The 57,671-nt window shown below is 46.4% G+C and carries 48 protein-coding genes and 4 pseudogenes (2 of these 52 running past the window's edge); 29 read left to right on the top strand and 23 right to left on the bottom strand.

Annotated features, from left to right (window positions below):
- The 4 genes in view from gcvPA to E7747_RS13400 are tightly spaced (at most 57 nt apart) and all read right to left on the bottom strand, a layout consistent with a single transcriptional unit that may run on beyond the window.
- A protein-coding gene (gene gcvPA / locus E7747_RS13385) for an aminomethyl-transferring glycine dehydrogenase subunit GcvPA (RefSeq protein WP_123614787.1) crosses the window boundary here: on the bottom strand, positions 1 to 1,207 show its 5' portion. 182 nt of this gene lie to the left of the window's left edge; only the first 1,207 of its 1,389 coding nucleotides appear in the window; it begins with the start codon at positions 1,205 to 1,207; its stop codon lies off the left edge, out of view.
- Positions 1,208 to 1,264: 57 nt separating this feature from the next.
- Positions 1,265 to 1,642, bottom strand: coding sequence for a glycine cleavage system protein GcvH (gene gcvH / locus E7747_RS13390; RefSeq protein WP_123614788.1), 378 nt, complete (start codon positions 1,640 to 1,642; stop codon positions 1,265 to 1,267).
- 47 nt (positions 1,643 to 1,689) lie between these two features.
- Complete coding sequence (gene gcvT / locus E7747_RS13395; protein ID WP_123614789.1) at positions 1,690 to 2,787, bottom strand: glycine cleavage system aminomethyltransferase GcvT; 1,098 nt, start codon at positions 2,785 to 2,787, stop codon at positions 1,690 to 1,692.
- 52 nt (positions 2,788 to 2,839) lie between these two features.
- Positions 2,840 to 3,820, bottom strand: coding sequence for a lipoate--protein ligase (locus tag E7747_RS13400; protein ID WP_136416497.1), 981 nt, complete (start codon positions 3,818 to 3,820; stop codon positions 2,840 to 2,842).
- A gap of 142 nt (positions 3,821 to 3,962) precedes the next feature.
- On the opposite strand from E7747_RS13400, the gene E7747_RS13405 reads away from it, so the two are divergent.
- From E7747_RS13405 to E7747_RS13420, 4 genes are all read left to right on the top strand, one after another.
- On the top strand, positions 3,963 to 4,214 hold the full coding sequence (locus tag E7747_RS13405; RefSeq protein WP_136416499.1) for a hypothetical protein: 252 nt from the start codon (positions 3,963 to 3,965) through the stop codon (positions 4,212 to 4,214).
- 29 nt (positions 4,215 to 4,243) lie between these two features.
- Positions 4,244 to 5,647, top strand: a complete 1,404-nt coding sequence (gene rmuC, locus E7747_RS13410) for a DNA recombination protein RmuC (protein ID WP_123614791.1) — start codon at positions 4,244 to 4,246, stop codon at positions 5,645 to 5,647.
- Between the two features lie 150 nt (positions 5,648 to 5,797).
- Positions 5,798 to 6,238: a PH domain-containing protein gene (locus E7747_RS13415; protein ID WP_228449172.1), complete on the top strand. Its 441-nt coding sequence runs from the start codon at positions 5,798 to 5,800 to the stop codon at positions 6,236 to 6,238.
- Positions 6,231 to 7,697, top strand: a complete 1,467-nt coding sequence (locus E7747_RS13420; protein WP_136416503.1) for a PH domain-containing protein — start codon at positions 6,231 to 6,233, stop codon at positions 7,695 to 7,697. Before E7747_RS13415 ends, E7747_RS13420 begins: the two co-directional genes overlap by 8 nt.
- Positions 7,698 to 7,831: 134 nt before the next feature.
- On the opposite strand, the gene E7747_RS13425 is transcribed toward E7747_RS13420, so the two are convergent.
- The 7 genes from E7747_RS13425 to E7747_RS13455 all read right to left on the bottom strand — a co-directional run bounded on the left by E7747_RS13425 (position 7,832) and on the right by E7747_RS13455 (position 14,350).
- On the bottom strand, positions 7,832 to 9,112 hold the full coding sequence (locus tag E7747_RS13425) for an SO_0444 family Cu/Zn efflux transporter (RefSeq protein WP_136416505.1): 1,281 nt from the start codon (positions 9,110 to 9,112) through the stop codon (positions 7,832 to 7,834).
- Between the two features lie 128 nt (positions 9,113 to 9,240).
- Positions 9,241 to 9,798, bottom strand: coding sequence for an AraC family transcriptional regulator (locus tag E7747_RS13430; RefSeq protein ID WP_123614795.1), 558 nt, complete (start codon positions 9,796 to 9,798; stop codon positions 9,241 to 9,243).
- Between the two features lie 2 nt (positions 9,799 to 9,800).
- Positions 9,801 to 11,168, bottom strand: coding sequence for a tRNA lysidine(34) synthetase TilS (tilS, locus tag E7747_RS13435; protein ID WP_136416507.1), 1,368 nt, complete (start codon positions 11,166 to 11,168; stop codon positions 9,801 to 9,803).
- A gap of 164 nt (positions 11,169 to 11,332) precedes the next feature.
- Positions 11,333 to 12,025 carry an OmpA family protein gene (locus tag E7747_RS13440; RefSeq protein ID WP_168185350.1) on the bottom strand — a complete coding sequence of 231 codons (693 nt, stop codon included), beginning with the start codon at positions 12,023 to 12,025 and terminating at the stop codon, positions 11,333 to 11,335.
- 148 nt (positions 12,026 to 12,173) lie between these two features.
- The gene (locus E7747_RS13445; protein ID WP_136416511.1) at positions 12,174 to 13,145 is read right to left on the bottom strand and encodes an aldo/keto reductase; all 972 of its coding nucleotides are present in this window, start codon (positions 13,143 to 13,145) and stop codon (positions 12,174 to 12,176) included.
- Between the two features lie 75 nt (positions 13,146 to 13,220).
- Complete coding sequence (locus tag E7747_RS13450; protein WP_136416513.1) at positions 13,221 to 13,628, bottom strand: hypothetical protein; 408 nt, start codon at positions 13,626 to 13,628, stop codon at positions 13,221 to 13,223.
- A gap of 218 nt (positions 13,629 to 13,846) precedes the next feature.
- A complete protein-coding gene (locus E7747_RS13455) occupies positions 13,847 to 14,350 on the bottom strand; it encodes a PepSY-like domain-containing protein (protein WP_136416515.1) in 504 nt (167 codons plus the stop codon).
- Positions 14,351 to 14,539: 189 nt separating this feature from the next.
- On the opposite strand from E7747_RS13455, the gene E7747_RS13460 reads away from it, so the two are divergent.
- Positions 14,540 to 17,002: an endonuclease MutS2 gene (locus tag E7747_RS13460; protein ID WP_136416517.1), complete on the top strand. Its 2,463-nt coding sequence runs from the start codon at positions 14,540 to 14,542 to the stop codon at positions 17,000 to 17,002.
- A 157-nt stretch (positions 17,003 to 17,159) separates the two neighbouring features.
- Here E7747_RS13460 and E7747_RS13465 read toward each other — a convergent pair whose 3' ends face one another.
- A complete protein-coding gene (locus tag E7747_RS13465) occupies positions 17,160 to 17,474 on the bottom strand; it encodes a hypothetical protein (protein ID WP_136416519.1) in 315 nt (104 codons plus the stop codon).
- A gap of 597 nt (positions 17,475 to 18,071) precedes the next feature.
- On the opposite strand from E7747_RS13465, the gene E7747_RS17295 reads away from it, so the two are divergent.
- The 11 genes and pseudogenes from E7747_RS17295 to E7747_RS13510 all read left to right on the top strand — a co-directional run bounded on the left by E7747_RS17295 (position 18,072) and on the right by E7747_RS13510 (position 29,961).
- Positions 18,072 to 18,194 (top strand): hypothetical protein, encoded by a 123-nt coding sequence (locus E7747_RS17295; RefSeq protein WP_262710049.1) that lies wholly within the window; start codon positions 18,072 to 18,074, stop codon positions 18,192 to 18,194.
- Between the two features lie 469 nt (positions 18,195 to 18,663).
- Entirely contained in the window at positions 18,664 to 21,408 is a 2,745-nt protein-coding gene (locus E7747_RS13470; protein WP_136416520.1) for a leucine-rich repeat domain-containing protein, read from the top strand.
- 277 nt (positions 21,409 to 21,685) lie between these two features.
- A pseudogene (locus tag E7747_RS13475) lies at positions 21,686 to 23,343 on the top strand (fumarate hydratase).
- A 159-nt stretch (positions 23,344 to 23,502) separates the two neighbouring features.
- On the top strand, positions 23,503 to 23,904 hold the full coding sequence (locus E7747_RS17055) for a hypothetical protein (RefSeq protein ID WP_228449173.1): 402 nt from the start codon (positions 23,503 to 23,505) through the stop codon (positions 23,902 to 23,904).
- Entirely contained in the window at positions 23,901 to 24,719 is an 819-nt protein-coding gene (locus E7747_RS13480) for a sensor histidine kinase (RefSeq protein ID WP_228449174.1), read from the top strand. Before E7747_RS17055 ends, E7747_RS13480 begins: the two co-directional genes overlap by 4 nt.
- A 64-nt stretch (positions 24,720 to 24,783) precedes the next feature.
- Positions 24,784 to 25,461: a N5-glutamine methyltransferase family protein gene (locus tag E7747_RS13485; RefSeq protein ID WP_136416522.1), complete on the top strand. Its 678-nt coding sequence runs from the start codon at positions 24,784 to 24,786 to the stop codon at positions 25,459 to 25,461.
- A 195-nt stretch (positions 25,462 to 25,656) separates the two neighbouring features.
- The gene (locus tag E7747_RS13490) at positions 25,657 to 26,166 is read left to right on the top strand and encodes a regulatory protein RecX (protein ID WP_123614398.1); all 510 of its coding nucleotides are present in this window, start codon (positions 25,657 to 25,659) and stop codon (positions 26,164 to 26,166) included.
- Between the two features lie 41 nt (positions 26,167 to 26,207).
- Positions 26,208 to 26,930, top strand: coding sequence for a ComF family protein (locus E7747_RS13495; RefSeq protein ID WP_136416524.1), 723 nt, complete (start codon positions 26,208 to 26,210; stop codon positions 26,928 to 26,930).
- Between the two features lie 183 nt (positions 26,931 to 27,113).
- Positions 27,114 to 27,557 (top strand): hypothetical protein, encoded by a 444-nt coding sequence (locus E7747_RS13500; RefSeq protein WP_136416526.1) that lies wholly within the window; start codon positions 27,114 to 27,116, stop codon positions 27,555 to 27,557.
- The gene (locus E7747_RS13505) at positions 27,509 to 28,225 is read left to right on the top strand and encodes a BamA/TamA family outer membrane protein (protein WP_136416528.1); all 717 of its coding nucleotides are present in this window, start codon (positions 27,509 to 27,511) and stop codon (positions 28,223 to 28,225) included. Before E7747_RS13500 ends, E7747_RS13505 begins: the two co-directional genes overlap by 49 nt.
- 86 nt (positions 28,226 to 28,311) lie before the next feature.
- Positions 28,312 to 29,961, top strand: a complete 1,650-nt coding sequence (locus E7747_RS13510; protein ID WP_136416529.1) for a phosphoethanolamine transferase — start codon at positions 28,312 to 28,314, stop codon at positions 29,959 to 29,961.
- 23 nt (positions 29,962 to 29,984) lie between these two features.
- Here E7747_RS13510 and E7747_RS13515 read toward each other — a convergent pair whose 3' ends face one another.
- Entirely contained in the window at positions 29,985 to 32,585 is a 2,601-nt protein-coding gene (locus E7747_RS13515) for an adenosylcobalamin-dependent ribonucleoside-diphosphate reductase (protein ID WP_136416531.1), read from the bottom strand.
- A gap of 170 nt (positions 32,586 to 32,755) precedes the next feature.
- On the opposite strand from E7747_RS13515, the gene E7747_RS13520 reads away from it, so the two are divergent.
- Positions 32,756 to 33,508, top strand: a complete 753-nt coding sequence (locus E7747_RS13520; RefSeq protein ID WP_136416533.1) for a nitroreductase family protein — start codon at positions 32,756 to 32,758, stop codon at positions 33,506 to 33,508.
- Positions 33,509 to 33,836: 328 nt separating this feature from the next.
- Here E7747_RS13520 and E7747_RS13525 read toward each other — a convergent pair whose 3' ends face one another.
- The 4 genes and pseudogenes from E7747_RS13525 to E7747_RS17060 form a co-directional block, all read right to left on the bottom strand.
- Positions 33,837 to 34,313, bottom strand: a complete 477-nt coding sequence (locus E7747_RS13525; protein WP_123614404.1) for a PH domain-containing protein — start codon at positions 34,311 to 34,313, stop codon at positions 33,837 to 33,839.
- A gap of 21 nt (positions 34,314 to 34,334) precedes the next feature.
- On the bottom strand, positions 34,335 to 34,535 hold the full coding sequence (locus E7747_RS13530) for a helix-turn-helix transcriptional regulator (RefSeq protein WP_123614405.1): 201 nt from the start codon (positions 34,533 to 34,535) through the stop codon (positions 34,335 to 34,337).
- Positions 34,519 to 34,932, bottom strand: coding sequence for a hypothetical protein (locus tag E7747_RS13535; RefSeq protein WP_123614406.1), 414 nt, complete (start codon positions 34,930 to 34,932; stop codon positions 34,519 to 34,521). The genes E7747_RS13530 and E7747_RS13535 overlap by 17 nt, the downstream gene beginning before the upstream one ends.
- 252 nt (positions 34,933 to 35,184) lie before the next feature.
- Positions 35,185 to 36,191, bottom strand: a pseudogene (locus tag E7747_RS17060) (GDSL-type esterase/lipase family protein); the annotation flags it as partial.
- Positions 36,192 to 36,225: 34 nt separating this feature from the next.
- Between E7747_RS17060 and E7747_RS13560 the strand changes: the two are divergent.
- From E7747_RS13560 to tnpC, 3 genes are all read left to right on the top strand, one after another.
- Positions 36,226 to 36,642, top strand: coding sequence for a hypothetical protein (locus E7747_RS13560; protein ID WP_136413419.1), 417 nt, complete (start codon positions 36,226 to 36,228; stop codon positions 36,640 to 36,642).
- Positions 36,629 to 36,985, top strand: a complete 357-nt coding sequence (tnpB, locus tag E7747_RS13565; protein WP_136413421.1) for an IS66 family insertion sequence element accessory protein TnpB — start codon at positions 36,629 to 36,631, stop codon at positions 36,983 to 36,985. Before E7747_RS13560 ends, tnpB begins: the two co-directional genes overlap by 14 nt.
- Before the next feature lie 78 nt (positions 36,986 to 37,063).
- A complete protein-coding gene (gene tnpC / locus E7747_RS13570; RefSeq protein WP_136413423.1) occupies positions 37,064 to 38,665 on the top strand; it encodes an IS66 family transposase in 1,602 nt (533 codons plus the stop codon).
- Positions 38,666 to 38,727: 62 nt separating this feature from the next.
- On the opposite strand, the pseudogene E7747_RS13575 reads toward tnpC, so the two are convergent.
- The 4 genes and pseudogenes from E7747_RS13575 to E7747_RS13590 form a co-directional block, all read right to left on the bottom strand.
- A pseudogene (locus tag E7747_RS13575) lies at positions 38,728 to 39,311 on the bottom strand (SGNH/GDSL hydrolase family protein); the annotation flags it as partial.
- 124 nt (positions 39,312 to 39,435) lie between these two features.
- Positions 39,436 to 40,614 (bottom strand): TolC family protein, encoded by a 1,179-nt coding sequence (locus tag E7747_RS13580; protein ID WP_136416542.1) that lies wholly within the window; start codon positions 40,612 to 40,614, stop codon positions 39,436 to 39,438.
- A gap of 19 nt (positions 40,615 to 40,633) precedes the next feature.
- On the bottom strand, positions 40,634 to 43,720 hold the full coding sequence (locus E7747_RS13585; protein WP_136416544.1) for an efflux RND transporter permease subunit: 3,087 nt from the start codon (positions 43,718 to 43,720) through the stop codon (positions 40,634 to 40,636).
- Between the two features lie 32 nt (positions 43,721 to 43,752).
- Positions 43,753 to 44,901 carry an efflux RND transporter periplasmic adaptor subunit gene (locus tag E7747_RS13590; protein WP_136416546.1) on the bottom strand — a complete coding sequence of 383 codons (1,149 nt, stop codon included), beginning with the start codon at positions 44,899 to 44,901 and terminating at the stop codon, positions 43,753 to 43,755.
- Between the two features lie 214 nt (positions 44,902 to 45,115).
- Between E7747_RS13590 and E7747_RS13595 the strand changes: the two genes are divergently transcribed.
- Genes E7747_RS13595 through E7747_RS16670 form a run of 4 tightly spaced genes read left to right on the top strand, consistent with a single transcriptional unit; the run spans position 45,116 to position 48,962 of the window.
- Positions 45,116 to 45,886 (top strand): alpha/beta fold hydrolase, encoded by a 771-nt coding sequence (locus E7747_RS13595; protein WP_136416548.1) that lies wholly within the window; start codon positions 45,116 to 45,118, stop codon positions 45,884 to 45,886.
- A gap of 42 nt (positions 45,887 to 45,928) precedes the next feature.
- Positions 45,929 to 47,515: a UDP-N-acetylmuramoyl-tripeptide--D-alanyl-D-alanine ligase gene (locus tag E7747_RS13600; protein WP_123614412.1), complete on the top strand. Its 1,587-nt coding sequence runs from the start codon at positions 45,929 to 45,931 to the stop codon at positions 47,513 to 47,515.
- 56 nt (positions 47,516 to 47,571) lie between these two features.
- A complete protein-coding gene (locus tag E7747_RS13605) occupies positions 47,572 to 48,771 on the top strand; it encodes a D-alanine--D-alanine ligase family protein (protein WP_136416550.1) in 1,200 nt (399 codons plus the stop codon).
- A 14-nt stretch (positions 48,772 to 48,785) separates the two neighbouring features.
- Complete coding sequence (locus E7747_RS16670; protein ID WP_168185352.1) at positions 48,786 to 48,962, top strand: hypothetical protein; 177 nt, start codon at positions 48,786 to 48,788, stop codon at positions 48,960 to 48,962.
- Between the two features lie 21 nt (positions 48,963 to 48,983).
- On the opposite strand, the gene rlmH is transcribed toward E7747_RS16670, so the two are convergent.
- A complete protein-coding gene (gene rlmH / locus E7747_RS13610; protein ID WP_136416552.1) occupies positions 48,984 to 49,457 on the bottom strand; it encodes a 23S rRNA (pseudouridine(1915)-N(3))-methyltransferase RlmH in 474 nt (157 codons plus the stop codon).
- 35 nt (positions 49,458 to 49,492) lie between these two features.
- Here rlmH and nadC point away from each other — a divergent pair, with 35 nt between their 5' ends.
- On the top strand, positions 49,493 to 50,341 hold the full coding sequence (gene nadC / locus E7747_RS13615; RefSeq protein ID WP_136416554.1) for a carboxylating nicotinate-nucleotide diphosphorylase: 849 nt from the start codon (positions 49,493 to 49,495) through the stop codon (positions 50,339 to 50,341).
- Between the two features lie 41 nt (positions 50,342 to 50,382).
- Here nadC and E7747_RS13620 read toward each other — a convergent pair whose 3' ends face one another.
- A complete protein-coding gene (locus tag E7747_RS13620) occupies positions 50,383 to 51,021 on the bottom strand; it encodes an HAD family hydrolase (protein WP_136416556.1) in 639 nt (212 codons plus the stop codon).
- A 197-nt stretch (positions 51,022 to 51,218) separates the two neighbouring features.
- Between E7747_RS13620 and purL the strand changes: the two are divergent.
- From purL to E7747_RS13640, 4 genes and pseudogenes are all read left to right on the top strand, one after another.
- Positions 51,219 to 54,919 (top strand): annotated as a pseudogene (gene purL, locus E7747_RS13625) (phosphoribosylformylglycinamidine synthase).
- A 127-nt stretch (positions 54,920 to 55,046) separates the two neighbouring features.
- On the top strand, positions 55,047 to 55,919 hold the full coding sequence (locus E7747_RS13630) for an electron transfer flavoprotein subunit beta/FixA family protein (protein WP_136416557.1): 873 nt from the start codon (positions 55,047 to 55,049) through the stop codon (positions 55,917 to 55,919).
- Between the two features lie 8 nt (positions 55,920 to 55,927).
- Entirely contained in the window at positions 55,928 to 56,953 is a 1,026-nt protein-coding gene (locus E7747_RS13635; protein WP_123614419.1) for an electron transfer flavoprotein subunit alpha/FixB family protein, read from the top strand.
- An 8-nt stretch (positions 56,954 to 56,961) separates the two neighbouring features.
- Positions 56,962 to 57,671, top strand: partial view of an acyl-CoA dehydrogenase family protein gene (locus tag E7747_RS13640; RefSeq protein WP_123614420.1) — the beginning only. The gene runs 994 nt beyond the window's last position; the window shows 710 of its 1,704 coding nt (coding positions 1–710); it begins with the start codon at positions 56,962 to 56,964; the stop codon falls past the right edge of the window.

Consider the following 57,671-nt stretch of genomic DNA (forward strand, 5'->3'; position numbering starts at 1 on the left):
CCTCTACAAAATCAGCGAGTTTGACCTCTCCCTTGAAACGCACCACAAATTCATTTAGGAACGGTCTGTCGGGATATTTGAGCTCAAATGCTCCCGTCTCGACAAGCCGGGATGCGAGATAGTGCGCACCGGCAGCCGACAGTTCGTTGACTTCACGCAAACCTTTTGCACCCATCAGAGAAAGATACATGGCCACATAGAGCGCCATCAGACCTTGGTTCGAGCAGATATTGGATGTGGCTTTGTCACGACGGATATGCTGCTCGCGGGCCTGAAGTGTGAGCACAAACACGCGCTGTCCGTCAGCATCGGTTGTAGCTCCGACTATACGGCCGGGTAGTTTGCGGATGAGAGCCTTGCTGCAACAGATGTAACCCAGATAAGGACCTCCGAAATTAAGGGGCATGCCAAGAGACTGAGCCTCACCTGCGGCAATGTCAGCACCCCATTCTCCGGGAGTACGTATGACACCGAGTGTTGAAGCGGGAGCGGTCATGATGAGCAGAGCTTTGGCTGCGTGAACCATGTCGGCAACACCTGTGTAGTCTTCAAGGATTCCATAGAAATTCGGAGTTGCGACAATCACTCCGGCCACATCACCATCGGCAAGCATTTCTCGCATGGTATCGAGGTCGGTGACACCATCCTTTTCTGCGATAGTATCCACACGGACTCCGTGGTAACGTGCGTATGTGTCTATGACTTCGCGGTAAATCGGATTGAGTGTCGCCGAAACGAGCACACGGTTTCTTTTGCGTGCGTGGCTTATCGCCATCAGCATTGCTTCGGCCACTGCAGTCGTGCCGTCATACATCGAGGCATTCGAAACTTCCATACCTGTCAGCTGTGTCATCATTGACTGGTATTCGAAGATGTATTGCAGTGTGCCTTGTGAAATTTCCGGCTGATATGGAGTATAGGCAGTCAGAAATTCAGAGCGCGATGCGAGTGACTGGACGACGGCAGGTGTATAATGGTCGTAGAAGCCCGCGCCGGCAAAGCATGTCAAAGGCTGGTTTCGGACTGCAAGTTCCTCAAAAAAATCGCGGACCTCTTTTTCGCTCATCTGAGGCTGAAGGTCATAATCGCGCTTCAGTTTCAGACTTTCAGGGACATCGCTGTAAAGCTCGTCGAGGCTCTTCATATTACAGCGTTCGAGCATTGCAGCGATATCCTCGGGAGTATGGGGGAAATATCTGTGGGTCACTTTATGATAGTTCGTAAATTGTAAGACAGAATTTTTCTTAACCGATACAAAATGCAATCAGTGCTTTTCAGCTTCGCAGTGTGCGCGATAAGCTTCTTCGTCCATAAGATTTTCAAGTTCAGACGGGTCAGTCAGCTCAATTTTGACAATCCAGTTGGCCATTGCATCCTCGTTGATAAGACGCGGGTTGTCAATTAGCTGTTCGTTTGACTCAATAACAGCACCGCTTACCGGGGCAAACAGGTCGCTGGCAGCCTTGACACTTTCCACTGCGCCGAATTCCTCGCCTGCTTCAAGGTCATCGCCTTGCTCCGGCATGTCGACATAAACGACATTTCCAAGTGCATGCTGTGCGTAATCGCTGATGCCGATATAACCGATGTTACCGTCAACCGTTACATATTCGTGGGTAGGAGAATAATATGTCTTGCTCATAATTGTAGTTTTAAGAAGTGGGAAAATAATTTATTCTGTATTTGGGATTATTTTTTATATGATTTCTTATAGAACTTTTTAGCTACGACTTTTGCCGGGAAAGTTTTGCGGCGGATGCGTACTTTAAGTTCATTGTCCTTGACGGCATACTTTGTTTCAATCAATGCGGCAGCAATACTCTTGTCAACCGAAATTCCACGATAGCCGGTTGTGACATAGCCTATCACTTCGTCATCAGCATTGAGCACTTCATAGCCGTGGCGTGGAATAGCGCGATCCAACAGTTCCAGTCCAACAAGTTTACGTGGAGCTCCTTCAGCCTTCTGACGTGCGATGACATCACGTCCGATAAATTCAGGTTTATCAAGCTTGACAAACATAGACAGACATGCCTCGACAGGTGTTATATCGTCAGCAAGCTCATCGCCATATAGAGGCAGTCCTACTTCAAAACGAAGAGTATCACGGCAGCCGAGGCCACAAGGAGTAACCTTGCCTGAATCAATGAGTTTATCCCATAGCTTTCGGGTTGTCTCATGATCGGTATAGATTTCAAATCCGTCTTCGCCTGTATAACCGGTACGACTGACAATCATGGGAGAACCATTATAGTCAAGTTCTTTAAAAGTATAAAATGAGAGTTCCTTGCATGGAATGTCCAATATGTTTTCAAGCGCCGCTTCAGCCTCTGGCCCTTGCACGGCAATTTCGCCTGTCGTATCGCTTACATTTTCAACATTGGCATCAAAAGCCTTGGCCTGTTCCTCAATCCATGCCACATCCTTGGCTATGTTCGAGGCATTTATAACAAGGAGGAAACTGTTTTCTCCACGTTTATAGACAAGGAGATCATCAACGACTCCACCCTCGTGATTCAGCATCATTCCATACAGGATACCACCTTTGTCAAGCGGGGCGACGTCATTTGAGAAAATATAATTTACGAATTTCTCGGCCTCCGCACCTGTAACGGTCACTTCGCCCATGTGAGAGACATCAAAAACACCGCAGGCCTTACGGACGGCGTTGTGTTCTTCGACAATACCGGAATACTGGATTGGCATGTCGAAACCTCCAAACGGGCTCATTTGAGCGCCAAGACTGACATGTTTGTCATGAAGGCATGTTTTTCTTAATTCTTCCATTTGCGGATTAGTATTTTAAGGTTGTTATTTATCTTTGATTTATATCTAAATTTCAGAAAATCAGAGTGACGAATTTGTCGATTGTCATTCCGGGGATAAGAGCGTTGAGATCTATCTCCCTGAGTGCGGCCCTTACAGGCTCTCTTTCATAGGCTATCCCGACAAGAGCTTTCGATATAGCAGCTTCCGCTTCGGAATTTTCCAAAAAGTCACCGGTGAGAACAATTGTTTCAATAAGACCCTTAGACACCGACATATTAACGTTTATCTCCCCTATTACGTCCATCCTCTCGCTGTGCTCTACAGTTCCTCTTGGATTTTTACCTGCGAGCCATGTCGGAACATAGTATTCCTGTTCGATTTTTTCAATGGCCCGGATGTCGTCATCAGTAAGGACAAGAGTATTTCCGTTGCTGGCCACTGTTTTCAGTATATGGTCAAGGAAATCGGAAATAGAAAGATCAGGTAAATGTTCTTTTATGGTAGTCACTCTGCTTCGGGTTGACTGAACACCGTGTGACGCAAGTTTTGTTTTAGATGGCCGGAGAGTATTTGACATCAGAACAGGGTCATAATCATAGAGCATTGTCCCATGTACTATGCTTCGTCCCGGAAGGTGATAATAGGCATTGCCCGACACTTTGCGGTCACCTATCAGTATGTCATTTCGAGAATTATCGGAAGCATCAAGCCCAAGATTCCTGAGAGCGGTCGCTACCATCGAAGTATATTCGCTGAAAGTGCTACAGACATCATCAGATGATGTCACATAGGAGAACATGATGTTATTCATGTCGGCGAGCACAGCCCCTCCGCCACTTTTTCGACGGAAAATTTCCACACCGTTGTCATGGCAATAGTCCACGTTAATCTCTTTTTCGAGCAACTGGTTTCTACCGATGATGACAGAGGGATTTACCTGCCATGCAAAGAAAAAATCCCTGTCAGGATAACGTCGAGCCAGATATTCCTCCTCTGCAAGATAGAAAGCAAGCTTGCGTGGGTGCAAGTCATTTATTATGACTAAGTCCATATTGATAAATAGATGTATGGTTAACTTGACCTGAAAGATTTCCGGTCACTGCAAAAGTAATAAATTTTGTATAAATACAAACGAAACATCAAAAAAATCAGTAAAAATATTTAGAATTAAAACCCATGACAATAAAGCGCCCGTGGCAAGCGTTAATGAGATAAAACAAGCACCTTCCATTGCGACACATTATATTTCGGTATTATTTTTCGGTATTATTTTTCGTATGCCTATGAATAAAAATTTTACTCCTGAATCCACGTTTACTCACGTTATCGCCGAAACAAAGCAGCGTCCGAAAAAAATCACGCTCGCTAAAATCCGCCAGTTTGCACGGGCATATACTTTTGCCCCTGTAGAAATTCCGGCGCTTGGAAATATTGTGGCTAATTAATTGACCGTTCTATCCCCTCCTGATTTCACATGGTAATCTCAATTGTTTTTGCATTGGCCATGACGGTCATTGCAGCTATCGAATTCTTATATTTACGTAAATCGTTGCTGAAAATTAATGAACTCAACGCAGAGAATATGCGTCTGCAACTGGAGTCGGAAAAAGCACGTGCTGAAGTGCAGAGCTCTATAGCCTCACTCACGGCTAGCCTTACAGAATCACGTAAGAACTGCGACAGCCTTACAGAACGGCTGAACATCTCAACAGACCAGCTGGCTTCATCGCGCGAAGAGAATTCATCTCTACATACGCGCCTTGAGCTTCTCGATAAGGAAATCAGCCGGAGAGAAGATGAGGCCATAAAGCAGGAGGAAAAACGCAGAGAACAAGAGGCGTTGCTCGAAAGCCGTTTCAAAAATCTGGCTAACGATATCCTGCGTCAGAACACCGCAGACCTTAAGACCCAGAATGAGGAACGACTCAGCGAGATTCTTGCCCCGTTGCGAATGAATATCGACGAATTCCGCAAAACAGTCTCAGACACCTACAACAATGAAGCCCGTGAGCGTTTCTCATTGTCAGAACGAATCAAGGAACTTGTCGATCTGAACCAGTCTATCTCGCGGCAGGCCCGTGAACTCTCTGAGGCTCTTCGTGGCGACAGCAAGGTGCAGGGCGACTGGGGCGAAATGGTGCTCGAATCAATACTTGAAAATTCCGGATTGCAAAAAGGTGTAGAATATTTCACGCAGGCGACAACCGACAGTGACGGCAATGTGCTGCGTAATGAGGACGGAACTATGTTGCGTCCGGATGTCGTAGTTAAATATCCCGACGGACGTTTCGTAGTGATTGACTCAAAAGTCTCATTAACTGCATTTGTCGATTATGCCAACGCTGACAACGAGGAGATTCGCGACGGTGCGGCCATGCGCCACGTCCGTTCCGTCAAGAAGCATATTGACGAACTTGCCCGCAAACGCTATCAGGAATATGTAGGAGATGCAAAACTTGATTTCGTCATGATGTTTATTCCGAATGAACCTGCCTATATTGCAGCGATGCGTCTTGATCCGTCATTGTGGCAGGAGGCTTATGACCGTCAGGTACTCATCGTATCCCCTACACATCTCGTTTCCGGGCTTAAACTCATAGCGCAGCTCTGGAGTCGTGACCGCCATACGAAAAATGCAATCACCATCGCTGAAGAAGCCGGTAAGATGTATGACAAGTTCGCAGACTTTACAAAAGACATGGAACGCATTGAGAAAGCCATCGGATCTACGCGCAAAGCCTACGACGATGCCATGACCAAACTCACAACTGGCACAGGCAATCTCGTCAACCGCGCACTCAATCTCCAGAAACTCGGTGTGAAAGCCTCGAAGCAGCTCGCCGCTTCTACTCTCAAAGAGTCCAATACAGAGGAATAACGCATACTGCAATTGATTTCCCATTTCTTTGCAGTATGCGACACTGCAAGAGATTAAAAATTTCAAATAGAAACGTTGATTAATATGTATGAGCAATCCCCGGATAGAGACCAAATTAACAGACCTATTGATGAGCTTCATTACGAGCCGGTGAATCCGAGATTCAGGTCGGTGCAGATTGTAAGTGCGGTAATCGCATACTCTCTGTTGGCTGTCCTAGCGTTGCTGCTGCTCCTTGTCGACACCTATTGGTGGTGCATCGCTGCCGAAATAGTGATTACTGTATCGTTCATCATCAATCTTAAAATACTCAGGAAAGCATATAAATTTAAGGGATATGCACTCCGCGAGCATGACATCACATATCGTGGAGGAGTGATATTTCCAAAAATTACAACAGTGCCGTTCTCCAAAATACAACAGGTCAGCATTAAGCAGAACCCCGTGTCAAAGTATTTCGGTCTATCCGCAATAGATATAGTCAACGGGGCACAAGTTTTGTCGTCGCTTGCCATCCAAGGTCTCACCAAGGAAAAGGCCGATGCAATCAAGAATGTCATAACACAAAGGCTGAATAATAATCATGACTGACTTCTCCGTTCCTCAAAGGATGGGCTTCGGCGCGTTCGTCATCTATTTTCTGAAGTTCTTCAGACTTACCTTTAACGCCTCGATCATCTACATGGCATACACGCTATTTCAATCAGACGGAGACTTAACCAAAACCATCCTGAAGATTGCAGCCATAGTCGGGTGTACTACTATTTTTGCGCTGATTCTTGCTTCACTGGCAATTTTTCAGATGAAATTTCATGTCGAAGACGGTAATCTCATCTATCGTCACAACCTGATCAGCCGTGCCACCACCACAATTCCTCTTAGCCGCATACACACGTTGCGCACCCGACAGGGTCTTCTCTATCGACTCTTCGACCTCAGAGGCGTTCTTTTCGATACGCTTGCAGCCAAGGAAGAGGAAATAGAACTCGTTCTCAGCGAGTCAGACTGGCAAAGCTTGCTTACCCGGATTGAGCGACAAGAACTTACGCAGTCCGCTGTCTCCAACATGCCGCCTGCCTACAATCCATCATCCTTCATAGAATTCAGCAACAAGGACCTTGTGTTTGACGCGCTGTGTCAGAACCATTTGAAAGGGATGGTGATATTGGGTGGATTTGTATCTGTCATTTTCAACACTCTGTCGGACTTTTCTGAAAACAGCATTGAGTTAATCGAGGGCTATATCAAATCGCATTTCGACCAATTCGCCTTGTCAGTGACAGGCGTAGCCTTGATTATGGCATGTACATACATAGTGTCGCTTGTGCTGTGGCTTGGAAAGGTGCTTCTGCGATACTACAATCTTTCGCTTACCTACAACAGCAAAATGCTTACTTTCAGTCACGGGCTATTCTCTCGCCTTAGCAGCCGTTTCACCCGCGATAAGATATGTACGGTCTGGATCAAACTTAATTATTTCGAAAAGCGATTCGGTCTTTCCACCATCGCTCTGAGACAGGCACTGAACTCAAGCGCAAAGAAAGAGGATGATAACCTGAAGATTTACGGACGTGACCATTACGACTTTTTCCTCAGCTGGTGGCTCGGACAGGACTACGGTCAGGAGGCAGACATCGCCACTGCGAAATCCGGCAAAGGAGTAATATCACGCTCATTGTTATCCGATGTGCTTCTCTCCTCCGTAGCCATAGCGGTGCTTTGGCATTTCGGGCTATACGTCTGGACCATCCTTCCTGCCACATACTTGTTGGCTGGCATACCCAAAGGAATCTTGACAATGCGTCACAGCCATATCACTCTTAAAGAGTCGTATCTCATTGTCAACAACGGATGCTTCGCCGAGACAAAGAATTATCTGAAATATGACAACATTGAGGTCGTGAGAGTTACCCGGACTCCCTTGTCGCGATTTACAGGCCGTGTTTCGCTCTCCATTTCAACAACAGGAACCACATTCACCGTCAGAAGTCTCAGACAGGAACAAGCCATGAATATCTACGAGCTTCTGCTCGCCAAGCCCCAAAAATAGCAAGAAAGAGCCATAAAGATTCTTCTCTGCATTATGCAGAGTGTAAAATGACATAAACGACAGACTTGTTTTAGCCCGAATTTAGGCCGATGTAAGTCTGTCGTTTATGTCATTTAGAATTATGCACTTTATGATTAGCCCTTCACTGCAAATCCGGCTGCATAGACCACATCCTTTATTTTATCAGAGGTAAAATTACCTTCGACAATCAGTGTTCCGGCTGTATGGTCGACCGATACATTTTCAATTCCTTCGATTGCCGAGACTGCTTTACGCACTACTCCGGCGCAATGGGCACATTCCATGCCTTCGATATTAAATACCTGTTTCATATAATTTTCACTGTTTTTAATTTCCGATTCAGATAAATATTCATGACTGTGGTGAGATCTGTTTGATTTGATTGCAGTATAGGCCAAAAGTCCGAGCAAGACTACACTGCATAGAGTTTCAAACAATCCGAATTCTTCATGGCAGGAAGCCACATGGCCGGTTATGGCAGGCATGAACCATTCGCGTGGAAGAAGATAGTCAATCATCAGTCCGAATACAAGCGATGTCACGATCACAGAACCTGCATAAATCAAAGTGCTGCGTCGTCCGATTGATTTCGATAAAATCATCATCGAGGCAAAATTGGCGGCAGGCCCTGCCATAAGCAATACAAACCCGACTCCGGGAGTAAGCCCCTTGGCAATTAGCGACAGAGCGATAGGAATTGATCCAGTCGCACATACATACATCGGGACAGAAACCACAACCATCATCAGCATCGCAAGCAATGGATAATCCGCTAATCCAAGGAAAAGTTCGTCAGGGACGAGGACTGTTATCAGAGCGGCAATCACCAATCCTATGACAAGCCATTTGCCGACATTTCCGACCATATCAACCAGTCCGTAACGCAATGCCTCAGTACATTTACGGCTGAACGGCACGTGAGATTCTGACATCTCTCTGTCACTGCATGCCGCAAGATTACATGCCTGTGGAACATCTTCGTCTGACTTATCAAATTTCTGCACACCGACACCACCGAGCATTGCTCCGAGAAGTGCGCCTACAGGGCGTAATAAAGCGAATGGCAGTCCCAACAAGGAATATGTTGCAGCTATGCTGTCGACACCGGTCTGCGGAGTGGCTATAAGGAATGATGTTACCGCTCCTTTCGATGCGCCCTGTCTGCGAAGCGATACAGCTGTTGGAAGGACACCGCAAGAACATAACGGCAATGGTATACCGAGCAGAGCGGCCTTCACTACCGGCATGGTTCCTCCCCCGGCAAGATGGCGTGCCATCATCTGAGGTTTGACAAATACGTGCAGGAATCCGGCTATGATGAAGCCCAGTAGTATATAGGGCGACATCTCGTTTACTATGGAGAAAAGAGAATAGAAAAAATGTGAGATATTCATTTTGTATAAAAATTTTACAATCTTCAATTGCTTTAATTTCTATGCAAAATTACAATCTCACCGTCCTTTGACTGTTATACGATTATGGGATTTGTTTATATAATTTTTTTGCGTACACACGTCTCCGTTTATATGTCATTCAGGTCTTTCCTTTCACGCGGACCGCGAAGATATTCGGTCGGTGTCATACCTGTGACCGATTTAAACTGCCGTGATAGATGTGCCACACTTGAATAGTCAACCATGTAGGCTATCTCGGAGAGAGTATATTCGTCATGCTGCAGAAGTTCCTTTACTCTCTCTATTTTTTGAGCGATATGATACTTTTCAAGAGTGCGTCCCTCGCGTTGTGAGAATATACGGCTTACAGTGTCGTAGCTGACATTGAGATTCCGCTCTATACAATCTGATAGATTGTGGTGGTGTCCCTCTTCCTCCCGGATATGACGCATGACCAGATGCTTGGTTCTTTCTATCAGCCGAGTCTCGGGATCAGTGAGCAGCTCGAATCCAAGTTCACGCAGCGATTGATCAAGTTCTTCGAGTTGACGGCTGTCAATGTTTTCACTAATGACGGCTTTTCCCAGTTCGACTTTGATAATTGTATATCCTAAATCTGAAAGGTGTTTTTCTACAGCCTGTTTGCAATGCTGACACACCATATTTTTTATGAGCAGTTCAGTCATGTTCAGTTTTGTTTATCAGAGATGACAGGATTATATGTCAGGCAAAGGATTTCCGCAGTATTTTTACCGACACTATACAGGTTTGCCGCACGAAGTTCGACGACCCATAATATGTCTCCATTGCGTGTAAGGATTCGGACTTTCCGTTTGTCAGCCAATGACATTTTTTTGTCCGACAGCAAGTCGCTGACCAGTTTGCTCCCATTCATGCCAAAAGGCGTAAACCTGTCACCCTTCCGCCACGATCTGAGTTCGAATACAGGATTTCCGTCAAGCACCCGGCTATCAAGATAAATCGCATCCCGACGCAGAGACTTGTTTGTCTTTAGCCTGTCGAAAGCTTCAGATGTCAACCGTTCCAATTGGAATGGAGCATTTAAAATATCGACAGGTTCGCAAAATTCATCTTCGGAGCTGTCGACAGGGATAAGCTGTCCACGGTTTAGCAGGTAGCTGACATTCGGTGTATGAAACAACTTTCCTGATACATTGCATGCTCCGTGACCGTTGAACGATGAAAGAATATTATCGACCTGCGTCATATTTACTCCGGCATTGGATAGAATCTCGAAAAGCACCATTCTCGCATTCTTTTCCGACGTGACGATTTCGCTTAGATGCACTATTCCATCAGAACCGACATATTTTCGCCGCAATTCAGACCGATAGTCAGAATACAGTTTATAATTATCGTAGAGATACGATATACTGGTCGCAATAGCATCCATAGCTCCGGGAAATTCCTTTTCGAATCCGGGAATCACAATATTGCGCAGCCGGTTACGCTTGAACTCATTGGATGAGTTGGTCGAATCGGTGACATAACCGAGGCCACGCGAATCAAGATAGTCGACAATATCACTTTTGGTCGTGTCAAGGAGTGGCCTGATTATATTGAACGAACGGGGCTGCATGCCTTTTAACCCGACAAGACCGCTCCCACGCAGAAGATTGAGAAAGAAAGTTTCAACATTGTCTTCTCTGTGATGACCCACAGCAATAAGATTGCCGATACCTTTATTGAGAAGACCGTTCCACCAGTCGTAGCGCAATCCGCGGCACGCCATTTCGACCGACTCACCAGTCTGTTTGCATCGTGCATTCACGTCGAAATCCACCGTGAGCAATTCGACCGATAATCCATGACAGAGTTCTCGGCAGAAATTTTCATCACGCATGCTTTCATCGCCACGAAGATGAAAATTACAGTGCGCGGCCACACACTCATATCCAAGTTCAAGCATGACAGAAAGCAGTGCCACTGAATCGGCACCGCCACTAAGTCCGACAATTATTTTGTCGCCGTGTGAACTGACGAGATAATTGTCAGCTATGAATTTTCTGACTTTATCACAGAATTTATCCGCCATAACCGGATAGAGTTAAATTTGTTGTAGCATTGGCAGATGATTCAATCGTATCGAATCATCGAAGAAAGTATCTGCAAAATTAATGAAAATCCTGATATAAAATAACACGGTCATGCCAATTCTCGGATGGCACGACCGTGTTAAGATTTATATGAATCACAAATTCAGACGTTGACATGAATCTCAGCCCTGCGGTCCTGTACTGCTGACGGATAAGCATGAGTCTGTCCCATACCCTTTGTTCTCACATGATCACGGGGAACTCCGTGGGCTATAAGATATTCACCGACACGTTTTGCCCGTCGTTCGCTCAGACGTTGATTGTATTCAGCATTTCCGCTCTCGTCAGTATAGGCTACAACAGAAACATATGCTCCGCTTGCAGCTACCTTTTTGGCAAGATCATTGAGGGTTGCATCGTCTGGAATCTCCGAACCGTCAAGCGGGAAGAGATAGACCACATCGTGAGGCACTGCCGAAGCATCGGTTTTTGTCACATCAGTGGTTGAAAGCGATGTTTTTACAGCCATAGGCTGTCCCTGCTGAATGTCTGAGGCATCGGCTTTACCATAAACGGAAGCTCCCTGAAGATTTTGCGACGCATATAGGCTGTCTGTATCTTTATCATGGTCCGAGAACCAATAGATAGATCCGACCAGAACGCCTATGGCGAGGACTGTGAGCCAAGCCCATCCCAAAAAGCCCCCTCCACGGCGGTTGTGTCTGTCAATAGCGGTATGAGCCATCTGAGGCTCTTCCACCGGAGGAATCGGGGTCGCTTTTTCCTCGTAAGCGCCCAATTCCAAAGGTTCCGGATGCTCCGGCAACCTATTCTGATAATCTTTTTTTGTTTCCATAAGCGATAGCTTTGAGTTATACATAGTTGAGACCTATGGGTTATTTAATAACAAGCATATCAGCGGTAAATATGGTTAAATACTCTAAAGATTATCGTTAAAAATGTTATCAGGCTTCACAATCCGACATAAATCCACCTCAAAAGTTTCAGAATTGCACTCCGGGCTGCGATGCAATTCGGCTGATGCAATCCAGTTCTTCTGACGTGAAACCTTTTTGATTCAATGACCCAATGTTGGCTTTAAGCTGTTCAACCGATGAAGCGCCGACTATCACAGAAGTGACACGCCTGTCGGCCAGCAGCCAGTTTATGGCCATTCCGGCAAGAGATTCACCTCTACGGCCGGCGATTTCGTTGAGACGGCGCGCGGCTTCGACCCTCTCAGGGCTGACCTGTGACATCTGAAGAAACCCGGACTCGCGTGCGACACGGCTTCCAGCCGGAATACCTTCAAGATATTTATCGGTAAGAAGCCCTTGAGCCAATGGAGAAAAGCAGACGATTCCACTTCCGTTTTCATCGGCTATGCCGAAATTCAGGTTAATGGATTTCGTGTCAAACATCGATGCGCGATATTGGCTGACAAGACAAGGAACTTTGGCCTCGCGAAGTATTTTATATGCCATCTTCTGTTCTTCCGGCGGATATTTCGAAATTCCTGCATATAGAGCCTTTCCGCTTCTCACAATGTCAATCAAAGCCTGCATCGTTTCCTCGACAGGAGTAACTCCATCGTAACGGTGGCTATAGAACACATCGAAGTATTCAAGCCCGGTTCTCCACAGACTTGCGTCGCACGAAGCAATCAGATTCTTACGTGAAGATCCGTCACCATATACACCGGGCCACATCCGATGCCCGGCTTTTGACGCAATAAACATTTCATCGCGGTGAGCCGACAGGTCATGTTTGAGAATCTTTCCAAAATTTATTTCGGCTGCTCCGGGCGGAGGTCCGTAATTATTTGCAAGGTCAAAATGGCAGATTCCATTTTCAAAAGCAAACAGAATCATCCTCCGCGATTCGTCAAAACTATCGACATCTCCGAAATTATGCCATAATCCGAGTGAGATTTCAGGAAGCAGAATCCCGCTGCTGCCACATCGTCTATATTCCATCCTTATTATTTATGATTGATCGTTATTATTTATGATTGATCGTTAACAGTATTAGTCATTCCACACCGGGAAAAATCATCTGTCTCTTCCAAGCTCTTCGCCCTGCATGTCTCTTAGCCTGTTGAAATTGGGAATTGAAGACATCGATTCGCCAGATTCCATATACCATTGCATCACCGGTCTCATCTTTTCTAAAAATGGTTTCCATTCGTCACTATCGAGTCTCATCATTTCATACCAGTAACTTTCTGTCGATGCCTTGCAGAATTCTGACTTTTTCAAACTGTCGGCATCGACATAGCAATCCAGATACTTACCTAAAATTTCATTAGCTTTGTCTGGCTTGCCATCTTTCAGACAGGTCATAGCCTGATACATCATTTCCTGCCCGTCTGCTACAGGATTGCTTCCGATTGATGATGAAGTCTGGCATGAGCATGTAAAAATCAGCACGCATAACAACGGAAACAGATACTTTTTCATAAGATTCATATTTTTCAAGGTTAATATTGCAAAGATAAAAAACCAATGGATTATCCTTAAAAATTATCAATCTTTTTTACACAAAATCGTAACTATGATTTCACCGATATACTACAAGAAGCCTATAAACCAGAATGACAGACGGAATATCGCATAGCACATGTGTATTCCATCTGTCATTCTTGCTCACAAGCGAGCCGTGCTGTTGTCGCTATAATCTAATCTTCGATAGCAAGAAATACACCATCTACATCAAAGACATACGTGTCAGGTCCGGCAATATTAAGATCAACTTCGTAAACCTTGCCACGGTTTAACTCGATTGTTTCAACCATGCCGGCCAAACCATCTTTTTCAAGTCGCCCGTATGCCTTTCGTGGCATCACATCCTTGACTACTGCAATCGGGAGGACAGTGTTGTCAGGAGCATCGACTTCGATCAAATCACCCTTTGTGTTGAATTCAAGATCGACGCCATTGCGCAATTCAACCTCATATTTGCCTTTGGCGAAATATTTTTCACATTTCATCACACCGGCATCCTTGAAATGCTTTTCAATGAATGCCTGAGCCTTTTTTGGCAGTTGAGCATAGTTTGCAGAACCCGAAATTGCAATACCGGGATTACCGCCATTACCAACCAGAATCTGGGCCACTGCGTCGGCAGCCCCAAACAGGATAGCCAATGAAGCTATTCCCGAGATTAATGCCTTAGGTTTCATAATTGGAAATTTATGGTTGTCTATTTAAAAGATATTTAATGATATAACCATTTGACTGTCTGGAAAGTTTTCTTATTATCAGATGGTTAATAATCCAGCTCTCAAACAATAAAATCCCTATTGTATATTTAAAGATTCTTATATACTGTTTAGTTTCAACTATTGCCGATTTTTTCATAATTTTGCAGTATGATTTACCCCGAACGAATTGAAGAGAAAATAGGATTTAGCGGAGTCAGAACCGAAATATCCGCTCGTTGCCACTGTGAAGGATCACGTACACGCTGCGAAGAAATGGCTTTTCTCGCCGACTTTAATGCCATACGCACGGCACTCACTGCTGTCAACGAGATGCTTTCCGCTAACCATAGCGACGAGACTGTCCCGCTCGAAGGAGTGAGTGACATCGACCGAAACCTTGCTGTCATAAAAATTCCCGGAACATTCCTTGAAATAAAGGATCTCGTGAGAGTGCGCCGTATGCTTGACTGTTTCGGTGCTGTAGCTACATTTCTCCACCGCCACAAGACAGATGGCCGTACCCCCTACCCTGTATTGACAGATATTGCCGAGGAACTGTCATATATTCCACCATCACTCGGGATGCTTATCGACCATGCCATCGACACTACTTCAGGGCTTGTCAAGGATAATGCCTCACCGACACTGGCTGAAATCCGTTCACGGCTGCGCGGAATGTCTGGCCGTGTCAATTCGATACTCCGTCGAGTGCTAAGTTCGGCAATCTCACAGGGCTGGCTCGAACCTGACACGACTCCGGCCGTACGTGACGGACGACTTGTGATACCGGTTCCTCCGATGAACAAACGTAAGATACAAGGTATCGTCCACGATGAATCCGCTTCCGGCAAGACTCTTTTTATCGAGCCGGCCGAAGTTGTGGAGGCCAACAACCTTACCCGAGAGCTTCAGCTCGAAGAACACAGGGAGATTATACGCATACTTACTTCCATCGCCGACCAGCTTCGTCCGCACATTCAGGAAATGCAGACGGGAGCATCCATAATATACCATCTCGACTTCATCAACGCCAAGGCACACTATGCGGATGCAGTCGGAGGCACTATGCCCAATCTCCACGACAGCGCGGAGATGGAATGGTACCATGCCTGTCATCCGGTACTGAAATTGTCACTCGAACGACATAACCGTGAAATTGTCCCGATTGACATCCGGCTTGACAAAAATGAACGCATACTTGTCATTTCAGGTCCTAACGCCGGAGGTAAATCGGTTTGTCTTAAAACTGTCGGCACTCTGCAATACATGCTCCAGTGTGGCATACTTCCGCCAGTCTACGACAACTCACACTTCGGAGTGTTCAAGGACATGTTTGTCGACATCGGCGACGACCAGTCGTTTGAGGATGACCTGTCGACCTACAGCAGTCACCTGCGCAGCATGAAATTCATGCTCCAGCGCGGACGCAAAGGGTCTTTATTCCTTATTGACGAAATGGGATCAGGAACAGAACCGCAAATCGGTGGAGCACTCGCCCGCGCGATTCTCGAACAAATGAATGCAAAAGAGATGTGGGGTATAGTCACCACCCACTACCAGATACTCAAACAATTTGCCGAGGATACACCCGGACTTATTAATGGCTCTATGCTCTACGACAGGCATCTTATGCAACCGATGTTCAAGCTGTCGATAGGCAATCCCGGTTCGTCGTTTGCGGTCGAAATCGCACGCAAAATCGGTCTCCCGTCAGAAATCATTTCTGCCGCGGAAGATATAGTCGGGAAAGAATATGTGAACCTCGACAACTATCTTCTTGACATCACACGCGACAAACGCTATTGGGAAAATAAGCGCACGGCCATCCGCCAGAAGGAAAAGAAGCTCGAACAGATGCTTGCACAGTATTCCGAAGATGCCGAACAGCTCCGCAGCAAACGCCGCGACATCATCGAGGAGGCCCGCGCCGAAGCCCGGAAGATTCTCGACTCGTCAAACGCGGCAATCGAGCGCACCATAGCCGACATCAAGCAGGCAAATGCCGAGCGAGAACGCACTCTCGAAGCACGACGTAAGCTTAAAGAAGAACGTCTTGCCCTTGAGAAAGATGCCAGAAACCATCGTGACAACAACGCCATTCTCTCAAAAGCGCCAAAGAAGAAAAAAGGCAACAGTGAGCCAAAGCCTTCCGGGCAGACTATAGCTAAATCGGAAATCGTAATCGGTACAAACGTAAAGCTCGACGGAGCAGGAACGGTAGGAACAGTCCTTGAGATTTCCGGCAAGAATGCCATCGTGGCTTTTGGCAATCTCAAAACCAATGTCAAGCTTGACCGCCTTACAGCTACAAACGCTCAGCCTAAATCCAACGCGAAATCAACCGTCTCGATGCAGACAATCGATTCGGGTTATGAACGTCAGCTAAACTTCAAACAGGAAATTGACCTGCGAGGCATGCGTGCCGACGAAGCGATTCAAGCAGTTACCTATTTCATTGACGATGCTATTCGTTTCAGCATAGCCCGTGTGCGGATTCTACACGGAACAGGGACAGGCGCATTACGTCAGGCCGTCCGCGCACTGCTCTCCACCACCCCCGGTATCGAGTCGTTCCATGACGAAGATGTGCGTTTCGGCGGTGCAGGCATTACGGTCGTAAATCTGAAATAAATTCTATTACCTGTTTTTGCATTATCGCACCTTTTTCGACATAATAGGGGCTTAACTTTGTTGCATCAAACAAAGTTAAGCCCCTTCCCAATGAAAACGACACCATTCACTCCGTCCACAGCAACTATGCCACGTCAGATTTCAAAAAATTCCGTAGCTATATCATCGCACGGCTGGCCGAGACATGCGGACTGTTGACCAATGGCGATGCAATCAAATCGGCAACCCTATCAGCCATCGAAAAATACATTTCAGAAAGCATTATTCCCACCAAATCATTGCCTCGGGAAATTCTGCTTATATTCACGATCCTTCGCCCTGAAATCGACCGTGCCATTGAACGCTCTGCCAAAGCCCGATGCCGCGTCAGGAAGCATCCGTCAGCGCCGGAACAGTCCGTTCCGACACCTGTGCCGTCAAATACAGACAGCACAAACGGACCGAGACGTTTCAATCCGAACGGTCCGCTCATGCACAACGATAACCTGACATCAATTTCTTCATCAATCTCATCAGCTCTATCCGCAACGATCAGGCCAGACGAAATTGATGAAGAAATAACCGATGAAATCGTTGACGAATATATTCGGAATATACCGTTTCTCAATCGTAGCCAACGCCGGTTCATACAGCAGAAATGTAAGCGGAGATAAAATGCTGTCTTGTAACCGAACTTACACACATGATGGCGCGTTTAAAGTTATAATAATAGTTCCATCAATATGACTGATATTCTTATATATGGAGGGCTGTCGCTGCTTCTCATAGGATTGACATTTATATTGATTGCTTCAATCAAAGGGGCAGTCTATACAAAGGGGTTGTCACCGACTGATTTCACGGAATTTAATGAGATAAAAAAACGGCTTCGGAAATATAGTCGTCCGGGATTTGTTCTCATAATTGCAGGGGCAATTATAACAGGAATTGGAATTATAATCGGATTAAATTAACCACGAAAAAAATTCATATAGTCAAGACTATGAATCTCTACTGGATTGGAATAATCGTTTTTCTGATAGGATTTGGTATCAGAATTGTGAGCAGACTCAAATATGCACATTTAAGAATGGCAAAAGGCACACCGTCCGACCGGACTCTTGCCGATAAGTATAAACGCTATATCCATATCGGCAGCATAGTTGCTATCATTGGCCTTGTCATAAACATCATCGGACTTTGCATTGACTGATATCTATTCTCTTAATTTTGGTGCAATTACAAAATTTGAGTCAACAACAATTGCAAATATTCACAGTTAGCAGCAGTCAAAAATTCTGCTATTATTTTGATTATAAAAATATATTATTTACATTTGCGGATATTGGACGAAATATTTAGAATAGAGTTTCTAACCCTATTCGTCCTGTATTTTTATTTACTGTGCGTTTACTTGCGCTTATTCTTGATTTTCTGAAACTTCGCAAATTTCAAAATCACAATCATGAATTCAGCAGCGGTAGATGCCTTACTCGTTATGAAACATTCCGAAAAGGATTGGTTCCTATAATGCGTGGGTCTCTGCGTTGCTCGTTTCTATTCTGATTGGGCAATGCGAAGGCCTCAGAAAGTGGGAACGAGTGATAGTATGGTTTCCACGCATATTTCTTATTCCTCCAAAGTGTCTAACGAGGGAAACCCGAAGGCTAAAAAATTAACCCATGAATCTTAAATTTAAGAAATTGTTATGTGTGCTTTCAATGCTTTGGGTTGCACAGTTATCCATTCATGCACAAACGACAAAGGAAGTAGTAGAAATTAAAGTTCCCGGTACTTTGCAAAAAGTAATCGATGACCTTGAATCGTCGCGGTTTGAATCCTTGACCATCAAAGGAGGACTGAACGCAGTCGACATCGCCTATCTCACCAGTGGAAAGAATAAGGTTGCTATGATTGAAACACTTGATTTGAGCGATGTCACACTTATCCCCAGTGATGAATCCTACAAAACTATACGTGTCGGTAGTGCTCCGGGTGGAGCTTACGGTTATAGTTACAACATTTATTACATCTCCAATACTTATAAAACATTCACCGAAAGTCGTAGCAATGGATTGGGCGGAAGTAATGTCTATGACCACATCTTCTGCAATGATTTGTCGGGAGCATTTTATGGAAATAGCTCATTTGAGAAAATTATTCTTCCGAAATCGCTGACAAATATAGGGGAATATATTTTTTCCGGTAATTCCTATAATACAACACTTAAAGATGTAATATTACCTCAAAATGCAAAAATTATTGGCAAACAAGCTTTCAAAGATTGTAGATCTCTTGAAATAGTGAACTTGCCATCCAGCCTAATAACCATTGAATCTCAAGCTTTTTATTATACGGCGGTAAGAAATATGTCACTACCGTCAACCGTCAGAAAAATTGGAGACGGAGCTTTTAATGGCTCTGCCATTAAAAGTATCAATCTTGATAATGTGGAGTCAATCGGCAAAGAAGCGTTCGCTTATGCCGTGAATCTCGAGTGCGACATAAATCTAAATAAACTTGATACTATTCAATATGGAACATTCCGTGGCACGAACATAGCATCCATTATTTTATCTCCACATCTTAAAATCATAGGAGAGTGTGCATTTAATGGTACTAAAAATGCATATCCTAAATTTAAAGAACTTATATTTCCTGAAAGTTTGGAAAGAATTGGAAGCTCGGCTTTCAGTGATTGTCGTAATGTGACAGATGTCACGATTCCAAATTCAATACAGCAAATAGGAGCATATGCGTTTTATGGTACACCTTGGATCGAAAGCATTAGAAGTGAAGATGGAATTACATACATCGCCAATATAGCTTACAAATATGATTCATCATATAAGCATGAAGGAGATACTTTTTCTTTTCGTGAAGGCACAATTGCGATAAGTGATGGTTTTGGTTACGCATTCCCGAATGAGTTAAAGGAAAACATAAAGACATTACAATTACCCGAATCACTTTTGGAAATTGGCAACGAGGTGTTTAGTGGCTTCAAGTTATTGGGTGAGGTGAAATTACCGTCATCACTAAAACGAATCGGACAAAAGGCATTTTCCGAATGCCCTAAATTCTGGTGTACATTGCCTAAAAGTTTGGAGACTTTGGAATATCAGGCTTTTTATAATTGCTCAACACTCTCAACGGTAACACTCCCTGAAAATCTACGTTTTATAGGAGGTGAGGTATTCAGCAATAGTGCAGTTGGTACAGTATATATTTACAGTCGTAGTCTTCAATATCAATTATTGAATTGGGAATTAGGAGTCACGAAATCTATTTTCGGTAACCATTCTTCTTTGAAAAAGGCTATAATTGGGCCACAAGTCACCAGATTATATGATAATATATTTTATAATACATCAACTTTGAAGACAGTGGAATTTGAAGATCCTGAAAATTCAGAATTAGCTTATATCGGTGAAAATTGTTTTTCAGGGACATCTACATTGTCAGCACCCTTGACTTTTAAAAATTTTCCCACAAAGTTGACTCATATTGGGAAATACGCTTTTGGCGGATGTAAATTCAATTCTGAGCCAAAATTAGAATTTGTAAAATATTTGGGGTCGGAAGCCTTTACTTTTTGTAGTGGTTTTGAATCTATCGTAATTCCAGAATCAGTTGATACAATTGGTGCTAGTGTTTTTGGGTATTGTCCTGATCTGAGATTTGTAGAATACAACGCCAAAAACTCATTCCCTCTTTTAGAATATCGCGGAACATCTTTCGGTGGTAATTATTTTAAGTCCGCCTTTATATTTGAGCGTTGTGACTCTCTGCAAGCAGTCACAATTGGCCCCAAAGTCAACAAAATCCCGTATTGTATGTTTATTGGTTGCCGAGAATTAAAGGAGGTAACGTTCAGGCCTCGCAACATTAGCTCTCGTTCTACAGGCGAAGATGCAGAGCGTCTTTCAATAGGTGAATCTGCTTTTACCGGATGTCTGAATCTGAATGACATCCATCTACCGCTGGGAACTGATTCTATTGGCGCAGAAGCCTTTAGTTCTACAGGTTTAATTACCATAAATATACCTTCTTCCTCTCATTATTTAGGTAATTTGGTCTTTGACTGGTGTAATTCATTAAATGCAATCTACTTCAATTCTATTGAGCCTCCTGCATTTGATGGTCCATTGACTAATCGGGAACGGCCATTTGCCCAGAAATTGTCGATATATGTTCCAGAGGAATCATACGACCTTTACCAAAGTCAGTCCGATTTGTGGATGTATAATGTAGTCGGTATACCTACATCAGCTATTGAGGATATTTTATCTCCTCAGCAAAAAGCTTCAATAATCTCAGTTTATGACATCAACGGCAGATTAGCCTTCGACCGATGGATAAACAGAACAAAAGGCGTCTACATTATCAAAATGTCGGATGGCTCTGTCCGTAAAGTACGTCGATAATATTAAAATTCTACGCATTCAACCTCAACATCCGAGAAGCTAAATTTAGTATGCGCTTGCGCAGGTCGGGTAAATCATATGGATTAAATAAGAATATGGCTTACCTGCTGCCACAAGCGCATACCTCTCTTATACTTAACTCTAATCTGTCCAACCTAAACGACTCTAAACTTTTAAAACTTTTCGCTTGCCGTTTGAAATTAAGTTTGTAAATTTGTCATCCAAAGAAACCCTATGGGGTTTCCCAAGTGTAAAATCATCAAATTTTAATTTCATAATGGCAACCAAACCTTTCAAGTATCAGCCAATGTTCCCGCTTGGCCCTGATACGACCGAATACTACAAACTCACCTCCGATTACGTGAAGGTTGAAAACTGGGGCGGTCATGAATTTCTCGTCATTGACCCAGAAGCTCTGACAGTGCTTGCACGTGCATGTACCCACGACAACGCATTCATGCTTCGTCGCGAGCATAACGAAATGGTAGCTAAAATTCTTTCAGACCCCGAAGCCTCGGAAAACGACAAGTTTGTAGCCCTCACAATGCTCCGCAACGCCGAAGTAGCAGCCAAGGGCGCTCTCCCCTTCTGTCAGGACACAGGCACAGCTATCGTGCATGGTGAAAAAGGCCAGAATGTCTATACAGGCTGTGACGATGAAGAAAAAATCAGCAAAGGTGTATATCTGACTTACACTACCGACAATCTCCGCTATTCGCAGAACGCACCTCTTACTATGTATGACGAGGTAAATACCGGCTGCAACCTTCCCGCGCAGATTGACATCCACGCCGGCGAAGGTGACGAATACAAATTCCTTTTCGTTGCCAAGGGCGGTGGCTCGGCCAACAAGACATATCTCTATCAGGAGACCAAAGCAATTCTCAACCCGAAAACTCTCGTGCCCTTCCTCGTGGAGAAAATGAAGAGCCTCGGAACTGCAGCCTGCCCTCCTTATCACATCGCATTTGTCATCGGAGGTACTTCCGCCGAAAAGAACCTTGAAACAGTGAAGAAGGCATCTGTCAAATATTATGACAATCTTCCTGACCACGGCAACGAACTCGGCCATGCTTTCCGCGACAAAGAACTCGAAGCTGTCTTGAAGAAAGAAGCCGAACGTCTTGGTCTTGGCGCACAGTTCGGAGGTAAATATTTCGCTCACGACATCCGTGTGATCCGTCTTCCCGCCACGGTGCATCCTGCCCCGTAGGGCTCGGCGTTTCTTGCTCGGCTGACCGTAATATCAAAGCAAAAATCAACCGTGAAGGTCTCTGGGTCGAGAAACTCGACAGCAACCCCGGCGAACTCATCCCCGAGGAATACCGCAAGCAGGGCGAAGGCAACGCTGTGAAGATTGACCTTAACCGTCCGATGTCTGAAATTCTTGAAGAGCTGACAAAATATCCTGTTGCAACACGCCTGTCGCTTAACGGCACCATTATCGTTGGACGTGACATCGCACACGCAAAGATTAAAGAGCGTCTTGACAAGGGCGAACCTATGCCTCAGTACCTCAAAGACCATCCCATTTATTACGCAGGCCCGGCCAAGACTCCGGAAGGAATGCCTTCAGGCTCATTCGGCCCGACAACTGCGGGTCGTATGGACTCCTATGTTGACCAGTTCCAGTCGGCAGGTGGCTCTATGGTGATGATTGCAAAGGGCAACCGCAGCAAGCAGGTGACCGACGCATGCCATAAGCATGGCGGTTTCTATCTTGGCTCAATCGGTGGCCCGGCAGCAATCCTTGCGCAGAACAGCATCAAGAAAGTGGAGCTTCTCGAATATCCCGAACTCGGCATGGAAGCGATATGGAAAATCGAGGTGGAAGACTTCCCCGCTTTCATTCTTGTCGACGACAAGGGCAATGATTTCTTTACTGAAATTTCAAACCGCTGCTCAGGTTGTCCCGTAGTCGACGATAAGCATTAATCAGATGCGTTCATTCCGGTGAACCACATTATGATATAAGATTTGACAAGTTGTCTTGAGGTGCGCGCACACAACAATTGTTGCATATCCTTGGCAACTTGTCTTTTCTTCTATTTACCATTTTCTCATCACGTCTAAACTTTCATATCCCGTTTCAAATTGGTCCGGAATATATATGACATCCGCCGTCGTGGCGTTATCGGATTCCTGCTGCTGTCTGTAGTGGTTGTCAGCGTATTCCTGTTTTACTCCGACTCGCTGGTCAAAGACCTTTCGCAACAAGAGCGCGAGCGCATGCAAATCTGGGCTGATGCCACCCGTGAACTTGTCAATCCCGTGAACCCCGATAGTCAGTCTGGTTCTAACGTCGATTTCCTTCTGTCGATTATCGAACGAAACCGCACTATACCAGTGCTTCTGACCGACGAGACAGGAGAAATCATCATGCAGCGCAACTTCTCGCTGCCGGAACCGCCTGATTCACTATCGCTGTCGCTCAGCGATGTGAACCGCAGTTTCCTTGACAAAAAACTTGACGAGCTGCGCAATTCCCCAACGTGATTGAAATTGACATGGGTGAAGCCGGAAAACAATGGCTATACTATGAGGATTCCAAAGTATTGAGAAGCTTGGGATTTTATCCCTACGTACAGCTGCTTGTGCTGTTGGCTTTCGTCCTGATTGTCTACTATGCGGTTTCTTCGACCAAACGAGCTGAACAGAACAAAGTCTGGGTCGGACTTTCCAAAGAAACCGCACATCAGCTCGGGACTCCTATTTCATCACTCATGGCTTGGATGGAACTTCTTGAAGAGTCCGGTGTAAGCCCCGAAACTGTCGCAGAGATGAACAAGGATGTCAAACGGCTGTCGACTATAGCGTCACGTTTTTCAAAAATAGGGTCGCGCCCGTCGATGGAAATCTATGATATAAATGAAATCGTGAGCCATGCCTCCGACTATATGTCATCGCGTATATCTCGGCGCATACGACTGACACTGATGCCTTGGCATGAACCATTGATTGTCACGCTGTCTCCCCCGCTGACCGAGTGGGTGATGGAAAATCTGATAAAAAATGCCGTCGATGCAATGGAAGGCAGCGGAAAAATCGATATTGCAATCAGACCGGAAAAAACCAAAGCGATTATTGAAATTTCAGATACAGGCAAAGGAATCGCACGCAAAAATCAGAAAGCGATTTTCAATCCCGGATTCACGACCAAAAGCCGGGGATGGGGACTGGGACTGACTCTCACAAAGCGAATAATAGAGGAATACCACGGAGGTCTCATCTATGTAAAAAAATCGGAAATCGGTGTCGGCACGACATTTGCCATCGAACTTCCGATGGCCGAAAACGGTTCTCTAAAATAATGCTATTGTCATATTCTGAAAGCATTGTATATCCAATTGCTTGTATCTATTGATTAATATTATCATGACTACTCTTCGACAATTATACGACAGTACCTGTAAAAAACTCGCACCGATTTATGGTGACCGCGAGGCTCGTTGGTTATTCAGAACAATTATGGAACATATCAAAGGCTGGAATCAGGTTGAACTTGCCTTGCGTGCTGACAAAGAAGTTTCGGATTTTATTGTCGGACGTGTTGATGACGCAACCGACAGATTACTTGAAGGTGAACCTGTGCAGTATATCTATGGAGATACTTATTGGCATGGCATGACGCTGAAAGTCAATCCCGCTGTACTGATACCTCGCCCGGAGACAGAAGAGCTTGTCGACATAATAGTCAAGGACAATACCAAGTCTGATCTCAAGGTGCTTGATGTATGTACAGGCTCAGGATGTATAGCTGTGGCACTGGCCAGATCGCTTGATTTTCCCGAGGTCTCAGGCTTTGATATTTCAGACGATGCGCTTGCCGTCGCCCGCGAAAATACGTCAGCCTTGAAAGTGGATGTCAATTTTTTCAAGGCCGATGCCCTTAATCTCTCCAAAGTGGAAAATGAGTTTGACATCATTGTCTCGAATCCTCCCTATGTGCTTGAAAGTGAAAAAGCAGGAATAGACAAAAATGTTCTTGACCACGAACCGCACGTAGCCCTTTTCGTCCCGATGATGACGGTCTTAAATTCTATAAAGCCATAGCTTCTTATGCCAAGACAGCTCTGATAGACAATGGACGGTTATATTTTGAGGTAAATCCACTAACGTCCTCTCAGCTAAAATCATGGATGGAAAGCGAAGGATGGAAGGACGTAAACCTTCTGCCTGACATGTATGGTAAGACCCGCTTCTTGATTGCAGAAAAGTAATCGGACAGCCAACTGACACGAACGAAATATGTTAAAGCGAAAAGCTCCTCTGACATTCGACAATGCACTTTCGAGGGCGGCAGATCTCTGTGCCCGCTGCGAACAATGTTCCCCCGACATACTTAAAAAGCTTGCTTCATGGGGAATCAACGCATCTGATTCAGCAAAAATCATCCGACGGCTTGAGGAGCTTAATTTTCTTGACGATATGCGTTTTGCAAAAGCCTATGCCCACGACAAGCTCCATTTCAGCGGTTGGGGTCGACGTAAAATTTGTCAGGGACTTTGGGTAAAACGTCTTCCGCCGGATATTATTGACCATGCCTGCGATGACATAGACGAGGAAGAGGATGAATACAGAACAATCGCATTACGTGTCATGAAAGCGAAGATACGTCAGCTTAAAGAATGGCCGCTCAGCCGTGAGTCGAAACTGAAAGTGGTCAAATTCGCCATGACACGAGGCTTTGAATATCCTTTGATTGTCAATATCTTCAGGACGGAAATAGCCATGATGCTGACAGAAGAGAATCAATGATACATATCTTTACATCAACATAAAAGCTCAAATCTCTCTCCATGAATCTCAGCCAGACAATCTCCACTGCCCGACTTTGGGTCGAAAGCTTCTTCAATCTGATTTTTCCCGACGTATGCACAGTATGCCAGCGGACACTTGTAAATGGGGAAAATGTGATGTGTCTTGACTGCCGACTGTCGCTTCCTCTCACCGGAATGCACAGAATACAGCCAAACGAGATACACGAACGCCTGTTCATGATAGGACACCCTGTTAAACGGGCAACCTCATTGTTCTATTACTACAGGGAAAATGAATACGCACGTCTCATACATGATACGAAATACCGCAGCCGTCCTATCGTCGGACGCACTCTTGCAGCCGAACATGCCACAGAACTGGATGCCTGTGGATTTTTTGACGGTATAGACGCTCTTGTCCCGGTTCCCCTGCACTTTTTCAAACGTCTGCAACGTGGCTATAATCAGGCCACCGAGATAGCCGAAGGCATCAGCTCGGTTACCGGCATACCTGTTGCGGATACTCTATCTGCATCATTCCACAGATCCCAAACACGTAAAAACGCCCACCAGCGCCTGTTGAACACCCGCAATATCTACAGTGTGGAAGACATCTCCTTGATTACAGACAGACACATCCTTCTTGTCGATGATGTAATAACCACAGGCGCGACAATGCTTAGCTGCATCGAGGCAATAAAGAAAGCCTCGCCGACTTCAGAAATCAGTATTTACTCTCTGGCCATAACACGGCTCCACTGAAACTTATTTGCAGATTCCGGCGTTTCTAAATTAGACGAACATATTATCCATAGCTTCCAATCTTAGGGTGCCGGATATATTTTCGGCTATATTTATTTATGTAAATTTGCAGACATGTTTCGTCACGTTCAATATTTATTTATCATTTCACTTCTCACGGCATTTCCCCTACGTTCAGAGGAAATGCCGGAGGAGAATATCATTGTTACAGACTCTGCTGTTATAGAGGGCGCGTCGAAAGAGCATAAAGACATCGTATCACGTGTAATCGAATATTTTCATCAGTCAAACAAACGACAGCTCACACGGCGCCCCAATTTCGCCCCGCTCGGAGGCCCTTATTATACAAGTGAGAAAGGATTTGGCATAGGTCTCGTCATAGCCGGTGATTACTCTACCTGTCCTTCTGACACTCTTCTGCCGACATCCAACGTCTCACTGACCGGCACTCTCGCTACAAAAAAATATTATTCGGTAGGCATAGAGGGAACTCACGTCTATCCAAGAGATAAACGCCGAATCAACTACAAACTCGACTTCATGTCGTTCAGCACCTACTTCTGGGGATTGGCTTCGCTATGGATAATGACGATGCAAACAAGACAAAATACGGTCTGTTTGACATAACCTTGTCTTCGGACTATGAATGGAGGCTTGCCCATAATCTTTTCGTAGGCCCTGCCATAGAGATGAGCTATACTAATGCCCACAGTATTACTGACTATGACCTTTGGGAAGGTGAACCGCTCAGATATTTTACAATTTCTGCAGGAGTATTGCTACAATCAGATACACGCGATAATCTCACAGGACCTAACCGGGGCCATTTCTTTGAATTGATCCAACTTTTTTCGCCAAGATTTCTCGGAAACGAAGATCACTCGTTTTCAAGTACGGAACTGAGCTATAATCTCTATCTTCCTCTCTGGAAAGGAGGAGTGCTCGCATCGCGGTTTCATGGCAAATGGACCTACGGTCATACTCCGTGGGGCAAAATGCCTACGCTCGGCGGAGCCGCAATGAGAGGCTATTACAAAGGCCGTTTCCGCGACAAGTGTGCGACTGATATCACATTTGAACTGCGCCAGCATGTATACCGCCGGTCCGGGATAGCTATATGGGGGAGTGTGGGAAGCATATATGAAAAATGGGCTGATATCTGTTTCAAACGCCTGCTCCCTGAGGTCGGAATCGGATATCGTTGGGAATTTAAAAAGAACACGAATGTCAGGCTTGACATCGGCTTCGGGAAGCATGGCTCAGGCTTCCTTTTCGGAATAAACGAAGCTTTCTAAATAAGAGTCGAAATGGCACTAAATCTCTATTTGATATAGGGACTGTTGCCTTCAGGAGTTTCATAAATTTTTTAATCCGGTTCGTAATGTTTAAGAATATTGTATTTTATATCTTCCTTCTTTCCTTGCTCCTGCCGAATATAATACTCTCGTTCACAGAGCAACTCACTCCACTCGGGGCGCTAACAAACATTGTTCTGCCCGGAGGAATCATGTATCTGCTTCTTAGTATTTCGCCCAAAATAGGGCGGTCGATATGGATGATGTTTCCTTTAGTCTTCTTCGCGGCATTTCAGATTGTTCTGCTGGCTTTATATGGTCGAAGTATAATTGCGGTCGATATGTTCCTTAATCTCGTGACGACAAACTCTTCGGAAGTCACCGAGCTTCTTGGGAGTCTGGCACCAGTCATATCATTTGTCATGTTACTTTATGTCCCATCTCTGATTGCAGCCGGAATATTCATTCATAAAGGAACTCTACTGGATGCACCATTCGTAAAAAGTAATTTCAGGGTAGCCTCGGGCATCTGCATAATCGGAATCGGACTACTCGTATGCTCCTTCACGTCTCCGACACCATATTCAACGACAAGTAATCTTTATCCGGTCAACGTTGGTTATAATATCTATCTTGCGATTGACAGGACACGGCGTACAGGCAACTATCATCAAACGTCGGCATCATTCCGATATGATGCAGTACCCTCGCATACTGCGGGTGACCGAGAACTATACATGTTGGTTATCGGAGAGACTTCGCGGGCGGAAAACTGGCAGCTGCTCGGCTATACCCGTCCTACCAACCCTAAACTGACAGGTCGCCACGATATTATTACATCAACACGAGCCTATAGCGAAAGCAACACTACCCACAAAAGCGTTCCGATGCTGCTAAGCCCGGTCGATGCGACCAATTTCGATACAGATATTTATAAAGTAAAGAGTATTGTGACAGCGTTTAAGGATGCCGGTTTTTCAACTGCATTTCTCTCTAACCAGCGTTACAATCATTCATTCATAGATTTCTTTGCCTTTGAAAGCGATACAACAGTATTCATCAAGGAGCTTGACAGAATCTCAAATCCGATTGAAGCAAACCGGAAACCGGATTCAGAATTATTGCCGGTGATTGACAATATAATAGCACAAGGCAACAAGAAACAACTGATTGTCGTGCACACCTATGGCTCTCATTTCAATTATATTGACCGATATAGCGATGCTGATAAGCGTTTCACTCCATGCGACTATAAAGAAGCCGTCAAGGAAGAACGCGACAAGCTCATCAACGCTTACGACAATACAATCGTAGCCACAGACCGTTTCCTCTCGGAGTGCATCGACCGTCTTGAGTCGCTTGATGATGTAAAATCCGGACTCCTATACACCTCGGATCATGGAGAAGACATTTTTGACGACGAACACGGACGCTTCCTCCATGCCTCTCCACGTCCGTCAATTCATCAGGTCCACGTTCCGTTTATAGCATGGCTATCTGAAAAATATCGGACCGCATATCCCGACAATAGTATAAGACTTCGCAAGAATGCACGCAAGCTACTTTCCACATCACGTTCTTTTACTCCGACGGCTCTTGATATTGCAGGGATAAAAGTAAGCGGCGATGCCCTTTCAGACACCACCGCTTCACTTGTTTCCTCAGATTATATGCCTCGCAAGCCTCTCTACTTAAGTGACCACAACATCGCAGTCAGACTGAAAGACATACTGTAAATCCGACGTAAGTCCAATATGTCTTATCCACAGCGGGATGAACCGCAGGATGTGCATATAAGGCAACCTTCCTGATAGATGAGGGTTTCCTGTCCGCAATTCGGGCACTTCTGTCCGCCTGCAGGAGTTCCTGATGGCAGATATTTCTTTAAGGCTCTTTCAACGCCCATCTTCCATGTGTTGATTGACTGAGAGTCCAGTTCAAGACCGTTTACAAGCTTGATTACCTGATCAATCGGCATGCCGTAGCGCAATACACCTGAAATAAGTTTTGCGTAGTTCCAATATTCAGGATTAAATTTATCGGAGAGTCCTTCGATGGTAGTCTTGTAGCCACGTTTGTTGATAAACTGGAAATCATACCGTTTGTTGCCCTTGTCATCGGTGGCCTTGATAATCTTACCCTTTGACACTGATTTAGGACAGAAAATACCGTCGTCATCATCGGCAAGACCGGTGAAAATCTCATAAGGCTGACCGTTTTTCAAACCGACAAACGCAATCCACTTTTCCTTGTTGTTCTGGAAACGTACCACATCAGCCTCAAGCTCTATCGGTCGTTTTACCTTTGACATCGGAGCCGGCATATCAGCTGCGCCCGATGTTGATTTCACTTCGTCGGCAGAATTCTCATCTTTTTCCTCTCCGGCCTTTTCGCGATCCTTTTTCTTGTTTTCGCCAACAGAAATCAATACTCCCGACCGACATCCGTCGCGATAGATGGTACATCCTTTGCATCCGGCTTTCCATGCTTCCATATACAGACGGTCAACAAGTTCGACAGGTGTATCCGAGGGCAGATTGATTGTTACTGAGATTGAATGATCAACCCATTTCTGTACAGCTCCCTGCATCTTCACTTTTTCAAGCCAGTCAATATCATTGGCTGTCGCTTTGTTGTAAGGCGATCTGGACACGAGTTCATCGAGTTCTGCCTGTGTGAAATCGCGACGCTGTTCAATCCCGCTGATCCGCATCCATTCAAGGAATTTAGGATGATAGACAATATACTCCTCGAAAGCATCTCCCGATTCATCCACAAAATCCACATGAACGTCAACGTCGTTGGCATTCACTTTGCGGCGTCGCTTATATACAGGCATAAACACCGGCTCAATGCCGGAAGAAGTACGGGTCATGAGTGACGTAGTACCGGTCGGAGCAATTGTCAGACACGCAATGTTACGGCGACCATGCTTCTCCATATCAGCTACGAGCTCAGGAGCGACTTCGCGCAAGCGGCAGATGTATGGATTATTTCGTTCGCGGGCGGCATCGAATACTTCAAACGCTCCGCGTTCCTTTGCCATCTGAACCGATGAGCCGAAAGCCGCAAGAGCAAGTGCTCGGTGAACCTCCACAGATTTCTCAGTCGCCTCAGGTGTGCCGTAACGCAAACCGAGCGCAGCAATCATGTCGCCTTCACCAGTTGTTCCGAGTCCGGTGCGACGTCCCTTGAGCGTCTTTGCCTTGATTTTAAACCACAGGTTAAGTTCCGTTTCCTTAACCTCCATATTTTCCGGATCAGCTTTTATTTTCTCTATTATAGTATCTATCTTTTCCATTTCGAGGTCTATAATGTCGTCCATCAGACGCTGAGCTTTGGCGACATGCTCACGGAACAGATCGAAATCGAAATAAGCTTCCGGTGTAAACGGATTTTTCACATAAGAGTAAAGGTTGATTGCAAGCAGACGGCAACTATCGTAGGGGCACAGAGGGATTTCACCGCATGGGTTTGTCGATACAGTCTGAAAGCCAAGATCAGCATAGCAGTCCGGAAGAGATTCACGCAGAATAGTGTCCCAGAAAAGCACTCCGGGTTCGGCCGATTTCCATGCGTTGTAGACAATCTTTCCCCAAAGAGCTTTCGCGTCTATGTCGGTCTTTACTTCCGGATCATTGCTGTCAAGCGGGAACTGGCATGTGTAAGGACGTTCTTCTTCGACACAGCGCATGAATTCATCGTCAATTTTGACAGAGACATTCGCACCGGTGATTTTTCCTTGTTCCAGTTTCGCATCGATAAACCGTTCTGAATCCGGATGTTTAATTGCTACAGTCAGCATCAACGCTCCGCGACGCCCATCCTGTGCCACCTCGCGGGTTGAATTGGAATAGCGTTCCATGAACGGAACAAGCCCCGTAGATGTCAAAGCTGAATTCTTGACAGGAGTTCCTTTCGGACGGAGATCACTCATGTCATGACCGACACCGCCACGACGCTTCATAAGCTGCACCTGTTCCTCGTCAATCTTGATAATACTGCCATAGGAGTCAGGATGTCCGTCAAGACCGATAACGAAGCAGTTTGAAAGAGAGCCGGTCTGGAAGTTATTACCTATACCGGCCATCGGGCTTCCTTGCGGTACAATGTAATCGAAATTGTCAAGAAGGCTGTAGATATCCTTCTCACTCATAGGATTAGGATAATGCGCTTCAATTCTTGCAAGTTCCGATGCAATGCGGTGGTGCATGTCGGAAGGGGTCAGTTCGTAGATATTTCCTTCTGAATCCTTAAGGGCATACTTGCTAACCCACACTCTGGCAGCGAGTTCATCACCACCAAAATATTTGACCGAAGCTTCGTATGCCTCCTCGAATGTGTATCTTTTTCTTTCCATTTATATTAGGTGTCTTTGAGGAGTGCAAAGTTGGTCAATAATTTCCTATATTGCAAAATTATCACCCCGAAGTTATCTACATCAGCGAATAAAATTGTAACTTGCGGAAAATTTCGGTTCGGGTCTAAAGACCGTAAATTTTAATTATTATAAACATCATTTTTATTTTAATGGATACTTTGAATTATTTCTCAACACGCCGTACAATCCGCAGATATGAACCATCGCGTACTGTCAGCATAGAACTTATTGATAAAATGCTTGAAGATGCCGCACGTGCTGCGAATACAGGCAATATGCAGACCTATTCTGTAATAGTGTCAACCGATCCTGAAGAAATCGCCCGGTTGTCCCCGGCCCATTTCAATCAGCCGGCCATCACAGGAGCAAAAGCAGTGCTGACATTCTGCATCGACTTCAACCGATTCAACCATTGGTGTCGCATTAACAGCACAGAGCCGGGGCTAAATAATCTTCAAGGTTTCACATGGGGGGTAATAGACACTTCTATTTTCGCCCAACAGTTTGTAACCATTGCTGAAATGAACGGTCTCGGCACATGTTACCTCGGTACTACAACCTATAACGCCGGGCAGATCGCCGAAACACTCGGATTGCCATCCGACGTAGTGCCGGTTATAACTGTTACGGTAGGCTATCCAGCAGAATCGCCGGAATTGCAGGAACGATTACCCATCGGAGCAATTGTACACCACAGCAGATATGTAAATCCGTCAGATGACGAACTGCGTGAAGTTTATTCAGAAAAAGAGAATCTTGAAAGTTCAAAACAATTTGTCAAAGAGAACAATAAGGAAAACCTCGCGCAGGTGTTTGCCGAAGTCCGCTACCCGCGAGCAGCCAACGAACAATTTTCACGTGTATATAAAGAATATCTCAAAAATCAGGGTATAGCATTATAGCACGGACTGAATAGAAACGCGACATACGTTATATAACGATTAGCCGTTCAAAGTAGACATGGTACTCCTTCCGGGAACTGCAACCATAGTTGTATATGCTTCCCCTCCTTCTCATTTCCAAACATAGAAGACAATTCAATGGTGGAGCGAATTTAGGTATTATCCGTAGTACCCAAACCCGCTCCAACCATTGGCCAACCATTAATCATTACATCTGCCACAATGGTAAATAGCTTAAATATAAGATTTTATAAGCCTCTTCGCCAAGCAACGCTCCATAATCTTGGGAATATAAAAATGACAATAAAACAAATGGATCGAAAAGACATTATTTCAAACTCCTCTGAATGGTCTTTACAATTTCTATATGGTTTTCACAACTGATTACATATTGCTTTTTATTTTTCAATTTAATGTATAGACATTGTCTTCTGTCTGCATAGTAACCAAAATATTGACCGATGAGAATATCGCTGAAATAGCCCCAGTAACCGAAGAATCCGCCACTTCCACATAGCCTTAATCCACCTGCTGATGGATAGCAAGTATCGACGGCCTCAATATCTGAATACTTGAACGTCTTGCATCCCGATAGCAGTCGGTGAATTTTAACAGAGTTGGAATCTGTGCTCACACTCATCGGGCAGTAGAATAGACCAGCAAGCGTAGTGACAACTGCAATTACACTCAACCCTATACATTTATCGGATTGATGACGTGTTGCAACTATTCCAATTAAGAATAGTGCAACCACCGCGACTGTTACGATAACACAGTAGGCGCTGAACCGAACTTTGCTTTTCATTAATATAATTTTAGAGAGTTGTTAATCTGTATCTTCAAGGATAAATATTGTTTCGACCGGCTTTTCGAAGAACCGACTAATTTTGAGTGCAAGCGGTGTTGATGGCAGAAAACGATTCTTCTCGATAGCAACGATAGTTTGCCGACTAACCCCTACAGCCTCCGCTAATTGCTGTTGGGTTACGTCTTTTTCTGCCCTCTCAACCTTAATCCTGTTCTTCATCCTCGCTCATTTTATTGTAACGATAAATTTCAAGGCGAAATACCACTACATATATAAGGGGCAATAACACAAGATTAAAGGTCATAAACTCAATGAAAGCAAGACCGTTAATCAGCAAAACAGCAGTTATCAGGATTACGCTATAAATATACAAGGCATTCAGTAACGATGCAAGCCGGATAGACTGTATCATCTCATCTTCATGCTTCTCTTTGGAGCAGACGATGAAGACAGAACCGACAGTGATGCCAATTATCACTGCATCGTTGATGATGGTCTCGATTGTTCCTGAACAACTTATCACGCTACAATAAATAAGAATACCAAGCAGGATGGCTGGAATAAAGAACATCCATCCTACCATTTGGAATTGCCTTGGAAAAAGTAGATTCTTCATATCTGATATTTATTGAGATAATGTCATGTGAACTGAACAGCACAAAGGTATACAAACTTTTACAAATAGACAAGTATACTTTACATTAATCAAAATAGAATTTTCAAGAAAACTTATTCAAAAGCTCTTTATCCAAAGTAAGTAAAGACAAAAAATATGGAAAAACGACTAACATTGGCGAATTATAAACAGCCACAAAAAGTTTTTTGTCTAACCTTTTGTGGCCGTTTAAGGATGTCGCGTTTTTAGATATTAATTTCTACTTTGTAGACCATCAATAATTTTTTTCAGTTCTTCTGCGACAATTGAGGCATTCAGGCGGGCACCAAGGATAGATGAATGTGTATGGTCACGCTTGAAATGTGCGTTGACTTTTTTCAGTCCTTCGTCATCAGCTATATGTTGGAGAGTCTGACCGGCAAGGGTGTTAAGGTCGATGCAGACAACCCCATAGCGTCGGCAACTTCTTTGGTCCATGCGCCAAAACTATCGGTATTACTTTCGATAAAACCGTTGTCAAACTTATTTCGCGGAGTGTGGGTTATCAAGACCGGGACAGCACCTTTCTCACGGGCATCCATAATGAATTTACGCATATACCAACCGAAAGTATAGACAACATGGTAACGCCCGGTACTCTGCATTTTGAACACCTTGCTTTCAGGTCCCGCCCCGCGAAGTTCAGCTCGCTCCTTACCTGTGTTTATTGGGCCGGCATCATTATGACCAAACTGTATAAGCAATGTCACCGGGCTGCAAAGCTTCATAAACCTTGTCCCAACGACCTTCATCAACAAATGTGCGGGCACTGCGTCCGGGCATCGCATGATTTTCGACAGAGACCTTTGTCGTGTCGAGATATTCGGCCAGCACGCTCCCCCATCCCCACATGCTGTCATCATCTGAATCTTCATTCTTGACCGTACTGTCACCGATAGTGAAAACGACAGGACGACCATTTGAGCGGGAAGAACCTGTGACAGTATCAAGGCTCTCAGGCAGCAGATATTTGGCCAGCGTGGGATTCTTCACCCCCTCAGGCCTTCGACTGCTGACTTCGCATTGACCTTAGCCCCGAATTCACTTGTGTGGATACTGTCGAGATAAAACATAGTCTTCACCTTTTCTTTTCCATAACGTTCAAACTTACGTGCTGAGATCTCGTTTAAATCCACAAACGGAACTTTTGTCTGTTTTGCAACCTGACGTGCCCACTTGCCGAAGTACAACCATCCGCGATAGCATATTGACGAACTCCGAAAGAGAGTTGTATCTTTGTCGACAAAAAGAATCATGGGTTATAACAAGTCTTTGTCCGATGTCTATTCAGAGACATGGACGCGTTACAAGAATCAATGCGAGACAGACGGCTATATCGCATTGAACCGTTTCTGTGCCGGTACCGGCGTCAACGTCCAGCGGCTTTATGAGTGGCTTCGGCGCCGCAAAATCAGCATAAGCGATTATCAACGCAGTCTGCCGGAGAGACCGGATTCGTCGCGGGAAGGTGGCGGGCCGTTATTCCGGGAGGTTAAGGTTCCCGGTATTCAGGTTGCGGATGAGAGCCGGGATGTCGGTGCCACCAGTGTCGTGCGTGACGTGCACATCGAACTCGGTTGGGGCCGAGGCGTGAGTCTGGGAGAGATAAGCGCGGAGGGGCTGGCGCTTCTGGTGGATGTCATGACACGCAGGAGTGATGTGGAGTCTTGAGGCGGATATGCGGCTCTGGGTATGCCGGCAGCCGGTATCGATGCGCTACGGCATCCGGGGTCTGGCCCAGATGGTGTGGTCGTGGAAGGGGCATTCTCCGGCATCGGGCGATGTGTATGTGTTTTTCTCAAAGGACCGCAAGACCATGAAGGCGTTGAAATGGGATGGCGACGGATTTTTGATGTACACAAAAAGACTGTCGCGAGGCCGTTTCCGGGAGGTGCTCAAAAAGGGCGATGACGGCGTGCGCAGGCTCCAATGGGACGATTTCTATATGCTGATGAGGGGCCTCACGCCTGTGAAGGTGATGGTCGAAAATCGCTTCAGAATGGCCGTAAAATAAGGCTTAATAATTTGTTAATCAAATAAATAAATGGCGTGGAAAGTTGCAAATGTCAGATATTTTTTGTAACTTTACACCATGAAAAAGAACGAGTTGATAGAGTTTCTGCAACGTCAGATCGAGTTCCTTCAAGGGCGGCTCGACGAGGCGTTGGCCTCTGTCAGCTCGCTTACTTTATCCAATGAAAAGCTGCAGTCGACCAACGAGAAGCTTGTGGCGACTGTAGATGAACTGCGCAAGCAAATGGCCTCAATGGAGGAGGCTATGAAAGGCAAAAGTGCGGAACTGAGCAAAGAGAAAGCCGCGCGTCAGGCAGTGCAGCGTCTGCAGGGCTCGCCGTCGGAGCGTCAGAAGAAACCGGTGACGACTCCTGCCACATCCGAAACTCGACAGCAGAAGCCAGAGAAGAAACGTACCAACAACGGCGCCAAAAGGAAGACGCATCCGGAGTGTGAGGTGGAGACCATTATAGTGGAGCCTGACAGTCCGGACTTCAATCCCGAGGCGGCGACGTTTATCGGCGAGTGCGATGTCGTGCGCTACGTCATGGAGCCGATGCGCTTCAAAAAAATTATCTACAAGGTCAGAAAATACGTGCAGGACGAGAAAATATACAAAGGTTCCGCACCCGCCACACCGCTGCTTAACTCGCAGTATACATCTTCCTTCATAGCCGGACTCGCCGAGCTACGCTATCTCCACTGCATGCCACTTGAAAATGCTGTCGAATACTTCCGTGCCCACGGCTTCGACCTTGACAAAGGCACCGCACAGAAGCTCGTAAGTAAGGTAAGGGTACATCTGGAAAATCTATACAAGGCGCTGGGTCAGGCAATAGTCGCGGACAATTATATCTGCGGTGACGAGACCTATCAGAAAGTGCGGCTGCAGGTGGCAACTCCTTCGGGAAGAAAGATCAAGAAAGGCTACATATGGGTGTTCGTCGGCATGACAACCGGGCTTGTGTACTTCTTCTATGACGACGGCTCCCGCTCGGCCGAAGTCTTCGAGCAACACATAAAAGGCTTCAACGGAGCCTTCCAGTGCGACTATTACTCGGGATACCGGCATATCGGAATCGGTGGGATGAGCGGGATAAAACGCTTGCCATGCCTGCAGCACATCAAGCGAAAGTTTCTCGATCTGAAAGACAATCCAAAGGCGCAGGAAATAGCAAAGCTCTTCGGACTCCTTTACCACTTCGAGCATCAGCACCGCATAGGCAAAGACGGATGGACGGCGGGAAAGCACCTTGAGTGGAGACAACGATACTCCAAGGTGATGCTCGAGAAAATCCGCATGAGACTGACAGCAGTCAAAGACCGCATCGGCGTGCCACCCGACGACCCGCTGCTCGCCGCCACCGAACATGCACTCAAACAATGGGACGAGATACCACGCATCTTTGCCTCACCCACCTACAGACTCGACAACAACGAAGTCGAGCGAATCAACCGCTACATATCCCTGACCCGTCGCCGACTTACAATCGGCTCCCACTCCGGAGCCGAAGCCGCCGCCCTGTACCACTCTCTTGCGATCACCTGCCACCGCTGCGGAGTCAACGTCTTCGACTACTTCTGCGACATAATCGACCGATGTGCCGCATGGCCGCCAAACACCCCGATCGAAAAATACCGCGACCTGCTTCCCGACCGCTGGAAACTCTCACAAAAATAGCCGCCCAAAACCTGGACGGCTATTTTTTTAAGCTATACCTGCTGTCGCGGACGGTTGTACTTGCCGAACGTCTCGTCGACACGTTCTATGACAGTGCTGTCGGCATCTGCCCAAGCATTGCGCGGAGTTAGTGACATCAGTATCGGGTATGCCCTTTGGATTTGACTTCATTGACAAACCGACGCATGTATTCCCCATACGTATATACAATCCGTTTCTCTCCGGTCTCCTTTATGGTGACATGAAGTGTATCTTTACCGATTCCGGGAATCGATGCCCGTGCTCGCCCGCTGTCATAAGGGCCGTTATCATTATGTCCAAGCTCAATTATCACCCAGTCTCCCTTACGGACTCCGGCAAGCACGTCGGGCCACAGACGTTCGTAGAACGTACGGCTGCTCGTGCCACCGAGGGCATGATTCTCAACAGTGATTTTTCCCGGATTGAAATAACTGTCAAGGAAACATCCCCAACCCCACTGGCCGTTGTTGCCATTGCCAAGAGTGCCGGTGCGCATGGTTGAATTTCCAACAAGAAAAAGCACCGGATTGTCACCTTTGCGCGAAGAACCGGCAATCGGACGGGCAAACTTAGCTTTGTTAAGGCTGTCAAGTGTATTGTCGACAACATTGTTCCTGTCATCCATCGGCCTGGCAACTTTCGTTGAATGCTGCGCTATTGCCGAAGGGGATAATGCGAGTATGGCCGCACTTGCAGCGGCCATAAAAGATATGCGTAATGATTGCATTGGTGATTAATGATATTTTTAATTATTCGTAACGCTGAAGACGCGCAACCGCTATATGATAACGATAATGCGCTTCAAGAAAATCACGACGAGCCGAAAGAAAATAATTCAGCTCCTGCATATAGGTCAGAAAGTTGATCTGTCCTGAATCCAAAGCCTTACGCAGAAGTTCGATATTTGAGTCATCGTTTATAACTCCCCGGTATTCTCTCAAGAGTTCACGAAGTTCACAGGCCACATCATATTCTCCCTGAAGTTCAGATGCAATCTTGATTAATGACATTTCTTCGTCAAGACGCTGGGCATCGAGTCTGAGTGATGCTGCCTTTGTCTTGGACCGACCTGTGAGAAACGGCAGAGTAATTGACACAGAGAAGCCGTTGAAATTATCGCCCATTTCCCATTCGTGGAGATATGCTACGGAAAATCCGGGATACAGAGACCGTTTTTCCACTTTGACGAGTTCTTTCTGCGCTTCGACTGCTGCTCGCGATGCAGCTACAGCAGGATCTTTTGCACGAAGGGTCTCCCGGTCCGGGCGCAGGGACTCAAGCGATCTGTGAGGATATTCCACTCCAAGTTTAATTATCAGAGGTGCTACATCGTGCCCACCGTTCATAGACTGGAGCGAAGAAGCAATAACAGCCGAATCAGACATGAGCGTCTTCAGTTCGCGGACAGCATTCACATGTTCTATTACAGCCTTGTTATAATCAAGGCGTGTTTCCTGTCCTTCTTCGGCCGCTTTTTTATAATATGCCACCATCGATGAAAGGCCATCGCAAATTTTCCGTGTTGTCGCTATGCGCTGACGGATGTTAATCATGTCAATCAAAGCCAGACGCACTTCCATGCGTGTTTCAAGAAGACTTGATTCACGCAGATATTGCATGGCATTTTCCGATTTTTTTATGGCCTTGCTTCGGGCAGCATAAACGCCGGGCCAGTCAAATGACTGCGAAATTGAAAAGTTGCGTTTATCACCGATCCCTTTTGCTCCCCATAGACTTTCGTAAGAAAACTCGGGAGCTTCGAGAGTATTCTCGGCCTTCATTTCAGCGACAGAAGCGATATCCGAGGCCAAAATAGATTTTTGAGTCAGATTATTGCCAACCACAGTGGACAGAACTTCGTCAAAATCAGAAGCGAAACTACCTATAGGGGAGAGACAGATTAGAAAAATGCTGAATTTTCGGAGCATGTCTGTTTAATTTGTTATTTTAATTATTCGTATTTTCTTTTCGGTTGATATAGCGATAAACAAGAGGTACGATAAAGATATTGAGGACGGTTGATGTCAGCAATCCTCCAAGAATGACAATAGCCAGAGGAGACTGGATCTCATTACCGGGTTTATCCCCGTTGACAGCCAGCGGAATCAAAGCGAGAGCCGAACTTAGCGCTGTCATCAGAATCGGGTTGAGACGGTCGGAAGACCCGAGCATGACACGCTCACGCAGCACCATGCCTTCAGCACGCAGCTGATCATAACGCGACATGAGAAGCATGCCGTTGCGCGTCGTGATTCCGAGTAATGAGATGAAACCTATGATAGCCGGAATATTGAGTTCACCGCCGGTCACTCGCAGCAAAATTACGCCTCCGATAATAGCCAAAGGCATGTTCAGAAGGATAACGAGCGACTGGCTGACGCTATGATACTGCCCGTAAAGAAGCAAAAATATGACAATCAGTGCGACGATCGACACAAGAGCGAGCGTTGCAGAAGCCTTGGCCTCATTTTCAAATTGACCGCCATAAGTAATGAAATAGCCTTCCGGAAGCGAAATGTCGGATTCTATTTCCTTTCGGATATCATCGACAGTGCCTCGAAGATCTCGTTCGGAGACATTGGCGGAGATGACGATTCTACGACTGACATTCTCTCGGTTGATTGTGTTAGGACCGGTAGCGGAAACAATTTCCGCAAGTTCACTGAGAGGGACTTTACCCTTGGATGTATCAATCATGAGGTCGGAGATGTCATCTATCGAGCTTCGGCTGTCAGGAGCCATACGGAGTGTCAGGTCATAAGGAAATCCATTTTCATAGACCTGCGACACCTTTTCGCCGGCAAGCGCCACATTGATGAAATCGGCAAATTCGCCTATGGTGACACCATAGTAGACAAGCATGTCGCGTTTCGGACGAATGTCGAGCTGCGGGCGTTCTACCTGCTGCTCGATATTGACATCAACAACACCGGGCACATCCGAAATGAGATGTTTTATCCGATTGCCGATATTATATAGTTTGGCAAGATCATCGCCAAAAAGCTTTATTGCGATCTGAGCCTCAGTGCCGGAAAGCATAGCGTCAATGCGATGGGAAATAGGTTGTCCTATCTCTATATTGACTCCCGGCAGATGTGAGAGCTTATGGCGAAGGTCGGCAAGCAGCTCATTGCGCGAACGGCCGTTGTCAAGGGTATATGGAGCTTCAATTTCAGAGACATTCACACCAAGAGAATGCTCGTCAAGTTCCGCACGGCCTGTCTTTCGGGCCGTGAGTTCTATTTCAGGCATCGAGAGGATAATTTTTTCAGCTTCTCGTCCAAGCCTGTCGCTTTCTTCGAGCGATATGCCTGGCAAAGCGCTCACGTTGATGGTCAAAGATCCCTCGTTGAATGATGGCAGGAAACTTCGGCCGAGCGTGAAGAAAATGCCGACTGATATGGCAAAAAGAATCGCAGTCGAAATAAAAATCAGTTTTGCATGACCGAGCGACCATGAAAGAGCCTTTTCGTATGCGACACGGAGTGCCCGCGCAAATTTCGGTTCTCGGTCAAGAGCTTTCATCGCTTTTTTGCTTCCGAGCAGGAATGAACAGAGAACTGGTGTCACTGTAAGCGCCACGATTGTGGACGCGACCAATGCGACTATAAATGAAATTCCTAATGGCTTCAACATCTTTCCCTCCATTCCGTCAAGGAAGAAAAGTGGGAGGAAGCTGGCCATGATAATGAGCGAAGAATTAAAAATCGGCAGACGAACCTCCTTAGAGGCATCGTAGACAATCGTAAGCACAGATTCGCCACTGCGATGGCGCTCGCGCAATCGTTTATAGACATTCTCAACATCGACTATCGCATCATCTACAAGCGAGCCAATCGCTATTGCTATACCTCCGAGACTCATAGTGTTTATGGTCAGACCGAGGAAATGCAGCACAAGAACTGTCACTATGATCGACAGAGGAAGTGCCACAAGCGAAATGACGGTTGTGCGCAGGTTCATAAGGAAGAAGAACAGCACAACAATCACAAAAATCGCTCCGATGAAAAGAGACTCCTGAAGATTTCCGATAGACGTGGATATGAAATCTGACTGGCGGAAAATATCGGTGTTCACTTTAACGTCTGCAGGCAGCGTCGAGCGAATCTGCGACAGACTCGATTCGATTTCATCTGTCAGGTTGATTGTGCCGACAGCCGGCTGTTTTGTAACGGTCACGAGGACGGCTGGCTGCGAATTGAGAGATGCAGCCCCCAGACGTGGTTCGGCAGCGCCGACTTTGATAGTCGCTATGTCAGAAAGACGTATGGTAGTTCCATCGGCCGTACGGACAAGGGAATTACTCAAGTCATCCACATTCCCGGTAGATATGTCACCTTTTATGATATATTCATTTCCGTGTTCATAAATCACACCTCCAGACGCGTTGGCATTCATTTGCCCTACGGCATCGCGAACCTCCTGCAAACCGACTCCGAAGCGTCGCATCGCTGAAGGATGAAGCAATATCTGATATTCACGGGCGTCACCTCCGATAACACTGACGGAGGCGACACCAGACAGAGACAGCAGACGTGGCCTGATTTGGCGGTCGGCTATGGTCCGTAACTCCTCCTGTGTAGTAAGCGAGTCTGCCGTGAGGCCAATAATCAGAATTTCGCCGAGTATCGAGGATTGAGGTCCAAGGGTCGGTTTCCCGACATTAGGAGGTAAATCACTCTCTATTTCCGAAAGTTTTTCCGATACAATCTGTCGGGCAAGATAGACATCTGTACCCCAGTCAAATTCAACCCATACCGATGACAGGCCCGGAGCAGAAGCCGAACGTACGCGACGGACACCGCTCGCTCCATTGACAGCCGTCTCGACCGGATAAGTTATAACCTTCTCAATCTCTTCGGGAGCCATCCCCGGAGCTTCGGTCATCACAACTACAGTCGGAGCATTAAGATCGGGAAATATGTCGACCTCGGTACGCAAAAGCACAATCATTCCATAAATCAGCAGAACGATTGACATCACTATGACAGCAATTCTGTTGTCAAGTGAGAATTTTATGATTCTGTTGAGCATCTTTAGAGTTCTGAATTATGAAATCAATTATTTTAATGATTATGCGAATGGCCTTCAGGCACGACAGTAGAGGTCTCGGCGAGACGCACGAATGTAGTTCCAGTAGCGACTACAGAATCTCCTTCAGAAATGCCATCAAGGATTTCGACTCGACGACCGTCATTCCGACCGACTTTAACAGGATGCTTCGCATAAGCATGATCCTCGACCTTGACATAAACAAATTTTTCGCCCTGCTGCTCAGATATAGCGCCGGCAGGAACTGTCAGCGCATCAGACCTCTGTGTCCCGACCAGATATACGTCAGCAGGCGTGCCCGGAACGACATCGCCATGATTGTCAAACGAAAAATAAACAGGAAGATAGCCTGGTGTATTATCGGCGGTTGACATAGAGGATGACAGCACCTTTCCGCCTCGATCAGCCAACCGGATAGCTTTGCCGGAAGAATGAGAAGGAATAAAATTGGCAGAGGCTATCCGCGGAAGCATGTCAATGTGGCGTGATGGAAGAAGCGCCTTTAGTGTCAGACGCTGGCTACGCGCCACCGTCGCAATCGGCTGACCGGCTTCTACAAAAGAACCGTCACTGACAAGCAGCTCAGAGACGACACCGGAAATCGGACTTGATGCTCGTCCTGTTGCTGCTGCAGGGCTATAGGCGCTTTTAGCCTCCTCATACGAGCGCAAGGCATCATTATATTCTTTTTTCGTTATAAGGCCATCTTTAAGCAATGGAGTAAGACGGTCAAGTTCTCGTTTCGCAGCGTCAAGAGACACTTTTGCCATCTTGTTGGCATCTCCCCCAGTCATATTTCCTGCGGATATTGAAGCAATAAGTTCTCCGTTTCCGACAGCCTTACCCTGTTCGATACCGGAAACGAGTCTTACAATCCCGGAAGTAGGAGCCGACACGACACTGCGGTCTGTCGCAGCCGGGAGAACCTCGCCTGAAACTTTGACAATCTCACAGAACGGAGTTTTGACCGCAGCTTCGGCCATGACCCCGAAACGCATTGCATCGGCAGGAGACATGACGATTTCATCCTCATGGTCATGTCCTTCCTCTGCCACATTCTCATCATTGGCATCAGAGTGAGAATGTGTACATGACACGGCAACAGTCAATGAAAAGACCGACAGTACAGCCGGAAACAGCTTATAAGCAAAAGGATAACTCATGGTTTGTTAAGAATAAATTTATAACAAGAGTAATTAATAATTGTAGCGTCATCGGACGACGCACAAAATTAATCAAGCCTCTCTCTTGATGTCTTATATAATTCTGGTGATTTCTTGCAAAATTAGCAAACAAATCCGAGGGGCACAAACTTTTTAAACCTGCACATGCAATTATTCACCGCTTTTTCATAATTTTGTAGGTCAAATTTTATTTATGGACAGAGATACGAGGCTTGAAGGGCTGAATCTTCACTACACCGATTCTGAAAAAGGTGAAAAGACCGTCGTTATGATGCACGGCTGGGGTTGCAACCACACCACTCTTGCGTCAATTGAACGCGTGGCATTATCATGCGGCTACCGTGTCATAAATGTCGACTTTCCGGGGTTCGGCGACTCACAAGAACCGAATGATGTGTGGGGGGTCGAAGAATATACGCGCCAGATCGAGGCTTTGACAAAAGAGCTTGGCATAAAGACACCTATAATGCTGGGGCATTCTTTCGGCGGACGTGTAGGCATACTTTACGCATCACGTAATCAGGTGGAGAAACTAATACTTGTCGACGCCGCAGGCATCAAACCCAAACGGTCACTGAAATATTATTGGAAAGTATATTCATTCAAGGCCATCAAAAGGCTGATGTATCTCTTCCTCGGTAAAGAGACCGCAGAAAAGCATCTTGATGCCAGAAGGGCTAAAGCCGGGTCAAGCGACTATGCCAACGCATCGCCTATGATGAGAAGAATACTTTCAAAGGTGGTAAATGAAGATCTGACCGACAAGCTTCAGCATATAAAAGCCCCCACATTATTAATATGGGGGGAGAATGACTCCGCCACCCCACTCTATGACGCAAAAAAAATGGAGCGGCTTATCCCTAATGCAGGTCTCGTGTCATTCCCCGGATGCGGACATTATTCATTTCTCGACAATCCCATGCAATTTGCTGCCGTGTTACGTAGCTTCCTCGGGAACATCTGAAGATTTAAAATAGATTGATAACCAAATCAACATAGCTCAACCATGTTAGCTCTCATTATAATTGCCATTTTACTTACTATAATAAATGTCGTGCTTGAATTCAAGCGCGACTTGATGATGCTTCAGCAGAATTCATATCGCAATGACCGCTATAATCGGTGGCTTTCCTCGTCGCAGGACAGCACATCGACAATGCGTCTCATTTCCGGAGCTGTGGTACTTGCATCGCTTTCCACCCTGTCATTGCCTCTTATTTCCGTTGGTCTGGTTGCCGTAATCTCGATTGTAAACATATTCAACCTTGCAGGGCGGAAATACAAGAAACCGCTGGTAATGACTCCCCGTGCCACCCGCATATTCAGCGTGATGCTCGGACTTGCAGCCATCATAATCGCTGCCGTAACAGTCTTATGCGTATTCCGTGGCTATTCGTTGGATATCGCAGCCTCGACAACTCTCGCGATATATTGTTTCTCTCATGCTTTTGCTATTGCCGCCAACACATTGCTCAAGCCCGTAGAAGCCCGCATCAATCAGAAATATTACGATGATGCAAAACGAATTATCAACGGAATGCCTGATCTAAAAATAATCGGAGTCACCGGCAGCTATGGAAAGACAAGCACAAAACACTATCTAAACCGAATTCTTTCTGAGAAATATGATGTATTGATGACACCCGGAAGCTTCAATACCACTATGGGAGTCATCCGTACGATCCGCGAATATCTCAAGCCTTACAATGAGGTGTTTATTTGCGAAATGGGGGCGAAACAACCGGGAGACATAAAGGAAATCTGCGATCTCGTGCATCCGTCAGTTGGAATTGTCACCGCTGTAGGCGAACAGCATCTTGAATCGTTCAAGACAATTGAAAACGTACAGCGGACAAAATTCGAGCTGGTCGATGCGCTTCCGGCCGACGGACTTGCTATAGTTAACGACGATTTCCCTTTTGTAGCCAACCGCGATGTAGAAAATGTCGAATGTATACGCTATGCCGTTAGCGCCAAAGATGCTGCGCAATACACAGCGGAAGACATCACCTACTCCCCGGGAGGGACATCATTTACCGTTGTGACACCCACAGGAGAACAGTTGGCATTCTCGACTCATTTAGTCGGCGAATGCAATGTGTCAAATCTTCTTGCGGCCATCATCGTAGCGCTGCGCATGAATGTTCCTATTGAAAAAATACGATATGCGGTAGCCAACATCGAGCAAGTCGAACACCGCCTTAACATGAAACGTACTCCCGGCGGGGTAACCATCATCGACGATGCGTTCAACTCCAACCCCACCGGTTCGAAAATGGCTCTTGACGTGTTAAAAATGATGACCGGCGGCAGACGTATCATCGTCACACCCGGCATGATAGAACTTGGCGACAGACAAGAAGAACTCAACAGGAAGTTCGGAGAATCCATCGCCGTTTCAGCAGATATCGCCATAATCGTGGGCACTTATAACCGTGATGCAATAGTCGAAGGAATTGAAAACGTTGACAACGGTATAGCGAAAGTCCACAAAGTCGATTCATTCAATGAAGCACAACAACTTTTGGCGACCATGCTGAAAAGCGGAGATACAATTCTCTACGAAAATGATCTTCCCGACACATTCAAATAAATGTGTCATCTGATAACAGTTGAACAAATATCTTTTTATATCATAAAAACAAGACAATGAAAACCAATATTGGAGTCTTTTTCGGCGGACGCTCTACCGAACATGAAATCTCGGTGATTTCCGCTTCGCAGGCAATGCACGCCATAAATCGCGAAAAATATGACGTCACACCTATATATATATCAAAGCAAGGACGGTTCTATACGGGCGAGGCTCTTTTTGAGATAGCAAACTACCGCGATATTCCCGCTCTGCTTGAAAAATGCGAGGAGGTCTACATCCGTCCTGTTTACGGCGACTACAGTCTATATCGTGCCAAATCTGCCGGTCTGTTCGGAAACAAAGGCCCGGTAACGACGCTTGATGTAGTTATTCCGGTCCTCCACGGATCAAATGTGGAAGACGGAATCTTTGAAGGTGTCCTTGAAACCATCGGAATTCCATATGCAGGATGCGACACTCTTGCAAGCGCCAACGGCATGGACAAGATAACGATGAAAATGATTCTCCGAGAATCAGGCATCCCGGTCATTGACTATGTGTGGTTCACAGACAAGGAATGGTTTGCAAAGCGCGACGAACTGATCGAGAAAATCGAAACCAAAATCGGATATCCGGTTATCGTCAAGCCGGCCAACCTCGGTTCGAGTGTTGGAATAGGCCGTGCCGCAAACCGCGAACAACTCATAGAGAAAGTTGAGGTCGCACAAAAATACACTTCCAGAATCATAGTCGAACACATGGTTGACAATCTGAAGGAAATCAACTGTTCGGTACTTGGCGACTGTGACGAATATCAGTCATCTGTGCTTGAAGAACCTATAAAAAGCGCGGAAATTCTTTCCTACGAGGACAAATACATGGGTGGCACCAAGGGAGCCAAAGGCATGCAGGCATCCCAGAAACGCATTCCCGCCGATCTGCCGGAAGAGATGACAAAAAGAATCCAGTATCTCGCAGGTGAGACTTTCCGAGTGCTGAGCTGTCATGGTGTAAGCCGAATAGATTTCATCGTTGATGATGACAACAATGAAATTTATGTCAACGAAATCAACACAATACCCGGCTCTCTGTCATTCTACCTTTGGGAAGCGACCGGAATTTCTTTTGACAAACTAATGGACAAGCTCGTGCAACTCGCCCTCAAACGCAAACGTGAGGAAGGACAGAAGACCGTCAGCTACGACCAGAATATATTTTCGCTTTCAGGAGGTGCAAAAGGCGGCATAAAAGGAGCAAAAGCCCCGTGCAACTAAAGCGATACAGAACTATGGGAAGTGTCGGTTTCTGGATAGCATATTGCATCGGTTTCGGAATCCTCGGAGGAGGTCTTTATACCTACATGTCAGGGCGTAAAAAAAGGCGCTGGAGTCTTTTTCTCCGCAGCGCCCTGATATATACGGCATTCGCTCTTGCATTCGTCTGGTTCCTCTATCGCGTGGCATAAGCATTGCACATCGGTGGCGTATCAATCATGATGATACGGCTCGCCACGCATGATGGTCATGGCGCGGTAAATCTGTTCCATGAAAAAAAGACGAACCATTTCGTGTGTGAACGTCATGCGTGACAACGACAGCTTTGAATCGGCACGTTCGTAGACCTCGTTCGAGAAACCGTATGGGCCACCGATGACAAACACCAGACGTTTTATGCCCTGCACCATACGTCGCTCAATCATCGATGAAAACTCTCTTGAAGTAAGCTCCTTGCCTCTCTCGTCGAGCAGAGTGACAATATCTCCCGGCTGAAGAGCCGCAATGATACTCCGCCCCTCCTGCTGTTTCTGGGCATCCTCTGACAGAGCCTTCGATGATTTAACGTCTGGAATCACAATCAGTTCTGTAGGTACATAGCGGTTAGCCCGTTTCAGGAATTCCTCTACACCGCAAGCCACATAACCGGTGGATGTCTTTCCGACAGCTATAATAACTATTTTCATTTTGACTATTAAGATTGTAATTTAAAGAAAAGGATATGAAAACAAAAGACGAACTTATCGACGACCTGCTGACACTTGCTTTCGCTGAAGATGTCGGTGACGGAGACCATACAACCTTAAGCACCATCCCGGCTAACGAACGCGGAGTGCAGCGTCTCATCATCAAGGAAGAAGGAATACTTGCCGGAGTAGACATCGCACGCAAAGTGTTCGAAAAGTTTGATCCGGAACTTAAGATGACCGTATATATCAACGACGGTGCTCATGTGAAACCGGGCGACATTGCGTTTGAGGTAGAAGGAAGCGTTCGCTCGCTGTTACAGACAGAGCGCGTGATGCTAAATATCATGCAGCGAATGAGTGGCATCGCCACCCAGACAGCCAAATACCAGCAGCGTCTCGAAGGTCTCAAGACAAAAGTGCTTGACACACGTAAGACAACTCCAGGCCTACGCATGCTTGAAAAGGAGGCTGTGCGTATAGGTGGAGGCTGCAACCATCGCATCGGACTCTTTGACATGATTCTAATAAAGGACAATCACGTTGATTTTGCCGGTGGAATCAAGCAGGCTGTGGACGCAGCACGGAAATATTGCGCAGAAAAAGGCAAGGATCTGAAAATCGAGCTTGAAGTCCGTAACGAGGATGAGATTCGTCAGGCTCTTGAAGCCGGAGTAGACCGAATCATGCTTGATAATTTCACTCCGGATCGCACACGTGAGGCAGTAGAACTGATAAACGGGCGCACGGAAATTGAATCATCCGGAGGAATTACTCTCGACACATTGCGTGCCTATGGCGAATGTGGAGTTGATTTCATATCCGTAGGAGCACTGACCCACTCGGTCAAGGGTCTCGACATGAGCTTCAAGGCTGTGAAATGAGAAATTCACCGGCAACTTGTCAAATTGCCGGTGAATATGTTTCATTCACGTTTGACATCAAGCATATCTTCAACTGTAAAGCCTGCAAAATCATCAATGATTTTGTGGGCTTTACCTTTTAGACGTGAGCGTGGATTGGTGGTGGCAAGCCCGATAACAGTAGCCCCTGAACTCATACCGGCCTGAAGCCCCTGAAGAGAGTCCTCGAACACATAACAATCCTCGATAGGCACGCCTATCAGCTGCGCCCCTGTCAGATAGCCCTCCGGGTCAGGCTTGCTGCGCTTAACCATTGAGCCGGTAACAAGTCCGCTCAACATCCGGCGCAAATCAGAGTGAGCGGCAAAAAGATATCCCATCTTCACATCATCGCTGCTTGTCACAACGGCAAAAGGAATTTCCAGCTCGCGCAGACGAGCAAGAAATGCTTCGACACCGGCAATCCACGGATATTTCATATTCTGCTCGTAAGTATGAAGCTCATCCACGATTCCTTCGCGTGCTTCTTCGGGAAATGGCTGAAGTATTTCACCGAGAGTCGTACCCTTTATGTCTGCTGCAAAGGTTTCACCACCGACATTGAATCTTCGCCCCATAGGGCCCCAGAAATTAGAATATTCGCCTTCGCTGTCCACAAGAACACCGTCAAGGTCAAACAAAACTCCTATTTTTCTTTTCATAGATTTTAATTTACTTAAGATTTCGCCAAAAGAATATGGCGTATAGAAATTTGATGTCACAAAGTTACTACAAATTCTCTAAATAGCCTTCATCTCTTGGTGATATGGGAGATTTATCGTAACTTTGTTGCGAAGAATGCCCCTCTCAGCGCACTCTTTAAATCAAGAAATTCACTCCATTCATTGCATATTTCACTATGGTCGTATTTTTCAAAAAAGGTGCAAACCTTATTTACGCCGTTGAAACCAGCCATAAGTTTTCAGAAGAAGAAAACGAGAAACTTCGCTGGCTTTTCGACGGAGCAACGCCTCTCGCCTCAACCTCGGTAAAAGGACGCTTCATCGGCCCTCGCAAAGAGATGATAACCCCGTGGAGCACCAATGCGGTCGAAATTACCCAGAACATGGGTCTTGAAGGAATCACCCGCATAGAGGAATTCCACCGTGTGGCTACCGAAGAACCGACGTTTGACAAAATGCTGTCGCGACTCTACGACGGTCTTAATTCAAAGGTGTTCACAACCTCGGCAACGGCAGCTCCAATCGAGCATATAGCCGACATCAGTGAGTATAACAAACGTGAGGGCCTTGCTCTGAGCGCAGAGGAAGAAGATTATCTCCGTGACCTTGCAAAACGCCTCGGCCGTCCCCTCACCGATAGTGAAGTGTTTGGTTTCTCTCAGGTCAACAGCGAACATTGCCGCCACAAAATTTTCAACGGCTCATTTGTCATTGACGGAGAAGAGAAACCTCTTTCTTTATTCAAGCTTATTAAAAAGACCTCTCAGGTCAATCCAAACAAGCTCGTTTCGGCGTATAAGGACAACGTTGCGTTTGTCGAAGGCCCGACAGTAGCTCAGTTCTACCCCACTCATCCTGAACGTTCCGACTTCTTTGAAGTACGTGATCTGCCGACCGTACTTTCTCTAAAGGCCGAAACACATAACTTCCCCACCACGGTCGAGCCGTTCAATGGCGCAGCAACCGGCAGCGGTGGTGAAATCCGCGACCGTCTCGGCGGAGGCCGTGCCAGTCTTCCACTCGCAGGTACAGCCGTTTACATGACTTCATACCCTCGTCTTGGAAACTATCCTTGGGAACTTATGATGAATCCCCGTGCTTGGCTCTATCAGACTCCTGCTGAAATTCTGATAAAAGCCTCCAACGGAGCATCTGATTTTGGCAACAAGTTCGGACAGCCTCTCATCTGTGGTTCACTCCTCACATTCGAGCATGATGAAAATGGCAAAATGTATGCCTACGACAAGGTAATCATGCTCGCCGGCGGTGTCGGATATGCAGCCTCAAAGGATGCGATCAAGGGTGTTCCCGAGGCCGGCGAAGCTGTCGTCGTAATGGGTGGCGACAACTACCGTATCGGCATGGGCGGAGGCGCAGTGTCATCAGTAGAAACCGGACAATACGCATCAGGCATCGAGCTCAACGCCGTTCAGCGCGCCAACCCCGAAATGCAGAAGCGTGTGTCAAACGTAATCCGTGCGCTCGCAGAAAATGACAACAACCCGATTGTCTCTATTCATGACCACGGCGCTGGCGGCCACCTCAATGCCCTTTCCGAACTCGTCGAAGAGACAGGCGGTAAGATTGAAATCGGCAGCCTTCCTATCGGAGACCATACACTTTCGTCAAAAGAAATCATCGGCAACGAAAGTCAGGAACGCATGGGTATGGTGCTCAAGAAAGAAGACATTGACTTCGTGCGCACCATCGCCGACCGTGAACGCGCTCCGATGTATGTCGTAGGTGAAACCACAGGTGACCATCGCTTCGTATTCGAACAGAAAGACGGTGTGAAACCTATCGACCTCGCCATGACCGATATGTTCGGCTCATCTCCAAAGACAACACTTGTCGACAATACCGTTGTCAATTCATATACCGACGGCGAATATAATGAAGAGGATATCGAACGCTACACTGCGTCGGTACTCAGCCTTGAAGCCGTTGCCTGCAAAGACTGGCTGACAAATAAAGTAGACCGTTCCGTGACAGGTAAAATCGCCCGCCAGCAATGTCAGGGTGAAATCCAGCTCCCGCTTAGCGACTGTGGAGTTGTGGCTCTTGACTATAGCGGCACAAAGGGTATTGCAACATCAATCGGACATGCGCCTCAAGTAGCCCTTATAGACTCTGCCAAAGGCTCTGTAATGGCTGTTGCGGAAGCACTGACAAACATTGTGGCCACACCGTTGTCTGATGGCATCAAGGGCCTTTCGCTTAGTGCGAACTGGATGTGGCCTTGCAAGAATCCGGGAGAGGATGCAGCTCTCTATCGTGCGGTAGAAGCATGTTCGGATTTCGCATGCAAACTCGGAGTCAATATCCCCACCGGTAAGGATTCTCTATCGATGACACAGAAATATGGTGCCGACAAAGTATATGCACCCGGCACAGTCATCATTTCGGCTGCCAGCGAAGTAAGCGATGTCCGCAAGACTCTCAGCCCGGTACTCGGAAAGAAAGGTTCTATACTTTATTATATAGACTTCTCGTCAGACAGCCTCAAACTCGGGGGTCGGCACTTGCACAGACACAAGGCAAACTCGGCTCGGAAGCTCCGACAGTCACCGATACCGAAGCATTTGTCAAGACGTTTGAGACAGTACAGAAACTTGTGAAACAAGGCAAGCTGATGGCAGCCCACGACGTGTCAGCCGGTGGTCTGGTCACCACACTCCTTGAAATGGCGTTTGCAAACACCGACGGAGGAATAGAACTCGACACCACAGGATTTGAGACACTCGGAGAGACAGATCTTGTCAAGATTCTGTTTGCAGAAAATCCCGCGCTTGTCGCACAGGTTGAAGCTGCCAAAACAGCATCTGTCGACGAAATTCTCACTAAAGCAGGCATCCGTTTCTGCCAAATCGGTGCTCCGACCACGGAACGTACACTGATTATCAACCACAACGGAACACAGCGTCTGCTTGGCATCGACCATCTGCGTGATGTCTGGTTCCACACCAGCTATCTCATGGATGCCATCCAGAGCGGAGAAAAATGTGCCCGCAGCCGTTTCGAGAATTACAAGAAACAGCCTATCCGCTACCGTTTCCCCTCTAAATATGACGGCAAACTTGAATCAAGAGGCATCAGCCTCCGTCGTGAGGGTCACGGTGACCGCGTCAAGGCTGCAATTATACGCGAAAAGGGTGTGAACGGCGACCGCGAAATGGCCTACTCGCTTTATCTTGCCGGCTTCGATGTTAAGGATGTCCACATGACCGACCTGATGAGCGGACGCGAAAATCTTGAGGATGTCAACATGATAGTATTCTGCGGTGGCTTCTCCAACTCCGACGTACTCGGTTCAGCCAAGGGCTGGGCTTCAGGCTTCCTTTGGAATGAAAACGCAATGCGCGCTCTCAAAAACTTCTATGCCCGCGAAGACACACTTTCACTCGGTATATGCAACGGTTGCCAGCTCATGATTGAACTCAACCTCATAAATCCCGAGCACCCGAAGAAAACCAAGATGCTTCACAACGACAGCCATAAGTTCGAGTCACAGTTCCTCGGGGTGACAATCCCTGAGAACAACTCAGTGATGTTCGGTTCACTGTCAGGCAGCAAGCTCGGAATCTGGGTTGCACACGGTGAAGGCAAATTCAATCTGCCGATGGCTATGAGCGACTATAATGTCGTGGCCAAGTATAATTACAACGCATATCCGGCTAATCCTAACGGGTCACGCGGAGCAGTAGCCGGTATATGTTCGGCTGACGGCCGTCACCTTGCGATGATGCCACACCTTGAAAGAGCAATCTTCCCGTGGCAATGCGGATTCTATCCGTCCACACGTAAATCAGATCAGGTAACACCTTGGATCGATGCCTTTATCAATGCCCGCAAATGGGTAGAGGAAAAGGTTAAATAAACAACCTTGATAAATTTTCGATGACTCTTCAAAATCGGATAACAAGCCCCCGATTTTGGAGAGTCGTTCGGAAAAATATGATAGCAATTACCAATCTAATAACCCATCTATTTATTACAAACCAATTATGAGTCTTAACATCATCGTGCTCGCCAAGCAGGTACCCGATACCCGCAACGTGGGTAAGGATGCAATGAAGGAGGACGGCACAATCAATCGCGCAGCACTGCCGGCCATCTTCAACCCGGAGGACCTCAATGCCCTCGAACAAGCTCTCCGTCTCAAGGACAGCCATCCCGGTTCAACAGTAACACTCCTCACAATGGGTCTACCCCGTGCGTCAGAAATCATCCGCGAGGCTATTTATCGCGGAGCAGACGGCGGTATCGTACTCACTGACCGAGTTCTCGGAGGTGCCGACACTCTCGCCACGTCCTACTCGCTCGCACAGGCAGTTAAAAAGTTCGGCAACTACGACATCATCCTCGGCGGCCGTCAGGCTATCGACGGTGACACCGCACAGGTAGGTCCTCAGATCGCAGAGAAGCTTGGCATCCCTCAGATTACATACGCTGAAGAAATACTTAACCTTTCAGACGGACACGTCACTGTAAAACGCCGTCTTGAAAATGGAGTGGAAACTGTGAAAGCACCTCTACCCTGTGTCGTTACTGTCAATGGTTCAGCCCCCGACTGCCGTCCTCGCAACGCAATGCGCGTACAGAAATACAAATACGCCGCTTCACCGAGCGAGGCTGTGAAACTCAGCGAAGAGCGCAAGGCTCTTCTCGAAAAACGTCCCTATCTTAATCTTCAGGAATGGAGCGCAGCATACGTCGATGCCGACCCGGCACAGATCGGTCTGCCCGGCTCTCCTACAAAAGTAAAAGCTATCGAAAACGTCGTATTTACCGCCAAGGACTGTCGCGTCATCACCGACAACGATGCTGAAATCGAAGATCTCGTAAAGGAACTCATCACTAACCATACAATCGGATAAGCAGCACTATGGACCAGAACAACTTAATAGTATATCTCGAATTTGAGGACGGTCGCGTGGCCGACGTCAGCCTCGAACTTCTGACCAAAGGCCGAGTGCTTGCCTCTCGTCTTGGCGTAAAACTTGAAGCAATTGTCATCGGTGATGACCTTACCGGCGTTGAGCAGCAGGTGTTCCCCTATGGAGTCGACCGTCTTTACAAAGTTTCCGACAAGCGGCTTTATCCATATACATCGAATCCTCATTCTGCAGTTCTCATCAACCTTTTCCGAGAAATCAAGCCTCAGGCCTGTCTCATGGGCGCTACCTGCATTGGTCGTGACCTCGGTCCGCGTGTTAGCTCCTGTCTTCACAGCGGTCTGACAGCTGATTGTACAGCACTTGAAATCGGCGACCATACAGATCCCAAGACCGGCAAAGAATACAAAGACCTTCTTCTCCAGATCCGCCCGGCATTCGGAGGCAACATCGTGGCAACAATCGTCAACCCCGAATGTCGTCCGCAGATGGCCACTGTGCGTGAAGGTGTGATGAAGAAAGAAGTATTCGATCCCGATTACAAGGGTGAAGTTGTCGAGCTTGATGCCAACAAATATGTTTCGGATGAAGATTTCGTTGTTGAAATCCTTGACCGGCATATTGAAAAATCGAAAATCAACATCAAGAACTCCCCTATTATCGTTGCCGGAGGTTATGGCGTAGGCTCTAAGGAGAACTTCCAGCTTCTCCACGAACTCGCCGATACTCTTGGTGCGGAAGTGGGAGCATCACGCGCGGCAGTCGATGCTGGCTTTACCGAACATGCGCGTCAGATTGGCCAGACAGGTGTGACCGTACGCCCCAAGCTCTATATCGCATGCGGTATCTCAGGACAAATCCAACATATCGCCGGTATGCAGGACAGCTCCATCATCATATCAATCAACAATGATCCGGCTGCTCCGATCAACACAATCGCCGACTATGTAATCACAGGCAACCTTGAGGAAGTCGTTCCTAAACTGATCAAATACTACAAGAAAAATTCCAAATAAGCAGACCAATGGCTAATTTTTATACTGACAATCCCGATCTCAAGCACCATCTGACCCATCCGCTGATGGAAAAGATTGTCGCTTTGAAAGAACGCAACTATACAGACGCCGAGAAATTCGACTACGCTCCTCTTGACTACGCAGACGCACAGGACAGCTACGATAAAGTACTTGAAATCGTAGGAGAAATTTGCGGTGACATTATTGCTCCTAATGCAGAAGATGTCGACCATCAGGGACCACGTGTCGAGGACGGCCGTGTCATTTATGCAGACAAGACCAAGGAAAATCTTGATGCCTGCCGCAAGGCCGGTCTAATGGGCATGGCGATGCCACGTCGCTTCGGAGGTCTCAATTTCCCTATTACCCCCTACATCATGGCCGCAGATATTGTCAGCCGTGCCGACACTGGATTTGAGAACCTCTGGGGTCTTCAGGACTGCGCAGAAACCATCTATGAGTTTGCTGATGAAGCTCAGAAAGAGAAGTTTATCACCCGTGTATGTCAGGGCGAGACCATGTCGATGGACCTCACCGAGCCCGATGCCGGTTCTGACCTCCAGAGCGTAATGCTGAAAGCCACCGAACAGCCCGACGGCACATGGCTGCTCAACGGTGTCAAGCGCTTTATTACCAACGGCGACAGTGACATCCACCTTGTGCTTGCCCGTTCTGAAGCAGGGACAAAGGACGGTCGTGGCCTCTCAATGTTCATCTA

This window comes from Duncaniella dubosii, from assembly GCF_004803915.1.
GTDB lineage: Bacteria > Bacteroidota > Bacteroidia > Bacteroidales > Muribaculaceae > Duncaniella > Duncaniella dubosii.

Excerpts from the sequence above, each read along its gene's own strand:
- gcvH (WP_123614788.1), bottom strand. The coding sequence starts at position 1,642 with ATGAGCAAGACATATTATTCTCCTACCCACGAATATGTAACGGTTGAC.
- gcvT (WP_123614789.1), bottom strand. The coding sequence starts at position 2,787 with ATGGAAGAATTAAGAAAAACATGCCTTCATGACAAACATGTCAGTCTT.
- E7747_RS13400 (WP_136416497.1), bottom strand. The coding sequence starts at position 3,820 with ATGGACTTAGTCATAATAAATGACTTGCACCCACGCAAGCTTGCTTTC.
- rmuC (WP_123614791.1), top strand. The coding sequence starts at position 4,244 with ATGGTAATCTCAATTGTTTTTGCATTGGCCATGACGGTCATTGCAGCT.
- E7747_RS13420 (WP_136416503.1), top strand. The coding sequence starts at position 6,231 with ATGACTGACTTCTCCGTTCCTCAAAGGATGGGCTTCGGCGCGTTCGTC.
- E7747_RS13425 (WP_136416505.1), bottom strand. The coding sequence starts at position 9,112 with ATGAATATCTCACATTTTTTCTATTCTCTTTTCTCCATAGTAAACGAG.
- E7747_RS13430 (WP_123614795.1), bottom strand. The coding sequence starts at position 9,798 with ATGACTGAACTGCTCATAAAAAATATGGTGTGTCAGCATTGCAAACAG.
- tilS (WP_136416507.1), bottom strand. The coding sequence starts at position 11,168 with ATGGCGGATAAATTCTGTGATAAAGTCAGAAAATTCATAGCTGACAAT.
- E7747_RS13440 (WP_168185350.1), bottom strand. The coding sequence starts at position 12,025 with ATGGAAACAAAAAAAGATTATCAGAATAGGTTGCCGGAGCATCCGGAA.
- E7747_RS13445 (WP_136416511.1), bottom strand. The coding sequence starts at position 13,145 with ATGGAATATAGACGATGTGGCAGCAGCGGGATTCTGCTTCCTGAAATC.
- E7747_RS13450 (WP_136416513.1), bottom strand. The coding sequence starts at position 13,628 with ATGAAAAAGTATCTGTTTCCGTTGTTATGCGTGCTGATTTTTACATGC.
- E7747_RS13455 (WP_136416515.1), bottom strand. The coding sequence starts at position 14,350 with ATGAAACCTAAGGCATTAATCTCGGGAATAGCTTCATTGGCTATCCTG.
- E7747_RS13460 (WP_136416517.1), top strand. The coding sequence starts at position 14,540 with ATGATTTACCCCGAACGAATTGAAGAGAAAATAGGATTTAGCGGAGTC.
- E7747_RS13465 (WP_136416519.1), bottom strand. The coding sequence starts at position 17,474 with ATGAGCGGACCGTTCGGATTGAAACGTCTCGGTCCGTTTGTGCTGTCT.
- E7747_RS17295 (WP_262710049.1), top strand. The coding sequence starts at position 18,072 with ATGGCAAAAGGCACACCGTCCGACCGGACTCTTGCCGATAAGTATAAA.
- E7747_RS13470 (WP_136416520.1), top strand. The coding sequence starts at position 18,664 with ATGAATCTTAAATTTAAGAAATTGTTATGTGTGCTTTCAATGCTTTGG.
- E7747_RS13485 (WP_136416522.1), top strand. The coding sequence starts at position 24,784 with ATGACTACTCTTCGACAATTATACGACAGTACCTGTAAAAAACTCGCA.
- E7747_RS13490 (WP_123614398.1), top strand. The coding sequence starts at position 25,657 with ATGTTAAAGCGAAAAGCTCCTCTGACATTCGACAATGCACTTTCGAGG.
- E7747_RS13495 (WP_136416524.1), top strand. The coding sequence starts at position 26,208 with ATGAATCTCAGCCAGACAATCTCCACTGCCCGACTTTGGGTCGAAAGC.
- E7747_RS13500 (WP_136416526.1), top strand. The coding sequence starts at position 27,114 with ATGCCGGAGGAGAATATCATTGTTACAGACTCTGCTGTTATAGAGGGC.
- E7747_RS13505 (WP_136416528.1), top strand. The coding sequence starts at position 27,509 with ATGGATAATGACGATGCAAACAAGACAAAATACGGTCTGTTTGACATA.
- E7747_RS13510 (WP_136416529.1), top strand. The coding sequence starts at position 28,312 with ATGTTTAAGAATATTGTATTTTATATCTTCCTTCTTTCCTTGCTCCTG.
- E7747_RS13515 (WP_136416531.1), bottom strand. The coding sequence starts at position 32,585 with ATGGAAAGAAAAAGATACACATTCGAGGAGGCATACGAAGCTTCGGTC.
- E7747_RS13520 (WP_136416533.1), top strand. The coding sequence starts at position 32,756 with ATGGATACTTTGAATTATTTCTCAACACGCCGTACAATCCGCAGATAT.
- E7747_RS13525 (WP_123614404.1), bottom strand. The coding sequence starts at position 34,313 with ATGAAAAGCAAAGTTCGGTTCAGCGCCTACTGTGTTATCGTAACAGTC.
- E7747_RS13530 (WP_123614405.1), bottom strand. The coding sequence starts at position 34,535 with ATGAAGAACAGGATTAAGGTTGAGAGGGCAGAAAAAGACGTAACCCAA.
- E7747_RS13535 (WP_123614406.1), bottom strand. The coding sequence starts at position 34,932 with ATGAAGAATCTACTTTTTCCAAGGCAATTCCAAATGGTAGGATGGATG.
- E7747_RS13560 (WP_136413419.1), top strand. The coding sequence starts at position 36,226 with ATGGGTTATAACAAGTCTTTGTCCGATGTCTATTCAGAGACATGGACG.
- tnpB (WP_136413421.1), top strand. The coding sequence starts at position 36,629 with ATGTGGAGTCTTGAGGCGGATATGCGGCTCTGGGTATGCCGGCAGCCG.
- tnpC (WP_136413423.1), top strand. The coding sequence starts at position 37,064 with ATGAAAAAGAACGAGTTGATAGAGTTTCTGCAACGTCAGATCGAGTTC.
- E7747_RS13580 (WP_136416542.1), bottom strand. The coding sequence starts at position 40,614 with ATGCTCCGAAAATTCAGCATTTTTCTAATCTGTCTCTCCCCTATAGGT.
- E7747_RS13585 (WP_136416544.1), bottom strand. The coding sequence starts at position 43,720 with ATGCTCAACAGAATCATAAAATTCTCACTTGACAACAGAATTGCTGTC.
- E7747_RS13590 (WP_136416546.1), bottom strand. The coding sequence starts at position 44,901 with ATGAGTTATCCTTTTGCTTATAAGCTGTTTCCGGCTGTACTGTCGGTC.
- E7747_RS13595 (WP_136416548.1), top strand. The coding sequence starts at position 45,116 with ATGGACAGAGATACGAGGCTTGAAGGGCTGAATCTTCACTACACCGAT.
- E7747_RS13600 (WP_123614412.1), top strand. The coding sequence starts at position 45,929 with ATGTTAGCTCTCATTATAATTGCCATTTTACTTACTATAATAAATGTC.
- E7747_RS13605 (WP_136416550.1), top strand. The coding sequence starts at position 47,572 with ATGAAAACCAATATTGGAGTCTTTTTCGGCGGACGCTCTACCGAACAT.
- E7747_RS16670 (WP_168185352.1), top strand. The coding sequence starts at position 48,786 with ATGGGAAGTGTCGGTTTCTGGATAGCATATTGCATCGGTTTCGGAATC.
- rlmH (WP_136416552.1), bottom strand. The coding sequence starts at position 49,457 with ATGAAAATAGTTATTATAGCTGTCGGAAAGACATCCACCGGTTATGTG.
- nadC (WP_136416554.1), top strand. The coding sequence starts at position 49,493 with ATGAAAACAAAAGACGAACTTATCGACGACCTGCTGACACTTGCTTTC.
- E7747_RS13620 (WP_136416556.1), bottom strand. The coding sequence starts at position 51,021 with ATGAAAAGAAAAATAGGAGTTTTGTTTGACCTTGACGGTGTTCTTGTG.
- E7747_RS13630 (WP_136416557.1), top strand. The coding sequence starts at position 55,047 with ATGAGTCTTAACATCATCGTGCTCGCCAAGCAGGTACCCGATACCCGC.
- E7747_RS13635 (WP_123614419.1), top strand. The coding sequence starts at position 55,928 with ATGGACCAGAACAACTTAATAGTATATCTCGAATTTGAGGACGGTCGC.